62 protein-coding genes and 2 pseudogenes (1 of these 64 cut by a window edge) are annotated in these 54,286 nt (G+C 62.1%); 54 read left to right on the top strand and 10 right to left on the bottom strand.

What is annotated here, in order from left to right; translation table 11 throughout:
• Positions 1 to 403: the 3' portion of a DNA-directed RNA polymerase subunit beta' gene (gene rpoC / locus AC0L16_RS26835; RefSeq protein ID WP_473624294.1), read on the top strand. The gene continues 3,794 nt to the left of window position 1, outside the view; 403 of the gene's 4,197 nt are visible here — the last part of the coding sequence; its start codon lies off the left edge, out of view; the stop codon is at positions 401 to 403.
• Positions 404 to 762: 359 nt separating this feature from the next.
• Here the strand turns inward: rpoC and AC0L16_RS26830 are convergent, their stop codons facing one another.
• Both AC0L16_RS26830 and AC0L16_RS26825 read right to left on the bottom strand, forming a co-directional pair.
• The gene (locus AC0L16_RS26830; RefSeq protein ID WP_287327921.1) at positions 763 to 1,698 is read right to left on the bottom strand and encodes a Gfo/Idh/MocA family protein; all 936 of its coding nucleotides are present in this window, start codon (positions 1,696 to 1,698) and stop codon (positions 763 to 765) included.
• 110 nt (positions 1,699 to 1,808) lie between these two features.
• On the bottom strand, positions 1,809 to 2,090 hold the full coding sequence (locus AC0L16_RS26825; protein ID WP_023798115.1) for a hypothetical protein: 282 nt from the start codon (positions 2,088 to 2,090) through the stop codon (positions 1,809 to 1,811).
• 462 nt (positions 2,091 to 2,552) lie between these two features.
• Here AC0L16_RS26825 and rpsL point away from each other — a divergent pair, with 462 nt between their 5' ends.
• From rpsL to AC0L16_RS26620, 41 genes and pseudogenes are all read left to right on the top strand, one after another.
• On the top strand, positions 2,553 to 2,924 hold the full coding sequence (gene rpsL, locus AC0L16_RS26820) for a 30S ribosomal protein S12 (RefSeq protein WP_006333356.1): 372 nt from the start codon (positions 2,553 to 2,555) through the stop codon (positions 2,922 to 2,924).
• An 85-nt stretch (positions 2,925 to 3,009) separates the two neighbouring features.
• Positions 3,010 to 3,480: a 30S ribosomal protein S7 gene (rpsG, locus tag AC0L16_RS26815; protein WP_008875664.1), complete on the top strand. Its 471-nt coding sequence runs from the start codon at positions 3,010 to 3,012 to the stop codon at positions 3,478 to 3,480.
• A gap of 30 nt (positions 3,481 to 3,510) precedes the next feature.
• Positions 3,511 to 5,601 (top strand): elongation factor G, encoded by a 2,091-nt coding sequence (gene fusA / locus AC0L16_RS26810; protein WP_473624293.1) that lies wholly within the window; start codon positions 3,511 to 3,513, stop codon positions 5,599 to 5,601.
• 66 nt (positions 5,602 to 5,667) lie between these two features.
• Complete coding sequence (gene tuf, locus AC0L16_RS26805) at positions 5,668 to 6,843, top strand: elongation factor Tu (RefSeq protein ID WP_091591201.1); 1,176 nt, start codon at positions 5,668 to 5,670, stop codon at positions 6,841 to 6,843.
• 63 nt (positions 6,844 to 6,906) lie between these two features.
• Positions 6,907 to 7,215, top strand: coding sequence for a 30S ribosomal protein S10 (gene rpsJ, locus AC0L16_RS26800; RefSeq protein ID WP_006205468.1), 309 nt, complete (start codon positions 6,907 to 6,909; stop codon positions 7,213 to 7,215).
• Positions 7,216 to 7,356: 141 nt separating this feature from the next.
• Positions 7,357 to 8,103: a 50S ribosomal protein L3 gene (rplC, locus tag AC0L16_RS26795; protein ID WP_287072377.1), complete on the top strand. Its 747-nt coding sequence runs from the start codon at positions 7,357 to 7,359 to the stop codon at positions 8,101 to 8,103.
• Positions 8,103 to 8,723: a 50S ribosomal protein L4 gene (gene rplD, locus AC0L16_RS26790; protein WP_123151506.1), complete on the top strand. Its 621-nt coding sequence runs from the start codon at positions 8,103 to 8,105 to the stop codon at positions 8,721 to 8,723. The genes rplC and rplD overlap by 1 nt, the downstream gene beginning before the upstream one ends.
• Positions 8,720 to 9,013: a 50S ribosomal protein L23 gene (locus AC0L16_RS26785; protein WP_010909275.1), complete on the top strand. Its 294-nt coding sequence runs from the start codon at positions 8,720 to 8,722 to the stop codon at positions 9,011 to 9,013. Before rplD ends, AC0L16_RS26785 begins: the two co-directional genes overlap by 4 nt.
• 23 nt (positions 9,014 to 9,036) lie before the next feature.
• Positions 9,037 to 9,870, top strand: a complete 834-nt coding sequence (gene rplB / locus AC0L16_RS26780; RefSeq protein ID WP_027154041.1) for a 50S ribosomal protein L2 — start codon at positions 9,037 to 9,039, stop codon at positions 9,868 to 9,870.
• Between the two features lie 16 nt (positions 9,871 to 9,886).
• Positions 9,887 to 10,165, top strand: coding sequence for a 30S ribosomal protein S19 (gene rpsS, locus AC0L16_RS26775; protein WP_006205463.1), 279 nt, complete (start codon positions 9,887 to 9,889; stop codon positions 10,163 to 10,165).
• A 2-nt stretch (positions 10,166 to 10,167) separates the two neighbouring features.
• On the top strand, positions 10,168 to 10,557 hold the full coding sequence (gene rplV / locus AC0L16_RS26770) for a 50S ribosomal protein L22 (protein ID WP_023799292.1): 390 nt from the start codon (positions 10,168 to 10,170) through the stop codon (positions 10,555 to 10,557).
• Entirely contained in the window at positions 10,557 to 11,282 is a 726-nt protein-coding gene (gene rpsC / locus AC0L16_RS26765) for a 30S ribosomal protein S3 (RefSeq protein WP_077377560.1), read from the top strand. Before rplV ends, rpsC begins: the two co-directional genes overlap by 1 nt.
• A gap of 27 nt (positions 11,283 to 11,309) precedes the next feature.
• Entirely contained in the window at positions 11,310 to 11,723 is a 414-nt protein-coding gene (gene rplP, locus AC0L16_RS26760; RefSeq protein ID WP_023799290.1) for a 50S ribosomal protein L16, read from the top strand.
• A 13-nt stretch (positions 11,724 to 11,736) separates the two neighbouring features.
• Entirely contained in the window at positions 11,737 to 11,937 is a 201-nt protein-coding gene (rpmC, locus tag AC0L16_RS26755; protein ID WP_023799289.1) for a 50S ribosomal protein L29, read from the top strand.
• Positions 11,938 to 11,948: 11 nt separating this feature from the next.
• Positions 11,949 to 12,188, top strand: coding sequence for a 30S ribosomal protein S17 (rpsQ, locus tag AC0L16_RS26750; RefSeq protein ID WP_023799288.1), 240 nt, complete (start codon positions 11,949 to 11,951; stop codon positions 12,186 to 12,188).
• Positions 12,189 to 12,259: 71 nt separating this feature from the next.
• Complete coding sequence (gene rplN, locus AC0L16_RS26745) at positions 12,260 to 12,628, top strand: 50S ribosomal protein L14 (RefSeq protein ID WP_006205457.1); 369 nt, start codon at positions 12,260 to 12,262, stop codon at positions 12,626 to 12,628.
• Between the two features lie 12 nt (positions 12,629 to 12,640).
• Positions 12,641 to 12,955 (top strand): 50S ribosomal protein L24, encoded by a 315-nt coding sequence (gene rplX / locus AC0L16_RS26740; protein WP_013531428.1) that lies wholly within the window; start codon positions 12,641 to 12,643, stop codon positions 12,953 to 12,955.
• Complete coding sequence (gene rplE, locus AC0L16_RS26735) at positions 12,948 to 13,526, top strand: 50S ribosomal protein L5 (RefSeq protein WP_023799287.1); 579 nt, start codon at positions 12,948 to 12,950, stop codon at positions 13,524 to 13,526. The genes rplX and rplE overlap by 8 nt, the downstream gene beginning before the upstream one ends.
• Positions 13,527 to 13,553: 27 nt before the next feature.
• A complete protein-coding gene (rpsN, locus tag AC0L16_RS26730; RefSeq protein ID WP_128186828.1) occupies positions 13,554 to 13,859 on the top strand; it encodes a 30S ribosomal protein S14 in 306 nt (101 codons plus the stop codon).
• Between the two features lie 12 nt (positions 13,860 to 13,871).
• Entirely contained in the window at positions 13,872 to 14,270 is a 399-nt protein-coding gene (gene rpsH / locus AC0L16_RS26725; protein ID WP_006205453.1) for a 30S ribosomal protein S8, read from the top strand.
• Between the two features lie 92 nt (positions 14,271 to 14,362).
• Complete coding sequence (gene rplF / locus AC0L16_RS26720) at positions 14,363 to 14,896, top strand: 50S ribosomal protein L6 (protein WP_023799285.1); 534 nt, start codon at positions 14,363 to 14,365, stop codon at positions 14,894 to 14,896.
• A gap of 192 nt (positions 14,897 to 15,088) precedes the next feature.
• Positions 15,089 to 15,448 (top strand): 50S ribosomal protein L18, encoded by a 360-nt coding sequence (rplR, locus tag AC0L16_RS26715; RefSeq protein ID WP_023799284.1) that lies wholly within the window; start codon positions 15,089 to 15,091, stop codon positions 15,446 to 15,448.
• Between the two features lie 156 nt (positions 15,449 to 15,604).
• Positions 15,605 to 16,168 (top strand): 30S ribosomal protein S5, encoded by a 564-nt coding sequence (gene rpsE, locus AC0L16_RS26710; protein WP_006333394.1) that lies wholly within the window; start codon positions 15,605 to 15,607, stop codon positions 16,166 to 16,168.
• A gap of 25 nt (positions 16,169 to 16,193) precedes the next feature.
• Positions 16,194 to 16,391 (top strand): 50S ribosomal protein L30, encoded by a 198-nt coding sequence (gene rpmD, locus AC0L16_RS26705; protein ID WP_006205449.1) that lies wholly within the window; start codon positions 16,194 to 16,196, stop codon positions 16,389 to 16,391.
• 22 nt (positions 16,392 to 16,413) lie between these two features.
• A complete protein-coding gene (gene rplO, locus AC0L16_RS26700; protein ID WP_202362960.1) occupies positions 16,414 to 16,887 on the top strand; it encodes a 50S ribosomal protein L15 in 474 nt (157 codons plus the stop codon).
• A 191-nt stretch (positions 16,888 to 17,078) separates the two neighbouring features.
• The gene (secY, locus tag AC0L16_RS26695; protein ID WP_473624291.1) at positions 17,079 to 18,419 is read left to right on the top strand and encodes a preprotein translocase subunit SecY; all 1,341 of its coding nucleotides are present in this window, start codon (positions 17,079 to 17,081) and stop codon (positions 18,417 to 18,419) included.
• The gene (locus AC0L16_RS26690; RefSeq protein ID WP_473624290.1) at positions 18,416 to 19,036 is read left to right on the top strand and encodes an adenylate kinase; all 621 of its coding nucleotides are present in this window, start codon (positions 18,416 to 18,418) and stop codon (positions 19,034 to 19,036) included. Before secY ends, AC0L16_RS26690 begins: the two co-directional genes overlap by 4 nt.
• A 192-nt stretch (positions 19,037 to 19,228) precedes the next feature.
• A complete protein-coding gene (gene rpsM / locus AC0L16_RS26685; protein ID WP_023799280.1) occupies positions 19,229 to 19,597 on the top strand; it encodes a 30S ribosomal protein S13 in 369 nt (122 codons plus the stop codon).
• A gap of 139 nt (positions 19,598 to 19,736) precedes the next feature.
• Positions 19,737 to 20,126 (top strand): 30S ribosomal protein S11, encoded by a 390-nt coding sequence (gene rpsK, locus AC0L16_RS26680; protein ID WP_023799279.1) that lies wholly within the window; start codon positions 19,737 to 19,739, stop codon positions 20,124 to 20,126.
• Positions 20,127 to 20,307: 181 nt separating this feature from the next.
• The gene (locus AC0L16_RS26675) at positions 20,308 to 21,318 is read left to right on the top strand and encodes a DNA-directed RNA polymerase subunit alpha (protein WP_473624288.1); all 1,011 of its coding nucleotides are present in this window, start codon (positions 20,308 to 20,310) and stop codon (positions 21,316 to 21,318) included.
• 144 nt (positions 21,319 to 21,462) lie between these two features.
• A complete protein-coding gene (gene rplQ, locus AC0L16_RS26670) occupies positions 21,463 to 21,894 on the top strand; it encodes a 50S ribosomal protein L17 (RefSeq protein WP_023675127.1) in 432 nt (143 codons plus the stop codon).
• 194 nt (positions 21,895 to 22,088) lie between these two features.
• Entirely contained in the window at positions 22,089 to 23,576 is a 1,488-nt protein-coding gene (locus AC0L16_RS26665; protein WP_473624286.1) for a DegQ family serine endoprotease, read from the top strand.
• 51 nt (positions 23,577 to 23,627) lie between these two features.
• Complete coding sequence (locus tag AC0L16_RS26660) at positions 23,628 to 24,938, top strand: replication-associated recombination protein A (RefSeq protein WP_473624285.1); 1,311 nt, start codon at positions 23,628 to 23,630, stop codon at positions 24,936 to 24,938.
• A 160-nt stretch (positions 24,939 to 25,098) separates the two neighbouring features.
• Positions 25,099 to 26,065 (top strand): annotated as a pseudogene (locus AC0L16_RS26655) (GAF domain-containing protein).
• 143 nt (positions 26,066 to 26,208) lie between these two features.
• Positions 26,209 to 27,726, top strand: coding sequence for an aldehyde dehydrogenase (gene adh, locus AC0L16_RS26650; RefSeq protein ID WP_473624283.1), 1,518 nt, complete (start codon positions 26,209 to 26,211; stop codon positions 27,724 to 27,726).
• Positions 27,727 to 27,827: 101 nt separating this feature from the next.
• A complete protein-coding gene (locus tag AC0L16_RS26645) occupies positions 27,828 to 28,205 on the top strand; it encodes a DUF779 domain-containing protein (RefSeq protein WP_473624282.1) in 378 nt (125 codons plus the stop codon).
• 32 nt (positions 28,206 to 28,237) lie between these two features.
• Positions 28,238 to 28,615 (top strand): fluoride efflux transporter CrcB, encoded by a 378-nt coding sequence (gene crcB / locus AC0L16_RS26640; RefSeq protein WP_128186816.1) that lies wholly within the window; start codon positions 28,238 to 28,240, stop codon positions 28,613 to 28,615.
• A gap of 134 nt (positions 28,616 to 28,749) precedes the next feature.
• Positions 28,750 to 29,730: an RluA family pseudouridine synthase gene (locus tag AC0L16_RS26635; RefSeq protein ID WP_091591186.1), complete on the top strand. Its 981-nt coding sequence runs from the start codon at positions 28,750 to 28,752 to the stop codon at positions 29,728 to 29,730.
• Positions 29,731 to 29,741: 11 nt separating this feature from the next.
• The gene (locus AC0L16_RS26630; RefSeq protein ID WP_473624316.1) at positions 29,742 to 30,656 is read left to right on the top strand and encodes a DMT family transporter; all 915 of its coding nucleotides are present in this window, start codon (positions 29,742 to 29,744) and stop codon (positions 30,654 to 30,656) included.
• 11 nt (positions 30,657 to 30,667) lie between these two features.
• The gene (locus AC0L16_RS26625; protein WP_473624280.1) at positions 30,668 to 31,459 is read left to right on the top strand and encodes an ATP12 family chaperone protein; all 792 of its coding nucleotides are present in this window, start codon (positions 30,668 to 30,670) and stop codon (positions 31,457 to 31,459) included.
• 290 nt (positions 31,460 to 31,749) lie between these two features.
• Positions 31,750 to 33,639 carry an MFS transporter gene (locus AC0L16_RS26620; protein WP_473624279.1) on the top strand — a complete coding sequence of 630 codons (1,890 nt, stop codon included), beginning with the start codon at positions 31,750 to 31,752 and terminating at the stop codon, positions 33,637 to 33,639.
• A gap of 87 nt (positions 33,640 to 33,726) precedes the next feature.
• Here the strand turns inward: AC0L16_RS26620 and AC0L16_RS26615 are convergent, their stop codons facing one another.
• Positions 33,727 to 33,921: a DUF2735 domain-containing protein gene (locus AC0L16_RS26615; protein WP_473624278.1), complete on the bottom strand. Its 195-nt coding sequence runs from the start codon at positions 33,919 to 33,921 to the stop codon at positions 33,727 to 33,729.
• A gap of 317 nt (positions 33,922 to 34,238) precedes the next feature.
• Here AC0L16_RS26615 and AC0L16_RS26610 point away from each other — a divergent pair, with 317 nt between their 5' ends.
• Positions 34,239 to 35,276 carry a glutamine synthetase beta-grasp domain-containing protein gene (locus tag AC0L16_RS26610; protein ID WP_473624276.1) on the top strand — a complete coding sequence of 346 codons (1,038 nt, stop codon included), beginning with the start codon at positions 34,239 to 34,241 and terminating at the stop codon, positions 35,274 to 35,276.
• Positions 35,277 to 35,443: 167 nt separating this feature from the next.
• Here AC0L16_RS26610 and glnA read toward each other — a convergent pair whose 3' ends face one another.
• Both glnA and AC0L16_RS26600 read right to left on the bottom strand, forming a co-directional pair.
• Positions 35,444 to 36,853: a type I glutamate--ammonia ligase gene (glnA, locus tag AC0L16_RS26605; protein WP_473624275.1), complete on the bottom strand. Its 1,410-nt coding sequence runs from the start codon at positions 36,851 to 36,853 to the stop codon at positions 35,444 to 35,446.
• Between the two features lie 54 nt (positions 36,854 to 36,907).
• The gene (locus AC0L16_RS26600) at positions 36,908 to 37,246 is read right to left on the bottom strand and encodes a P-II family nitrogen regulator (RefSeq protein WP_006205430.1); all 339 of its coding nucleotides are present in this window, start codon (positions 37,244 to 37,246) and stop codon (positions 36,908 to 36,910) included.
• Positions 37,247 to 37,645: 399 nt separating this feature from the next.
• Between AC0L16_RS26600 and AC0L16_RS26595 the strand changes: the two genes are divergently transcribed.
• Positions 37,646 to 39,175, top strand: coding sequence for an NAD(P)H-hydrate dehydratase (locus AC0L16_RS26595; protein ID WP_473624274.1), 1,530 nt, complete (start codon positions 37,646 to 37,648; stop codon positions 39,173 to 39,175).
• The gene (locus AC0L16_RS26590) at positions 39,175 to 41,178 is read left to right on the top strand and encodes a hypothetical protein (RefSeq protein WP_473624272.1); all 2,004 of its coding nucleotides are present in this window, start codon (positions 39,175 to 39,177) and stop codon (positions 41,176 to 41,178) included. Before AC0L16_RS26595 ends, AC0L16_RS26590 begins: the two co-directional genes overlap by 1 nt.
• Positions 41,179 to 41,212: 34 nt before the next feature.
• Here AC0L16_RS26590 and AC0L16_RS26585 read toward each other — a convergent pair whose 3' ends face one another.
• Positions 41,213 to 42,745 (bottom strand): acyl-CoA carboxylase subunit beta, encoded by a 1,533-nt coding sequence (locus AC0L16_RS26585; protein WP_077377605.1) that lies wholly within the window; start codon positions 42,743 to 42,745, stop codon positions 41,213 to 41,215.
• A gap of 319 nt (positions 42,746 to 43,064) precedes the next feature.
• Between AC0L16_RS26585 and AC0L16_RS26580 the strand changes: the two genes are divergently transcribed.
• The 3 genes from AC0L16_RS26580 to AC0L16_RS26570 all read left to right on the top strand — a co-directional run bounded on the left by AC0L16_RS26580 (position 43,065) and on the right by AC0L16_RS26570 (position 45,341).
• Positions 43,065 to 43,301 (top strand): transcriptional regulator, encoded by a 237-nt coding sequence (locus AC0L16_RS26580; protein WP_077377608.1) that lies wholly within the window; start codon positions 43,065 to 43,067, stop codon positions 43,299 to 43,301.
• 6 nt (positions 43,302 to 43,307) lie between these two features.
• Complete coding sequence (locus tag AC0L16_RS26575) at positions 43,308 to 43,595, top strand: type II toxin-antitoxin system RelE/ParE family toxin (RefSeq protein WP_473624271.1); 288 nt, start codon at positions 43,308 to 43,310, stop codon at positions 43,593 to 43,595.
• Positions 43,596 to 43,937: 342 nt separating this feature from the next.
• Entirely contained in the window at positions 43,938 to 45,341 is a 1,404-nt protein-coding gene (locus AC0L16_RS26570; protein WP_473624269.1) for a DEAD/DEAH box helicase, read from the top strand.
• 98 nt (positions 45,342 to 45,439) lie between these two features.
• On the opposite strand, the gene AC0L16_RS26565 is transcribed toward AC0L16_RS26570, so the two are convergent.
• Together AC0L16_RS26565 and AC0L16_RS26560 are read right to left on the bottom strand one after the other, a co-directional pair.
• Entirely contained in the window at positions 45,440 to 46,414 is a 975-nt protein-coding gene (locus AC0L16_RS26565) for an alpha/beta hydrolase (RefSeq protein WP_473624268.1), read from the bottom strand.
• A 95-nt stretch (positions 46,415 to 46,509) separates the two neighbouring features.
• Positions 46,510 to 47,331, bottom strand: a complete 822-nt coding sequence (locus AC0L16_RS26560; protein WP_077377620.1) for an SDR family oxidoreductase — start codon at positions 47,329 to 47,331, stop codon at positions 46,510 to 46,512.
• A 214-nt stretch (positions 47,332 to 47,545) separates the two neighbouring features.
• Here AC0L16_RS26560 and AC0L16_RS26555 point away from each other — a divergent pair, with 214 nt between their 5' ends.
• The 6 genes from AC0L16_RS26555 to AC0L16_RS26530 all read left to right on the top strand — a co-directional run bounded on the left by AC0L16_RS26555 (position 47,546) and on the right by AC0L16_RS26530 (position 52,259).
• Entirely contained in the window at positions 47,546 to 48,580 is a 1,035-nt protein-coding gene (locus AC0L16_RS26555; RefSeq protein ID WP_473624266.1) for a cysteine synthase A, read from the top strand.
• A complete protein-coding gene (locus AC0L16_RS26550) occupies positions 48,580 to 49,323 on the top strand; it encodes an alanyl-tRNA editing protein (protein WP_473624265.1) in 744 nt (247 codons plus the stop codon). Before AC0L16_RS26555 ends, AC0L16_RS26550 begins: the two co-directional genes overlap by 1 nt.
• 50 nt (positions 49,324 to 49,373) lie before the next feature.
• The gene (gene sseA, locus AC0L16_RS26545) at positions 49,374 to 50,225 is read left to right on the top strand and encodes a 3-mercaptopyruvate sulfurtransferase (RefSeq protein WP_473624264.1); all 852 of its coding nucleotides are present in this window, start codon (positions 49,374 to 49,376) and stop codon (positions 50,223 to 50,225) included.
• 5 nt (positions 50,226 to 50,230) lie between these two features.
• Positions 50,231 to 50,794, top strand: coding sequence for a GNAT family N-acetyltransferase (locus tag AC0L16_RS26540; protein ID WP_027154015.1), 564 nt, complete (start codon positions 50,231 to 50,233; stop codon positions 50,792 to 50,794).
• A gap of 113 nt (positions 50,795 to 50,907) precedes the next feature.
• Positions 50,908 to 51,714, top strand: coding sequence for a 4-hydroxy-tetrahydrodipicolinate reductase (dapB, locus tag AC0L16_RS26535; protein WP_473624263.1), 807 nt, complete (start codon positions 50,908 to 50,910; stop codon positions 51,712 to 51,714).
• 77 nt (positions 51,715 to 51,791) lie between these two features.
• On the top strand, positions 51,792 to 52,259 hold the full coding sequence (locus tag AC0L16_RS26530; protein ID WP_473624261.1) for a DUF1203 domain-containing protein: 468 nt from the start codon (positions 51,792 to 51,794) through the stop codon (positions 52,257 to 52,259).
• A 227-nt stretch (positions 52,260 to 52,486) separates the two neighbouring features.
• On the opposite strand, the gene AC0L16_RS26525 is transcribed toward AC0L16_RS26530, so the two are convergent.
• Both AC0L16_RS26525 and AC0L16_RS26520 read right to left on the bottom strand, forming a co-directional pair.
• Entirely contained in the window at positions 52,487 to 53,788 is a 1,302-nt protein-coding gene (locus tag AC0L16_RS26525) for an outer membrane protein (protein ID WP_473624315.1), read from the bottom strand.
• 201 nt (positions 53,789 to 53,989) lie between these two features.
• Positions 53,990 to 54,286: pseudogene (locus AC0L16_RS26520) on the bottom strand (alanine dehydrogenase); the annotation flags it as partial.

The following is a 54,286-nucleotide window of genomic DNA, read 5'->3' as shown; positions in this document are numbered from 1 at the left end:
CTCGACCTACATTCCGGGCGACCACGTCGACGTGATCGAGCTGGAAGAGGTCAACGAGCGCCTGGTCGAAGACGGCAAGAAGCCGGCCGAAGGCCAGCCGGTGCTGTTGGGCATCACCAAGGCCTCGCTGCAGACGCCGTCCTTCATCTCGGCCGCCTCCTTCCAGGAGACGACCCGGGTGCTGACCGAAGCGGCGGTTGCCGGCAAGACCGACATGCTGCAGGGGCTGAAGGAAAACGTCATCGTCGGCCGTCTGATCCCGGCCGGCACCGGCGGCACGATGAGCCAGATCCGGCGCATCGCCACCTCGCGCGACGAGCTGATCATCGACGAGCGCCGCAAGGCGTCGGGCGTCGAGGTCGCCGATCCGATGCTGACCGACATGGCTTCCGCCGCGCAGTAACCGCGGCGGGTAAAGATCTCAGGCAACAAAGCCGTCGGGGCAACCCGGCGGCTTTTTTGCGTGTTGAGTTTGGCGACGGACTGGGAGGAGGCGTCGTCGAGTGTTGCGACTTATTTCGATCGTCCGGCGCTGCCCCTCATTGCCCTGCCGGGCATTTCTCCCCGTATAGTGACGGGGAGAAAGGGCTTGGCCGCAACCTTGGCACCCTTTCTGCAACGCCTGTGATTGGCGAAATCCCATGCGAAGGCGTCCTTCTCCCCGTTCACGGGGAGAAGATGGCGGCAGCCAGATGAGGGGCGGCGCGACGTTTGCAAGATGGTCAGGACCGGAGCGAAGACCACTCCTTGCAGCTCCACGGCTTAATCGAAAAACGCTTCCACCACATTCCGCTTGCCGAGCATGAAGGCGTCGGCGACATGCTGGAGCGGGGCAAGATCGACGTCGGAGACGCCGGCGCGCACGATCTCGGCGAAGCGCTTGTAGAGCATCGGATATTCGGCTTCCGGCTCGTCGTGAACGACGCGGCCGTCGACCGCGAGTTTTGCGCCGCCGCCCGAAAGCACCATCGCGCCCTTGTCCGTCTCGGCCAGGATGTCCCAGCTTTGCGGGCCGGTCTGGCGCCAGTCGAGTTCCATCGCCACCGGCAAGCCGTTCGAGGTGCGGAAGGCGATATGCGCGGCGATCGGGGCGGCGCGGTTTTCGGGGAAATCGAGGATCGCCGAGCTGATGAACATCGCCGGCAATATGTGGGTCGCGATCGACAGCGCGTTGATGCCGGGATCGAAGACGCCGAAGCCGCCTGGAGCCCAGATCCAGTCCTGGTTCGGGTGCCAGCGGCGCACGTCCTCCTTCCAGTTGATGGCGGCCGACCTGATCTGGGTCGAGCCTAAAAATGCGCGAGCCGCTTCAACCGCCGGCGCATAGCGCGAATGCCAGCTGGCAAACAGCGAGACGCCGTTTGCCGCCGCCAGCGCTTTCAAATCCTCGACCTCGCTGACCGTGGCGCCGGGTGGCTTTTCCAGAAAAACATGCTTTTTCGCCGCCAGCGCTGTCCGCGCGGCGTCGTAGCGGAACTGCGGCGGCATGCAGAGCGATACGGCCTCGAGCTCCGGCACGGCGTCGAGCATCGCCTCGATATCAGGAAAATTCGCGATGCCGTCCACCTTGCCGTGCCGGCTGGCGGCGGCGGTGAGCAGGTAGTCGCGGTCCTTGGCCAGGGCCGGCAGGTGCTGGTCACGAACAATCTTTCCCACGCCGACGATGCCGAGCTTGATGGGACCGCTATTCAGGGACATGGGAACTCCGCAGATTGATATTGCGCTTGGTTCTTAGCAGAGAACCGATGCCGGGCAAGCAGTGCCAGACCGCGACGGCCCCAAACCGCGACGGCCAGGGACATGGCTGGTCAGAGCGGCACGTCGAAGGTGACGATCGACACTTCGCCTTCGAGCGCGCCCTGATAGGCCGAAAGGTGCGGCTCTTCGTCGGGCACGCCGTCCAGGTCGCCGATCTGGTCGAGCTCCGCCTCGGCGTAGCCTTCGGCCGCCAGTGATTCGAGCGCCCGGCGCACCGCCGAATCGTCGTCGGGCGCGACCAGCATGAGGTGGACGCCTTCCGGCTTGCCGCCCTTTCTTTTCCACGCCCGGCCGGTGATGATGGTGACCGGGCGCTCATCATTGTCGTTCACGGGCCGATTCCTCCGGGCGAGGGGATTTGCGCTGTTCATGTCGCTTTTTCGCATGAAGCGTGGCTATGCAACAGCCGAAGGCCGGTCACTTTCTTCCTTCCCCTTGCAAAATGGCGAAACAAAATTACATGCGCTTTTCGCATGGCTGCCAAGCCTCGGTTTCGGCGTAATATTTGGCGCTCCGGGGTTGACGGGCAACGGGCTTGCGAGTAGAAGCCGCCCAGTCAGAACCGATGTGAGGCTCTCCCTTCCGAAGCGACACGCTTTGGAGTTTGCCTCAAACAGGGTTCGTTTTACGAGCGAAAAGACATTTCCGGCGTGCATGAAGCGGTTTCCGCTTCCTCTGCCATTTGTTCGGGCAAGACCGCGAGGCGCGGTTTGTGGCCCGACTTTGCGTATGGAAATGACGCTTTGAGCGGCCCTGACCGGGCGAGACACGGAATTGAGAGACAAGAGGGTTTAATGCCTACCGTCAACCAGCTGATCCGCAAGCCGCGCATTGCGCCGGTGAAGCGCAACAAGGTCCCGGCCATGCAGCAGAACCCGCAGAAGCGGGGCGTCTGCACGCGCGTCTACACAACGACGCCGAAGAAGCCGAACTCGGCGCTGCGCAAGGTGGCCAAGATCCGCCTGACCAATGGTTTTGAAGTGATCGGCTACATCCCCGGCGAAGGCCACAACCTTCAGGAGCACTCGGTGGTGATGATCCGCGGCGGCCGCGTCAAGGATCTTCCGGGCGTCCGCTACCATATCATCCGCGGCGTGCTCGACACGCAGGGTGTGAAGAACCGCAAGCAGCGCCGTTCGAAATACGGCGCCAAGCGCCCGAAGTGACCGAAGCGTAGCCAAGGTCATCCCGGACGGCGCCAGGCGACGATCCGGGATCCAGGCCACCACGCAGAATTGAGGCAGAGAAAAAATGTCCCGTCGTCACAGTGCAGAAAAGCGTGAGATCAACCCGGACCCGAAGTTCGGCGATCTGATCGTCACCAAGTTCATGAACGCCGTCATGTATGACGGCAAGAAGTCGGTTGCCGAGACCATCGTCTACGGCGCGCTCGACCAGGTCCAGTCCAAGACCAAGCAGGAGCCGGTCACCGTCTTCCATCAGGCGCTCGACAATGTCGCGCCGCATGTGGAAGTGCGTTCGCGCCGCGTCGGCGGCGCCACCTACCAGGTTCCGGTCGACGTGCGCCCCGAGCGCCGTCAGGCGCTGGCCATCCGCTGGCTGATCGCCGCCGCCCGCAACCGCAACGAGACCACGATGGTCGACCGCCTCTCCGGCGAGCTGATGGACGCGGCCAACAACCGCGGCACCGCCGTCAAGAAGCGTGAAGACACCCACAAGATGGCGGAAGCCAACCGCGCCTTCGCGCATTACCGCTGGTAAAGCGCGAACGAGACTGAAGAGGCACCTCCCATGGCCCGCGAATATAAAATCGAAGACTACCGCAATTTCGGTATCATGGCGCATATCGACGCCGGCAAGACGACGACCACCGAGCGCGTCCTCTACTACACGGGCAAGTCGCACAAGATCGGCGAAGTCCATGACGGCGCTGCCACCATGGACTGGATGGAGCAGGAGCAGGAACGCGGCATCACCATCACGTCTGCCGCGACCACGACCTTCTGGAAGGCTCGTGACGGCAAGATGCACCGCTTCAACATCATCGACACTCCCGGCCACGTCGACTTCACCATCGAGGTCGAGCGTTCGCTGCGCGTGCTCGACGGCGCCATTGCGCTGCTCGACGCCAACGCCGGTGTCGAGCCGCAGACGGAGACCGTCTGGCGCCAGGCCGACAAGTACCGCGTGCCGCGCATGATCTTCTGCAACAAGATGGACAAGATCGGCGCGGATTTTTATCGCTCGGTCGAAATGATCGGTTCGCGCCTCGGTGCGCAGGCCGTCGTCATGCAGCTGCCGATCGGTGCCGAGACCGAGTTCAAGGGTGTCGTCGATCTCGTCGAGATGAACGCGCTGGTCTGGCGCGACGAGACGCTGGGCGCCGCCTGGGACGTTGTCGAGATACCGGACGACCTCAAGGCTCGTGCGGAAGAATATCGCGAGAAGATGATCGAGGCCGCCGTCGAAATGGACGAGACGGCGCTCGAGAATTACCTCGAAGGCAAGATGCCCAGCAATGACGAGATCCGCGCTCTGATCCGCAAGGGCACCATCGCGGTGAAGTTCTACCCGATGTTCTGCGGCTCGGCCTTCAAGAACAAGGGCGTGCAGCCGCTGCTCGACGCAGTCGTCGAATATCTGCCGTCGCCGGCCGACGTTCCGGCCATCAAGGGCGTCGACGCCAAGACCGACGCCGAGATCGAGCGTCACGCCGACGACAGCGAGCCGCTGTCGATGCTCGCCTTCAAGATCATGAACGACCCGTTCGTCGGCTCGCTCACCTTTGCCCGCATCTATTCGGGCAAGCTCACCAAGGGCATCTCGGTCGACAATACGGTGAAGGCCAAGAAGGAGCGCATCGGCCGCATGCTGCAGATGCATGCGAATTCGCGCGCTGACGTCGAAGAGGCTTTCGCCGGCGACATCGTCGCCTTGGCCGGCCTCAAGGACACGACGACTGGCGACACGCTCTGCGATCCGCTGCATCCGGTCATCCTCGAGCGCATGGAATTCCCCGATCCGGTCATCCAGATCGCCATCGAGCCGAAGACCAAAAACGACCAGGAGAAGATGGGCCTTGCGCTGCATCGCCTGGCCGCCGAGGATCCGTCCTTCCGCGTCAAGACCGACGAGGAAAGCGGCCAGACCATCATCTCCGGTATGGGCGAACTTCACCTCGACATCATCGTCGACCGCATGCGTCGTGAGTTCAAGGTCGAGGCCAATGTCGGCGCGCCGCAGGTGGCCTATCGCGAGACGATCACCCGCAGGCACGAGCAGGACTACACCCACAAGAAGCAGACCGGCGGCACCGGCCAGTTCGCCCGTGTCAAGATCCTCTTCGAGCCAAATCCGGAAAGCAGCGAATTCCTGTTCGAATCCAAGATCGTCGGCGGCGCTGTGCCGAAGGAATACATCCCCGGTGTCGAAAAGGGCATCAACAGCGTCATGACCTCTGGCCCGTTCGCCGGCTTCCCGATGATCGGCGTCAAGGCGACGCTGATCGACGGCGCCTACCATGATGTCGACTCCTCGGTGCTCGCCTTCGAAATCGCCGGCCGTGCCTGCTTCCGTGAAGCGGCGCCCAAGCTTGGCGTGCAGTTGCTCGAGCCGATCATGAAGGTCGAAGTGGTGACGCCGGAAGATTATGTCGGCAGCGTCATCGGTGATCTGAACGGCCGTCGCGGCCAGATTCAGGGCCAGGAATCGCGCGGCGTGGCGGTGGTTGTCAACGCCATGGTGCCGCTCGCCAACATGTTCAAATACGTCGACAATTTGCGCTCGATGAGCCAGGGCCGCGCGGCCTACACGATGCAGTTCGATCACTACGAGCCGGTCCCCACCGCGGTCGCCCAGGAAGTCCAGAAGAAATACGCGTAACCCCGACGGGTTGCAGCGCTAACTTAATTCAAAGCCCGCACGGGCGAGCAGGAATGGAGAGATCACATGGCAAAAGGTAAATTCGAGCGTACAAAGCCTCATGTGAACATCGGCACGATTGGCCATGTCGATCATGGCAAGACGTCGCTGACGGCGGCGATCACCAAGTATTTTGGCGAATACAAGCGCTACGACCAGATCGATGCTGCGCCCGAGGAGAAGGCGCGCGGCATCACCATCTCGACGGCGCATGTCGAATACGAGACGGCCAACCGCCACTACGCCCATGTCGACTGCCCCGGCCACGCCGACTATGTCAAGAACATGATCACCGGTGCTGCGCAGATGGACGGCGCGATCCTGGTGGTGTCGGCCGCCGACGGCCCGATGCCGCAGACCCGCGAGCACATCCTGCTGGCCCGCCAGGTCGGCGTGCCGTCGATCGTGGTGTTTTTGAACAAGGTCGACCAGGTCGACGACGCCGAGCTGCTCGAGCTGGTCGAGCTCGAGGTGCGCGAGCTGTTGACCAAGAATGAGTTCCCCGGCGACGACATTCCGATCGTCAAGGGTTCGGCACTTGCGGCTTTGGAAGATTCCGACAAGAAGATCGGCGAGGATTCGATCCGCGAATTGATGGCTGCGGTCGACGACTACATCCCGACGCCGGTTCGTCCGCTCGACAAGCCGTTCCTGATGCCGATCGAGGACGTGTTCTCGATCTCGGGCCGCGGCACGGTGGTGACCGGCCGCGTCGAGCGCGGCGTGGTCAAGGTCGGCGAGGAGTTGGAGATCGTCGGCATCCGTCCGACCACCAAGACGACCTGCACCGGCGTCGAGATGTTCCGCAAGCTGCTCGACCAGGGCCAGGCCGGCGACAACATCGGCGCGCTGCTGCGCGGTGTCGACCGCGAAGGTGTCGAGCGCGGCCAGGTTCTGGCCAAGCCGGGCACGGTCAAGCCGCACAAGAAGTTCGTCGCCGAAGCCTACATCCTGACCAAGGACGAGGGCGGCCGTCATACGCCGTTCTTCACCAACTACCGGCCGCAGTTCTACTTCCGCACCACCGACGTGACCGGCATCGTGTCGCTGCCGGAAGGCACCGAGATGGTGATGCCGGGCGACAACATCACCGTCGATGTCGAGCTGATCGTGCCGATCGCCATGGAAGAGAAGCTGCGCTTCGCCATCCGTGAAGGCGGCCGCACCGTCGGTGCCGGCATCGTCGTCACCATCAAAGAGTAATTTGGACTTAAACCGATCTGTCGCGGGCGCTGCCCGCGCCGCGCCAGAACAAGGAAGTGACGCATGAACGGACAGAATATCCGCATCCGCCTGAAGGCGTTTGATCACCGGGTGCTTGACGCCTCGACGCGGGAAATCGTGTCGACGGCCAAGCGCACCGGCGCCAACGTCCGCGGCCCCATTCCGCTGCCGACGCGGATCGAAAAGTTCACGGTCAACCGGTCGCCTCACGTCGACAAGAAGAGCCGCGAGCAGTTCGAGATGCGCACGCACAAGCGTCTGCTCGACATCGTCGATCCGACCCCGCAGACGGTCGACGCTCTGATGAAGCTCGATCTTGCCGCCGGTGTCGACGTCGAGATCAAGCTCTAAGGAACCAGGGCGGCGGGGCGACCCGGAACTCTGAAGGAACAAGAGGCGTGGAGGGGCGACAAGCCCCGACAGGGAACTCTGAAGGAACAAGAGGCGTGGAGGGGCGACAGCCCCGACAGGGAACTCTAAAGGAATGAACCGATGCGTTCAGGTGTGATTGCAAAGAAGGTGGGAATGACCCGCATCTACAACGATGCCGGGGAACATGTTCCCGTCACCGTTCTCCAGATGGAGAACTGCCAGGTCGTGGCGCAGCGCACGCAGGAGAAGAACGGCTATACCGCCGTCCAGCTCGGCGTTGGCCTGGCCAAGGTGAAGAACACGTCGAAGGCGATGCGCGGCCATTTCGCGACCGCTTCCGTCGAGCCGAAGGCCAAGGTTGCCGAGTTCCGCGTCTCCGCCGACAACATGATCGATGTCGGCGCCGAGATCACCGTCGATCATTTCGTCGTCGGCCAGAAGGTCGATGTGACGGGAACCACGATCGGCAAGGGCTTTCAGGGCGTCATCAAGCGTCACCACATGGGCGGTGGCCGCGCGACCCACGGCAACTCGGTCTCGCACCGTACGCACGGCTCGACCGGCCAGCGCCAGGACCCGGGCAAGGTGTTCAAGGGCAAGCATATGGCCGGCCACATGGGTGACACCCGCGTCACCACGCAGAATGTCGAGGTCGTCTCGACCGATGCCGATCGCGGTCTGATCCTGATCCGCGGGGCGGTTCCCGGTTCGAAGGGCGCCTGGATCCTGGTCCGTGACGCGGCCAAGGTTGCGCTGCCGGCCAATGCGCCGAAGCCCGCCGCAATCCGCGCCATTGCAACCAATGGTGGCGCCAAGAACGATGCCCCGGCCACAGCAGATGCCCCGGCCACAGAGGGAGCGGAATAATGGACATCAAGATCACAACGCTTGGCGGCAAGGACGCCGGCAAGGTGAAACTCTCCGAGGAGATTTTCGGCCTTGATCCGCGCGAGGACATCCTGCAGCGCGTCGTGCGCTGGCAGCTTGCCAAGAAGCAGCAGGGCACGCACAAGACCAAGGGTCGCGCCGAGATCGCCCGCACCGGCGCCAAGATGTACAAGCAGAAGGGTACGGGCCGCGCCCGTCACCATTCGGCACGCGCTCCGCAGTTCCGCGGCGGCGGCAAGGCCCACGGCCCGGTCGTCCGCAGCCACGAGCACGATTTGCCGAAGAAGGTGCGTGCGCTGGGCCTCAAGCATGCTCTCTCGGCCAAGGCCAAGAGCGCCTCGCTCATCATCATTGATGAGCTGATGCTGACCGAGGCCAAGACCAAGGCGCTGATCGCGAATTTCGCGACGCTGGGCCTGTCCAACGCCCTGCTGATCGGCGGCGCCGAGCTCGACAAGAATTTCAAGCTGGCGGCGACGAACATCCCGAACATCGACGTGCTGCCGATCCAGGGCATCAACGTCTACGACATTCTGCGCCGCGGCACGCTGGTCCTTTCGAAGGCCGCCGTCGAGGCTCTCGAGGAGCGCTTCAAATGACCGACCTTCGTCACTACGACGTGATCGTCTCGCCGGCGATCACCGAAAAGTCGACCATGGCTTCCGAGCAGAACCAGGTCGTCTTCAACGTCGCCAAGAAGGCGTCGAAGCCGGAAATCAAGGCTGCCGTCGAAGCGTTGTTCGGCGTCAAGGTGATGGCCGTGAACACGCTTGTCCGCAAGGGCAAGATCAAGCGCTTCCGCGGCACGATCGGCCGCCAGAGCGACGTCAAGAAGGCGATCGTGACGCTGGCCGACGGCCAGTCGATCGACGTCGCGACGGGTCTCTGAGCAAGACCGCGAGGACAACAGACATGGCACTGAAAAAATTCAACCCGATAACGCCGAGCACCCGCCAGCTGGTCATCGTCGACCGCTCGGGCCTCTACAAGGGCAAGCCCGTCAAGGGCCTGACCCAGGGCCTGACCAAATCGGGCGGCCGCAACAATTACGGCCGCATCACGGCCCGCTTCATCGGCGGCGGTCACAAGCGTACGTACCGCATCATCGACTTCAAGCGCCGCAAGTTCGACATTGTCGGCACAGTCGAGCGTATCGAATACGATCCGAACCGCAGCGCCTTCATCGCGCTGATCAAGTATGACGATGGCGAGCTGTCCTACATCATCGCTCCGCAGCGCCTTGCTGCCGGCGACAAGATCGTGGCCGGCGAAGCAGTCGACGTGAAGCCGGGCAATGCGATGCCGCTGGCCTCGATGCCGGTCGGCACGATCGTTCACAACATCGAGCTGAAGCCGGGCAAGGGCGCCCAGGTTGCCCGTTCGGCTGGCGGTTATGCCCAGCTCGTCGGCCGCGACCAGGGCATGGCGATCCTGCGCCTGAACTCCGGCGAGCAGCGTGTCGTCCACGGCTCGTGCATGGCCACCGTCGGCGCCGTGTCCAACCCGGACCACGGCAACATCAATGACGGCAAGGCAGGCCGCACGGTGTGGCGGGGAAAACGTCCGCACAACCGCGGCGTGACCATGAACCCGGTCGACCATCCGCACGGCGGCGGCGAAGGCCGCACCTCTGGTGGCCGCCATCCGGTTTCGCCTTGGGGCAAGCCGACCAAGGGCAAGAAGACGCGGTCCAATAAGGCGACCGACAAGTTCATCCTGCGCTCGCGCCATCAGCGCAAGAGCTAAGAAGAGGTAACGCCAAGTGACTCGTTCGATTTGGAAAGGCCCCTTCATCGACGGCTACCTTCTCAAGAAGGTGGACAAGGTTCGTGAAGGTGGTCGCAATGAGGTGATCAAGATGTGGAGCCGTCGCTCCACCATCCTGCCGCAGTTCGTCGGCTTCACCTTCGGTGTCTACAACGGCCAGAAGCACGTTCCCGTTTCGGTGAACGAGGACATGGTCGGCCACAAGTTCGGTGAATTCGCTCCGACCCGGACCTATTACGGTCACGGCGCGGATAAGAAGGCGAAGAGGAAATAATCATGGGCAAGGCCAAAGCTCCGCGCAGGCTTGCTGACAACGAAGCGCGCGCCGTGTTGCGCACGATCCGTATCAGCCCGCAGAAGCTGAACCTGGTTGCCGCGCTGATCCGCGGCAAGAAGGTCGCGACAGCGCTTTCCGATCTCGAATTCTCGGCCAAGCGGATTTCCGGCACGGTCAAGAAGACGCTGGAATCGGCGATCGCCAACGCGGAAAACAACCACGACCTCGACGTCGATGCGCTGATCGTGGCGGAAGCCTATGTCGGCAAGTCGATTGTCATGAAGCGGTTCCATGCCCGTGGCCGTGGCCGCGCCAGCCGTATCGAGAAGCCGTTCTCGCACCTCACGATCGTCGTTCGTGAAGTCGAAGAAAAAGTGGAGGCCGCATAATGGGCCAGAAAATCAATCCGATCGGTCTGCGTCTCGGCATCAACCGGACCTGGGATTCGCGCTGGTTCGCCAACACCGGCGAGTACGGCAAGCTGCTGCACGAGGACATCAAGATCCGCAAGTATCTTGAGAAGGAACTCAAGCAGGCTGCGATTTCGAAGGTCGTGATCGAGCGTCCGCACAAGAAGTGCCGCGTCACCATCCATGCGGCGCGTCCGGGCCTGATTATCGGCAAGAAGGGCGCCGACATCGAGAAGCTTCGCAAGAAGCTGATGGAGATGACGAAGTCCGAGACGCATTTGAACATCGTCGAAGTGCGTAAGCCGGAGATCGACGCGACGCTGGTCGCCCAGTCTATCGCCCAGCAGCTCGAGCGCCGCATCGCGTTCCGCCGCGCCATGAAGCGCGCCGTGCAGTCTGCGATGCGCCTCGGTGCCGAAGGCATCCGCATCAACTGCGCCGGCCGTCTCGGCGGCGCCGAGATCGCGCGCATGGAATGGTATCGCGAAGGTCGCGTGCCGCTGCATACGCTGCGCGCCGACGTCGACTACGGCACGGCCGAAGCACACACCGCCTACGGCATCTGCGGTGTCAAGGTCTGGGTGTTCAAGGGCGAAATCCTCGAGCACGACCCGATGGCTTCGGAGCGCCGCGCCACCGAGGGCGATCATGCGCATGGCGGTGGTGGTGAGCGCGAACGCGGTCGCCGTCGCGAAAACGCCTGAGACAGTTGAGAATTTGGAGTTAGAACGATGCTGCAGCCAAAGCGCACAAAGTTCCGCAAGCAGTTCAAGGGTCGTATCCATGGTGCCGCCAAGGGTGGCACCAATCTGGATTTCGGCGGTTTCGGGCTGAAGGCGCTTGAGCCGAACCGCGTCACCGCGCGTGAGATCGAGGCGGCCCGCCGCGCGATCACCCGCGAGATGAAGCGCGCCGGCCGCGTCTGGATCCGTATCTTCCCGGACGTGCCGGTGACGTCGAAGCCGACCGAAGTCCGCATGGGCAAGGGCAAGGGCGCGGTCGATTACTGGGCGGCGCGCGTCAAGCCTGGCCGCATCATGTTCGAGATCGACGGCGTCAATGAGGAAACCGCCCGTGAGGCGCTGCGTCTCGGCGCGGCCAAGCTCTCGGTCAGGACGCGCTTCGTACAGCGCATCGCAGAATAAGGACGGGCTGATCATGAAAGCCGAAGACATCCGGACCAAGACCCAGGACCAGCTGACCGACGAATTGGCCAGCCTGAAGAAGGAGCAGTTCAACCTGCGCTTCCAGAAGGCCACCGGCCAGCTCGAGAAGACCGCGCGCGTGAGGCAGGTCCGCAAGGACATTGCGCGTATCAAGACCATCGCTGCGGAAAAGTCCGCGGCTAAGAAGGCTTAAGGACGAAAACCATGCCAAAGCGCATTCTGCAGGGCACCGTCGTCAGCGACAAAAACGAGAAGACGGTTGTCGTCAAAGTCGAACGGCGCTTCACGCATCCCGTGATGAAGAAGACCGTGCGCATGACCAAGAAGTACAAGGCGCACGACGAGAACAACGCCCACAAGGTCGGCGATCAGGTGTTCATCCAGGAATCGAAGCCGATTTCCAAGGACAAGCGCTGGACCGTCGTGTCTTCGGACCAGGCGTAAACAACGAATTTTGGACAGACCGGGGAGGGGCTTTGAGCCCGTCCCGTTAGAAGAGAAGAAGGCGGCCAGTCATGATTCAGATGCAAACAAACCTCGACGTCGCGGATAATTCCGGCGCCCGTCGTGTCATGTGCATCAAGGTGCTGGGCGGCTCGAAGCGGAAATACGCTTCCGTGGGCGACATCATCGTGGTGTCGATCAAGGAAGCCATCCCGCGCGGCCGCGTCAAGAAGGGCGATGTGATGAAGGCGGTCGTGGTTCGCACGGCCAAGGACATCCGCCGCCCGGACGGCAGCGTGATCCGTTTCGACAAGAACGCGGCCGTTCTCGTCGACAACAAGAAAGAGCCGATCGGCACGCGTATCTTCGGACCGGTTCCGCGCGAACTCCGCGCCAAGAACCACATGAAGATCATCTCGCTCGCGCCTGAAGTGCTGTAAGGAGCCGGACCAATGCAGAAGATTAGAAAAGGCGACAAGGTCGTCGTGCTGGCCGGCAAGGACAAGGGCCGTTCGGGCGAAGTCCTCTCGGTACAGCCGAAGGAAGACACCGCGCTGGTGCGCGGCGTCAACATGATCCGTCGTCACCAGAAGCAGTCCCAGTCCCAAGAGGGCGGGATCATCACCAAGGAAGCGCCGATCCAGCTGTCGAACATCGCGCTGGCCGACCCCAAGGATGGCAAGCCGACCCGCGTCGGTTTCATCTTCCAGAAGGACGGCAAGAAGGTGCGCGTCGCCAAGCGCTCGGGAGAAGTCATCAATGGCTAAGGCTCAAACCAAGCAGGCGACTGCCCAGAACACGCCGCGCCTCAAGCAGGTCTACAACGAGACCATCCGCAAGGCGCTGCAGGAGCAGTTCGGCTACGAGAACGAGATGCAGGTTCCGCGCATCGACAAGATCGTGCTGAACATGGGCGTCGGCGAGGCGACCGGCGATTCGAAGAAGCCTTCGATCGCGGCCGAAGATCTTGCGCTGATCGCCGGCCAGAAGGCCGTCGTCACCCATGCGCGCAACTCGATCGCCGGCTTCAAGGTCCGCGAAAAGATGCCGATCGGCGCCAAGGTCACGCTGCGCAAGGAACGCATGTACGAGTTCCTCGACCGCCTCGTGAACATCGCGCTGCCGCGCGTCCGCGACTTCCGCGGGCTCAATCCGAAGAGCTTCGATGGCCGTGGCAACTATGCCATGGGCATCAAGGAACACATCGTGTTCCCGGAGATCAACTACGACAAGGTTGATCAGATCTGGGGCATGGACGTCATCGTTTGTACGACTGCGAAGACGGACGACGAAGCCAGGGCATTGCTCAAGGCCTTCAACTTCCCCTTCCGCCAGTAACGGCAGCGAGAAAAGGAAAAATCTGAAATGGCAAAGACCAGCTCAGTCGAGAAGAACAACAGGCGCCGCAAGCTTGTGGACCAGTACGCTGCCAAGCGTAAGGTCCTCAAGGCGATCATCATGGATCAGTCCAAGCCGATGGAAGAGCGCTTCCGCGCTCAGCTGAAGCTTGCGGCACTGCCGCGCAACTCGGCCAAGACCCGCATCCGCAACCGCTGCGAAGTCACCGGACGTCCGCGTGCCTACTATCGCAAGCTCAAAGTATCGCGCATCGCGCTTCGTGATCTCGGCAACAACGGCCAGATCCCGGGCCTGGTCAAGTCGAGCTGGTAAGGAGGACATAACATGTCATTGAGCGATCCTCTCGGCGATATGCTGACCCGCATCCGCAACGCCTACGGCCGCAAGAAGTCGAGCGTTTCGACGCCGGCCTCGCGCCTGCGTACCCGCGTCCTCGACGTGCTGAAGGCGGAAGGCTATATCCGCGACTACAGCCAGACCGACTTCGACAACGGCAAGTCCGAAATCGAGATCGAGCTGAAGTACTTCGACGGTGCGCCGGTGGTGCGCGAAATCGCCCGCGTCTCGAAGCCGGGCCGTCGCGTTTACGTTTCGGCGAAGTCGATCCCGCACGTCGCCAACGGCCTCGGCATCGCCATCCTTTCGACACCGAAGGGCGTGATGGCCGACCACGAAGCGCGTGAACAGAATGTCGGCGGGGAAATCCTCTGCCAGATCTTCTGATCTGCAGCGCGATCCCGGAACGTGGAATCCGGTTTTCGGGCACATGTTCGAAAACAGAGACCTGAAACAAGAGAAGTGACGAGGACAACAAAATGTCTCGTATTGGAAAGAAACCCGTTTCGCTGCCGCAGGGCGTGACCGCGACCGTAGACGGCCAGACCGTCACGGCGAAGGGCCCCAAGGGTGAGCTGAAGTTCGTGGTCAACGACGAAGTGCTGGTCAAGATGGAAGGCAGCGAGATCGCTGTCCAGCCACGCGACCAGACCAAGACCGCCCGTTCCAAATGGGGCATGTCGCGCACGCAGATCGTCAACATCCTGCAGGGCGTCAAGGACGGTTTCGAAAAGAAGCTCGAGATCACCGGCGTCGGCTATCGCGCCGCCATGCAGGGCAAGAACCTGCAACTGGCGCTCGGCTTCAGCCATGACGTCGTCTACGAAACGCCGCAGGACATCACGATCACCGTTCCGAAGCCGACGGAAATCACCGTGACCGGCATCGACAAGCAGAAGGTCGGCCAGGTTGCTGCCGAGATCCGCGAATATCGTGGTCCTGAGCCGTACAAGGGCAAGGGCGTTCGTTACGCTGGCGAGAAGATCGTCCGCAAGGAAGGCAAGAAGAAGTAATTTCGTCGATGTGAATGGTGAATGGTAAAATGGCAGTAGGATAGAGCAGGGGCCGGGTGGCACCTGGTTTCTTCCATTCACCATTTTTCCATTCACCATTCACTGCAAATCAACGCCGCGGGGAGCGGTCGCGGGAGGTTTGTCCTACCGCACAGGGTTGCCCCCGTTTTTTGAAGGCAAGGAACTGATATCATGGGCTCGAAAGACTCCACCCAACGCCGCGCTCAGCGCGTCCGCCGCCAGATCAAGAAGGTCGCCGGCGAGCGTCCGCGCCTGTCGGTCCACCGCACGTCGAAGAACATCTACGTCCAGGTCATCGACGACGCCAAGGGCCACACCATCGCTGCCGCCTCGACGCTCGAGAAGGACCTCAAGGGTTCGCTCAAGACCGGTGCCGACACTGCCGCCGCTGTGGCAATCGGCAAGCTGATTGCCGAGCGCGCTTCGAAGGCCGGCGTCAAGGAAGTCGTCTTCGACCGTGGACCGTACATCTATCACGGCCGCGTCAAGGCGCTGGCCGAGGCCGCCCGTGAAGGCGGCTTGAGCTTCTAAAGCATGATCCCGAACCGGAGGTCAGCGCAGCAAAAAGTTGCAGACTTTTCGGATAAGATCATGCGAAGGAAAAAATGAGTTTCGCCCCCGGCAACCCAGAGAGGGAACCGGATATCATCATCAACCGTGCTTCCGGAAAAAAACAAGGAACAGGATATGGCACAGGAACGTAGGGATGGCGGCCGCGGCCGTGATCGCGAAGAGCGCGACGACGGCATGGTGGACAAGCTCGTCCACATCAACCGCGTCGCCAAGGTCGTCAAGGGCGGCCGGCGCTTCGGCTTTGCAGCACTCGTCGTCGTCGGCGACCAGAAGGGCCGCGTCGGCTTCGGCCACGGCAAGGCACGTGAAGTGCCAGAGGCGATCCGCAAGGCGACCGAATCGGCCAAGCGCGACATGATCTTCGTGCCGCTTCGCTCGGGCCGTACGCTGCATCACGACGTCGAAGGACGCTGGGGCGCCGGACGCGTTCTGCTGCGCGCTGCCAAGCAGGGTACCGGCATCATCGCCGGCGGCCCGATGCGCGCCGTCTTCGAGACGCTCGGCATGCATGACGTGGTCGCCAAGTCGATGGGTTCGTCGAACCCCTACAACATGGTTCGCGCCACCTTCGACGCGCTGAAGAGCCAGATGCATCCCAAGGATGTGGCTGCCGCGCGCGGCATCAAGTATTCGACCCTTCAGGCCCGCCGCGGCACCGCCGTTGCGGCCGAAGAATAGTCGACGCTGACCAGGGATATTGACCATGGCCAAGAAAGCAACCAAGACCATCACCGTCGAGCAGATCGGTTCGCCGATCCGCCGGCCGAAGGAGCAGCGCGCGACGCTGGTCGGCCTCGGCCTCAACAAGATGCACAAGCAGCGCACGCTGGAGGACACCCCCTCCGTGCGCGGCATGATCGCTGCCGTCCAGCATCTCGTCCGCGTCGTGGACGAGGGCTGAACCAGAGCGCAGGAGAACTCAGATGAAACTCAACGATCTGCGTGACAAGGACGGCGCGACGCATTCCAGGAAGCGTCTCGGCCGCGGCATCGGTTCCGGCTCGGGCAAGACCGCCGGTCGCGGCGTCAAGGGCCAGAAGGCGCGCTCCGGCGTCGCCGTCAACGGCTTCGAGGGTGGCCAGATGCCGCTCTACCGGCGCTTGCCGAAGCGTGGCTTCAACAACATCTTCGCCAAGAGCTTCACCGTCGTGTCGCTGGCCCGCATCCAGGCCGCGCTCGACGCCAAGAAGCTCGACGCCAAGACGATCGTGACCGCCGAAGCGCTGGTCGCGGCCGGCGTCATCCGCCGCGTCAAGGACGGCGTGCGCATCCTCTCCGATGGCGAGATCAAGTCGAAGCTTGCCTTCGACGTGGCCGGCGCGTCCAAGGCTGCCATCGAGAAGATCGAAAAGGCCGGCGGTTCGGTGAAGCTGCCGGAAAAGGCCGCCGCCGAGTAACGGCGATTTGAAGCGCGATCGGCAAGAGTGAGACACGTTTCGCTTTCGATTGCGTTTTGATCCGCTCAATATTGCGGCCGCGTCAACGCGGCCGCTTGCATGTTTGTAGTCCGGAGCTTATCTCGAGAGCTTCGGTGACACGCGCCGCCTGAGTTGCGGGCCATCGAGCGTGACCAAGCGGAGAATCAGGCATGGCTTCGGCTGCTGAACAACTAGCCTCGAATCTGAATTTCTCGGCCTTCGCCAAGGCGGAGGATCTGAAGAAGCGCATCTGGTTCACCGTTGGCGCGCTGCTCGTCTACCGCCTCGGCACCTATATCCCGCTGCCCGGCATCAATCCCGACGCTTTCGCCCAGGCCTTCTCGTCGCAGAGCAAGGGCGTGCTTGGCATGTTCAACATGTTCGCCGGTGGCGCCGTCGAGCGCATGGCGATCTTTGCCCTTGGCATCATGCCCTATATCTCCGCTTCCATCATCATGCAGCTGATGACCTCCGTCATCCCGTCACTGGAGGCGCTGAAGAAGGAAGGCGAGCCGGGCCGCAAGGTCATCAACCAGTATACCCGCTACGGCACCGTGCTTTTGGCGCTGGTCCAGGCCTACGGCATTGCGGTCGGACTGGAAGGCGGTAGCGGCATCGTCAGCGATCCCGGCATATTCTTCCGCATCTCGACCGTCATCACGCTGGTCGGCGGCACCATGTTCCTGATGTGGCTCGGCGAGCAGATCACCGCCCGCGGCATTGGCAACGGCATTTCGCTGATCATCTTTGCCGGCATCGTCGCCGGCCTGCCGCAAGCCATTTCCGGTACACTGGAACTTGGCCGCACCGGCGCGCTGTCGACCGGCCTGATCCTGGCGATCATCGTTCTTGCCGTCGTCGTCATCGCGCTGATCGTGTTCTTCGAGCGCGCTCAGCGGCGCTTGCTGATCCAGTATCCCAAGCGCCAGGTCGGCAACCGCATGTTCCAGGGCGACACCTCGCACCTGCCGCTCAAGCTCAACACCGCCGGTGTCATTCCGCCGATCTTCGCCTCTTCGCTGCTGTTGCTGCCAGCCACGGTCGCCGGCTTCTCGCAGACGACCAGCATGCCAGCTTGGGCCAGCACCGTCCTGGCGGCGCTCGGTCATGGCCAGCCGCTCTACATGGCGTTCTATGCGGCTATGATCGTGTTTTTCGCCTTCTTCTATACGGCGATCGTCTTCAACCCGAAGGACACCGCCGACCAGCTCAAGAAGCATTCGGGTTTCATTCCGGGCTACCGTCCGGGCGAGCGCACCGCCGATTACATCGATTATGTCCTTACCCGCATAACTGTCGTCGGCGCCATTTATCTGGTGCTGGTGTGTCTGCTGCCCGAGTTCCTGATTTCAGCGACTGGCGTACCATTCTACCTCGGTGGCACATCGCTTCTGATCGTGGTCAGTGTAACGCTCGACACGGTGGCGCAGATTCAGGGTCACCTGATCGCGCACCAATATGAGGGCCTGATCAAGAAGTCGAAGCTGCGCGGGGGGAAGAAGGCCAGATGAGGTTGATATTGCTTGGGCCGCCAGGGGCGGGCAAGGGGACACAAGCACAGAGACTGGTAGAAAAATACGGCATTCCCCAACTCTCGACGGGCGATATGCTGCGCGCTGCTGTCCAGGCCGGCACCGAAGTCGGCAAACGCGCCAAGGCGGTGATGGACGCTGGCGAACTGGTTTCCGATGCCATCGTCAACGCCATTGTCGCCGAGCGCATCGATCAGGCCGATTGCGCCGGGGGATTCATCCTTGACGGATATCCGCGAACCCTGGTGCAGGCGGACGCGGTTGAATCGATGCTCTCGGCGCGCAGCCTCACTCTCGACGCCGTCATCGAACTTGTCGTCGACGACAAGGCGCTGGTTGGTCGAATCGGCAAGCGCGCCGAAGAGGCCAAGGCCGCGGGCCTGCCGGTGCGCAAGGACGACAATCCGGCGGTTTTCGAAGAGCGCCTGAAGGAGTACTACAAGAAGACGTCGCCACTGATCGGCTACTACTATGCCAAGGGCAAGCTCAGAGGTGTCGACGGCATGGCCGACATCGATGCGGTGACGCGGCAGATTGAAGCGGTGCTCACGGCTGCGACCCCGGCGGCGGCCCAAGCGGCTGCGTACGGAAAATAAACGATTACGCTTGACTGGAGCGGTTCGCTGGGGTATGGCGGCCCGTCTTCCTATCAGGCATGAGGCTTGCTTGCCCGCAAGGGCAAGGCAGCCGCTTTGAACTGGAAACTCCCGCATGGGCCGGCCTCCACCGGACGCGGGGCAACTTTGACAGCGCCGGCTTGTCCGGCCCACATGGAGAAGATGAAGAACATGGCTCGTATAGCCGGCGTCAACATTCCGACCAACAAGCGCGTCGTCATCGCGCTTCAGTACATTCACGGCATTGGCAAGAGCTTCGCCCAGGAGATCGTCGACAAGGTCGGCATCCCGGCCGAGCGCCGCGTCAACCAGCTGACCGACGCGGAAGTGCTGCAGATCCGCGAGACGATCGACCGTGACTACCAGGTCGAGGGCGATCTGCGCCGCGAAGTGTCGATGAACATCAAGCGGCTCATGGACCTCGGCTGCTACCGCGGCCTGCGTCATCGCCGCTCGCTGCCGGTTCGCGGCCAGCGCACGCATACCAATGCGCGCACCCGCAAGGGCCCGGCCAAGTCGATCGCCGGCAAGAAGAAGTAATTTAGGGCAGTACGGGAGTAGGGCAGTAGGGCAATAGGATCGGCAGACATACTGCCCTACTGCCGTATTCCCCTACTGCCTTCTCCCTGGTGGAGCCGCTGGCATTACGGCGGTGTAGAGATCAACTGAAAGGACCATCATGGCCAAGGAAGCCACACGTGTTCGCCGTCGCGAACGCAAGAATATCTCGTCGGGCGTTGCCCACGTCAACTCGACCTTCAACAACACGATGATCACCATCACCGACGCGCAGGGCAATTCGATTGCCTGGTCGTCGGCGGGAGCCCAGGGCTTCAAGGGATCTCGCAAGTCGACCCCGTTCGCTGCCCAGATGGCTGCCGAGGACGTTGCCAAGAAGGCCCAGGAACACGGCATGCGCATGCTTGAGGTCGAGGTCTGCGGACCCGGCTCCGGTCGTGAATCGGCGCTGCGCGCCTTGCAGGCAGCCGGCTTCACCATCACCTCGATCCGTGATGTGACGCCGATCCCGCACAATGGCTGCCGCCCGCGCAAGAAGCGCCGCGTCTAATGCTTGTCGCCCAAACGCGCAGCGATTTTGGGCAACGACAGCATAAAACCACAGACCTGAAGCGCTACGCGCTTTAGGAAAAAATTACCGAACGCCGCGCGAACGCCAGGAGCGTTCCTCCACGGCATTCCAGGGCGCCCGCCACGATTGGATGGTGGCGGGTCAACGGAAGGAAAGCATCATGATCCAGAAAAATTGGCAGGAACTGATCAAGCCGAACAAGATCGAGTTTTCGTCGAAGAAGAAGACGCTGACCACGCTGGTCGCCGAACCGCTCGAGCGCGGCTTTGGTCTGACCCTCGGCAATGCGCTGCGTCGCGTGCTTCTGTCTTCGCTGCGTGGCGCGGCTGTGACCGCCGTGCAGATCGATGGCGTTCTGCATGAATTCTCGTCCATCGCCGGCGTGCGCGAGGACGTGACCGACATCGTCTTGAACGTCAAGGAAATCGCCATCCGCATGGAAGGTGACGGCCCCAAGCGCATGGTCGTGCGCAAGCAGGGACCGGGTGCTGTTCTGGCCGGCGACATCCAGACGGTTGGCGACGTCGAGATCCTCAATCCCGACCACGTCATCTGCACGCTGGACGAGGGCGCTGAAATCCGCATGGAGTTCACCGTCGATACCGGCAAGGGCTACGTGCCGGCCGACCGCAATCGCGCCGAAGACGCGCCGATCGGCCTCATCCCGGTCGACAGCCTCTACTCGCCGGTGAAGAAGGTCTCCTACAAGGTAGAGAACACCCGCGAGGGCCAGGTTCTCGACTATGACAAGCTGACCATGACGATCGACACCGACGGTTCGATCTCGGGCGAGGACGCGGTGGCTTTCGCCGCCCGCATCCTGCAGGACCAGCTTGGCCTGTTCGTCAATTTCGACGAGCCGCAGAAGGAAGTCGCCGCCGAGCAGGTGACCGAGCTTGCCTTCAACCCGGCGCTGCTCAAGAAGGTCGACGAGCTCGAGCTTTCGGTGCGTTCGGCCAACTGCCTGAAGAACGACAACATCGTCTATATCGGCGACCTGATCCAGAAGACCGAAGCCGAGATGCTGCGCACCCCGAACTTCGGCCGCAAGTCGCTGAACGAGATCAAGGAAGTTTTGGCGGCGATGGGCCTGCACCTCGGCATGGAAGTGCCGGATTGGCCGCCGGAAAACATCGAAGACCTCGCCAAGCGTTACGAAGATCAATACTGACCGGTGAATTGAGAATGGTGAAATGGTGAATGGTCGCCGGTCGGCGACTTCGGAGAGGTAGAGCCCTTCCATTCACCATTCACTATTGACCATTCACAAAACGAAACAGCCGGGCCAACCGCCCACAACACCAGGAGAAGAGCCATGCGCCACGGATTTAAAGGCCGCCGGTTCGCCCGCAGCATCAGCCACCGCAAGTCGATGTTTGCCAATCTTGCCGTGTCGCTCATCGAGCATGAGCAGATCCTCACCACCTTGCCGAAGGCGAAGGATCTGCGTCCGATCGTCGAGAAGCTGGTGACGCTCGGCAAGCGCGGCGACCTGCACGCCCGCCGCCAGGTGATTGCGCAGATCGGCAATGAAGGCGTCGTCAAGCGCCTGTTCGACACGATCGCGCCGCGCTACGCCACCCGCAACGGCGGCTATCTGCGGATCATGAAGGCGGGCTTCCGCCACGGCGACAATGCCGCCATGGCGGTCATCGAGTTCGTCGATCGCGACACCTCGGCCAAGGGGGCCGGCGACCGTGCCCGCATCGAGGCAGAAGGCACCGAAGAGGAAGCCGCGGCCGCATAAGCTTCGGTTTTCCTGAAAGAGTTCAAAAGGGCCTGCGGGCCCTTTTGTGCATTCTGGAAGCGGTAGGGAGCATTGCGGGGATTGCCTTGACTTAAGCCCATGTCTTTTCCTCGAGAATAATTCAATTACATCGACTTAGCCTTTCATTTTGCACAATCGTCGGGACAATGGCGCCCGACCCCGGAGGATTCGGAATGCGCGTAAAACGGATGTCCCTTGTTCTACTCTGCGCCTTGATGGCGGCGGCAGTCGTGCCGGCGGCCAGGCAGGCGCTGGCTCAGGACACCAAGGCCGATCCCGGTCTGTCCGACGTGCTGACCGACATGTTGCGCGGCGCCGAAGGCGAAAATGCCACCTCCGGCCCAGACAAGCGCGTGCCATTCGGCCGCGAGGAGATGCAACTGTCGTTTGCGCCGCTGGTCAAGCAGACGGCGCCGGCCGTGGTCAATGTCTATGCCTCGCAAACGGCCAGGCTGAGGTCGCCCTTCGACGGCGATCCGTTCTTCGAAGAGTTCTTCGGCCGTTCGCAGCCGCGTGCGCAGTCCTCGCTCGGCTCCGGCGTGCTGGTCGACCCGACAGGCATAGTGGTCACCAATTTCCACGTCATCAAGGACGCCGATCAGGTCAAGGTCGCCACCGCGGACGGGCGTGAGTTCGACAGCAAAGTGCTGCTCAAGGACGAGACGCTTGACCTCGCCGTGCTCAAGATCTCCGCCGACAAGCCATTTCCGGTCGTCGCCATCGGCGATTCCGACGCGCTCGAGGTTGGCGACCTGTTGTTGGCCATCGGCAACCCTTTCGGTGTCGGCCAGACCACCACCAGCGGCATCGTTTCCGCGCTTGCCCGCAGCCACATCGGCGTTTCCGATTCCAGTTTCTTCATCCAGACCGACGCCGCGATCAACCCCGGCAATTCCGGTGGTGCGCTGATCAACATGGGTGGCCAACTGGTCGGCATAAACACGGCGATCTACAGCCGCAGCGGCGGCTCGATCGGCATCGGCTTTGCTATTCCCTCCAATATGGTTCGCGCTTTTGCCGATGCGGCCAAGGCCGGGCGCGACTTCTTCGAGCGGCCGTATATCGGCGCCGAATTCGAGCGCGTGACGCCGCAAATCGCCGAATCGCTCGGTCTCGAGACGCCGACCGGGGCGCTGGTTTCGTCCGTCGACGAAGCCGGGCCGGCGGCCAAGGCGGGGCTCAAGGCCGGTGACGTCGTGCTGTCGCTCAATGGCACGCCGGTCGAGAGTATCGAGGCGCTGGATTACCGGATGGCGACGCTGTCGATCGGCACCAACGCCAGCTTCGCCGTTCTGAGCAAAGGCCAGCAAGCGGCGATGGACATCGCGCTGGAGCGTGCGCCGGAAGGTGCAAAACTCGCGGAAGTGACGCTGCGCGGTCGCAGCCCGTTCTCCGGTGCCAAGGTTGCGGAACTGTCGCCGCGGCTCGCCCAGCGGCTCGGCATCCGCACGGACGTCAAGGGTGTTACGGTGATCGACATCAATCGCGGTTCGCCGGCAGCTGGTTTCGGCTTCCAGCCGGGCGACATCGTTCGCGAGGTCAACGGCTTGACCATCGATACCGCCGCGACCCTGGAACAGGCAGCCATGCAGGAGACGCGCTGGTGGCGCTTTACCGTCGAGCGCGGCGGGCAGATACTGCGCCAGGTGTTGCGTTACTGAGCCCGAGCGTCGATCCTTCGGACGAGATCGCGCTCCAACGAAAAGAAGTGCATGGCCGATCTGTTCAGTGTCGATGAACCGGAAAAGGCGCCGCCCGGCAGGCCGCTGGCCGACAGGCTGCGCCCGCAGAACCTCAGCGAGGTCGTCGGCCAGGAACATCTGACCGGACCCGACGGCGCGCTGACTCGGCTGATCGGCTCCGGCTCGCTCGGCTCGATGATCTTCTGGGGGCCGCCTGGGACGGGCAAGACCACGGTCGCGCGGCTGCTTGCCGGCGAAACCAGCCTTGCGTTCCAGCAGATATCGGCGGTGTTTTCCGGTGTCGCCGACCTGAAGAAAGTGTTCGAGGCGGCGAAGCTGCGCCGCACCAACGGCCGTCAGACGCTGCTCTTCGTCGACGAGATCCATCGCTTCAACCGGGCCCAGCAGGACAGTTTTCTGCCTGTGATGGAAGACGGCACCGTCGTGCTGGTTGGCGCCACGACGGAGAACCCGTCCTTCGAGCTGAACGCGGCGCTTCTGTCTCGCGCGCGCGTGCTGGTCTTCCATTCGCTCGGTGAGGACAGCATCGCAAAACTGCTGGCCCGGGCCGAAGAGAGCGAGGGCAGGGCGCTGCCGCTCGACAATGAGGCGAGGGCGATGCTCGTCCGCATGAGCGATGGCGATGGCCGTGCGGCGCTGACGCTGGCAGAAGAGGTCTGGCGCGCCGCCAAGTCAGCCGAGGTGTTCGGCGGCGAGGGCCTGCAGCGCATCGTCCAGCGCCGCGCGCCGATCTACGACAAGGGCCAGGACGGCCACTACAATCTGATCTCGGCGCTGCACAAATCGGTGCGCGGCTCCGACCCGGATGCCGCCCTCTATTATCTCGCCCGCATGTTCGACGCCGGCGAGGATCCGCTCTATCTCGGCCGCCGCCTGGTGCGCATGGCGATGGAGGATATCGGGCTGGCAGACCCGCAGGCGCTGGTCATCGCCAACGCCGCCAAGGACGCCTACGACTATCTGGGCTCGCCGGAGGGTGAGCTCGCCTTCGCCGAGGCCACGGTCTATCTCGCCATCGCGCCCAAATCCAATGCCGTCTACACCGCCTTCAAGGCCGCCACTCAGGCGGCGAAGGAGTTCGGCTCGCTGCTGCCGCCCAAACACATCCTCAACGCGCCGACCAAGCTGATGAAGGAAGAAGATTACGGCGCCGGCTACCGTTACGACCACGACGAGCCGGACGCTTTTTCCGGACAGGATTATTTTCCGGAAAAGATGGGCCGCCGCACATTCTATGATCCGCCCGAGCGCGGCTTCGAGCGTGATATCAAGAAGCGGCTCGATTATTGGGCGAAGCTGCGCCGCGAGCGGCAAAAGTAGGGCTGCCGAGCTCTGCAACTCTCACGCTTCGGCACGAGATGTCCTCGGGCGCCAGTGTTGAACCATCGTCTTATAGCGGCATCGGCCCGCGATCCCATAGAACGCAATGCGAGCGATGCTGCCGGGAGGTTGAAGCGGCATCTCGCTCCGGGAGAAAGAGGTGAGCGGACAGCCGGCCCATCATGCGGATGTTGTCCAGGCAGCCATCGCCACCAGCGATGCAGCCCGTTCCGCGCTGATCGCCTCCTGGAGGCGCTCGCTTACATTGCATGGGCTCGATCCCGCAGAACGAAAGGCGCCGAGGCGTCTGACTGAGGGTGAACTCAGGCAGGCGCGGCAACGAATGGAGCCACTGCTTCGTGCTGCGGATGCAAGCCTTGATCGCCTGTATTTGGCAGTCGGCGGCATCGGTTGCTGCGTGATGCTCGCCGATCGCGACGGTATTCCGATCGAACGCCGAGGTGCTTCCGCCGATGACGACACGTTCGACGAATGGGGTCTGTGGACAGGCACGGTGTGGAGTGAGGACAGCGAAGGCACACCAACGGCATCGGTACTTGCCTTGCCGATCAGCGTCCCCTTACCATTCACCGCGACCAGCACTTCTTCTCGCGCACACGCTGCTCAGTTGTACGACTGCGCCGGTCTATGATCACGAAGGCAAGCTGACGGCTGCGCTCGATGTGTCGTCATGCAGGTCAGATCTGACCGAAGACTTCGTCAACCTGATCTCCGTGGCAGTGGGCGATGCTGCACGTCGCATCGAAGCGGACAATTTTCGCCGGGCCTTTTCGAATGCCCGCGTCCTGCTGGCGCCAGCGACCGAGTGCAGTGCCAGCACGCTGCTGGCTGTCGATGCCGATGATCTGGTGGTCGGCGCGACGCGTTCGGCGCGATTGGCTCTCGGCATCACTCAACAGGGCTTGACCAAAGGACTGCCAGCCGCCGACATCCTCGGCGACTCCGCCAACGCCGCCGAAGAACTGGGCGAGGCAGAGCGCGGCGTGATCCAGCGGGCGATCACGCGTGCCGACGGCAATGTTTCTGCCGCAGCACAAACTCTTGGTATTTCGCGTGCCACGCTCCATCGCAAGCTTGCCCGGTTCGGCATCCGGCGACCGCACTGAGTTTTTCAGACGCGAACCTGTCGCAGAACTGCGACAGTCGGCGCCAGCGACCGATTGGCAGGGGCTGACAAGCCCCGGGTCATGCGGCAACTCTCCCTCGTGACGCGACACATTCCGTGGCGCCGGTTCCTGGGAGGAAAACAATGAACAAGGTTGAATTTTTCCGCACGGCCAAGGCCCCCTTTGCCAAGCGCTATGACAACTACATCGGCGGCACATGGGTTGCTCCGAAATCCGGAAGATATTTCGAGAACATCTCACCGGTGAACGGTCAACCGCTGGGCGAAATTGCCCGCTCCGACGCTGCCGACGTTGAGGCTGCGCTCGATGCCGCGCACAAGGCAAAAGATGCCTGGGGCCGCACCAGCGTAGCGGAGCGCGCGCTGATCCTGAACCGCATCGCCGACCGCATGGAGGAGAATCTCGATCTTCTCGCGCTCGCCGAGACCTGGGACAATGGCAAGCCGATCCGCGAAACGACAGCCGCTGACCTGCCGCTCGCCATCGATCATTTCCGCTATTTTGCCGGGGCGCTTCGCGGCCAGGAGGGCAGCCTGTCCCAGATCGATGACGACACGGTCGCCTATCATTTTCATGAGCCGCTGGGCGTCGTCGGCCAGATCATCCCCTGGAACTTCCCGTTGCTGATGGCCTGCTGGAAGCTGGCGCCGGCGCTCGCCGCCGGCAACTGTGTGGTGCTGAAGCCGGCCGAGCAGACGCCTGCCTCGATCCTGCTGTGGATTGACCTGATCGGCGATCTGCTGCCAGCCGGCGCGCTCAACATCGTCAACGGCTTTGGCCTCGAGGCCGGCAAGCCACTCGCGTCATCGCCGCGCATCGCCAAGATCGCCTTCACCGGCGAGACGACGACGGGCCGGCTGATCATGCAGTACGCAAGCCAGAATCTGATCCCGGTTACGCTGGAACTCGGCGGCAAATCTCCCAACATCTTCTTCAAGGACGTGACAGCCGAGGACGACGACTTCTTCGACAAGGCGATAGAAGGCTTCGTCATGTTCGCGCTCAACCAGGGCGAGGTCTGTACCTGCCCGAGCCGTGCGCTGGTACATGAGAAAATCTACGACCAGTTCATGGAACGCGCGTTGAAGCGCGTCGAGGCGATTGTCCAGGGCGACCCGCGCAATCCGGCGACCATGATCGGCGCGCAGGCATCGTCTGAACAACTGGCGAAGATCCTGTCCTATTTCGACATCGGGCGGCAGGAAGGTGCCGAGGTCCTGGCCGGCGGTTCACAGAACCATCTGCCCGGCGACTTGGCAGGCGGCTACTACGTTAAGCCGACGGTGTTCAAGGGCCACAACAAGATGCGTGTCTTCCAGGAGGAGATCTTCGGGCCAGTAGTTTCGGTCACCACCTTCAAGGATGATGATGAGGCGCTATCGATCGCTAATGACACGCTTTATGGGCTGGGGGCCGGCATCTGGAGCCGCGACGCGAACCGTTGCTATCGCTTCGGCCGCGCGATCCAGGCGGGCCGTGTGTGGACCAACTGCTACCACGCCTATCCGGCACATGCGGCGTTTGGCGGATACAAGCAGTCCGGGATTGGCCGCGAGACCCACAAGATGATGCTCGATCACTATCAGCAGACGAAGAACATGCTGGTCAGCTACAGCCCGAAGAAGCTCGGTTTCTTCTGATCGCTTCCCACGCTGGGCGAGGCTCCTTCAGGCAGATCATGCGCGATCTTTGAAAGGGCGCGGTTGGCATCGCCGCGCCCCGATCATTTGAGGATATCAGCATGCCTGACAAAGTTTCCTTGGGGAAAGTCTCCGCCACGCCGGGAGCCAAAACCTTCCTGGCGGAAATCATTGCCGATCACGGTCCGGTTCTCTTTCATCAGTCCGGCGGTTGCTGCGACGGTTCATCGCCCATGTGTTATCCGCAAGGCGATTTCATCGTTGGCGAGAATGACGTTTGGCTCGGCGATATCGGCGAAACACCGGTCTATATCAGTGCTTCGCAGTATCAGGTGTGGAAACATACTGATTTGATTATCGACGTAGTGCCGGGCAGGGGTGGAATGTTCTCGCTCGACAATGGGCGTGAGAAGCGATTTCTGACGCGTTCAACAATCTGTGCAGTCTCCCCGACGCCAAGCGCAAATGGCAGGGATTGACCGGGAGTGCCCTGTAAGGGCAGTAAACGGCGATGATCAATCTCCTCCTCGTTGCCGCGGGCGGCGCTATTGGTGCCGGGCTCCGGCACGTCGTCAATTTCATTGCGCTGCGTCTTGTCGGCCCGAGTTTTCCCTGGGGCACGATGGCGATCAACATTGTCGGCTCCTTTGCCATGGGCCTGTTCATCACGACCCTGGCACGGCGCTACGGCGGATCGAACGAGCTTCGGCTGTTCGTTGCCACCGGCATCCTCGGCGGCTTCACCACTTTCTCCGCCTTTTCGCTCGACTTTGCGACGCTGTGGGAGCGCGGCGCGACGCTGCCGGCGTTCGGATATGCCCTTGCCAGCCTGATTGGCGCGATCATTGCCCTGTTTCTGGGTCTTTGGCTCGCAAGAAGCCTGCCTTAATGCTATTGCCCCCGCTTACAGCACCGCGTGTCCCTCAGGACGCGCCAAGGACGCTGCAGCTTTTTGATTTTGCGCGTCACCCTTTCCGAAAATCGATTTCAGGTCATGCGCTAGAAACGGGTAAAAACGAGACAATGGCAGGCGTAGAACAGATCACGGTGGAGGCCGGCGAGGCGGGCATGCGGCTCGACCGCTGGTTCAAGACCCATTTTCCGGGTCTTGGCTTCGGCCATCTGCAAAAACTGCTGCGCTCCGGCCAGATCCGTGTCGATGGCGGCAGGGTTAAGGCCGATACCCGCGTCGAGCCGGGCCAGACGGTTCGCATCCCACCGCTCGAAGTGGACAAGAAGGGCGAGAGCCCGCTCACCGGTCACTCGATCCGCAACCAGGGCGACGCCGACGTTCTGGCCAAGATGCTCATCCATGAAGATCCGAAAGTGTTTGTCTTCAACAAGCCGGCCGGCCTCGCCGTCCAGGGTGGCTCAGGTGTCACCCGCAATGTCGACGACATGCTGGAAGCCTGGCGCAGCCAGAAGGGCGAGAAACCGCGTCTGGTGCATCGGCTCGACCGCGACACGTCAGGCGTGCTCGTCGTCGCCCGCACCAGGCTCGCCGCCATGAAGCTTGCCGAAGCGTTCCGGGCGCGTGAGACCAAGAAGACTTACTGGGCGCTGGTCAAGGGCGTGCCGCCGAAGCGCGAGGACAAGATCTCGACCTGGCTGATCAAGGAGCCGACGCCCGACGGCGACCGGGTGCGCGTCGCCAAGCATGGCGAAAAGGGCGCCGACCATGCGGTGTCCTACTACAGGATCGTCGAGCAGGCGGCGCAGACCCTGTCCTGGCTGGAGATGGAGCCTTATACCGGCCGCACCCACCAGCTTCGCGTCCATGCCGCTCACATCGGCTGTCCGATCATCGGCGATCCCAAATATTTCGAGGCCGACACCAATTGGGATTTTCCCGGCGGCATGCAGAACCGCCTGCATCTGCACGCGCGCCGCATCGTCATCCCGCATCCCGACAAGGGTTTTATCGACGTCACCGCACCGATGCCGCCGCACATGCGCCAGAGCTGGAACCTGATCGGCTTCGACGACGCCAGCGCGGAGGACTAGTTCCAGTGGGTATGGCCACCGATACGCTCGACCGCCGCGACAGGGTCGACATGGCCGCCGCCGCCATCATGGTCGGACTGACCTTTTCCTGGGGGCTGAACTACGTCGCCGCCAAGATCTCCTATGCCGGCTACGACCCTGTTTTCCTGTCGATCGCACGGTCGGTCATTGGCGGGCTGTGCGTCCTCGCCTGGTGTCGATGGCGCGGCATTGCGCTTTTCAGCCGCGACGGAACGCTTGTCGCCGGCATTCTGGCGGGCGCGCTTTTTGGTCTCGAGTTCCTGTTTCTCTATGTCGGGCTCGAACAGACGACCGTGGCGCGCAACACCTTGCTGGTCAACACCATGCCGTTCTGGGTGCTGGTCGGCGGGCATTTCCTGCTGAACGAACGCATTACCGCGCGCCGGCTCGTCGGCCTTCTGCTCGCTTTCGCCGGCCTGGTCGCGGTGTTCTCCGATCAGTTGAGCGCCGATAATGGTGCGACTCTGATTGGTGATCTGCTCAGTCTCGGCGCCGGCATTCTGTGGGCCTTGACCTACATCGTCATCAAGCGCACGAAATTGGCGGAAACCAGCGCCGAGAAGTTGTTGCTCTACCAACTGGCCGGCGCTGCGATGGTCGGCGCGTTGGTGCTGCCTTTCGCCGGGCCGCCCGTCCGCGACTTCGCCGCTTTACCGACCTTGGCCCTGCTTTTCCAGGCGGTCTACATCGTCGCCTTCACCTATGTGCTTTGGTTCTGGCTGCTGCGGCGCTATCCGGCATCGGGCCTGTCGAGTTTTACCTTCCTGTCGCCGGTGTTCGGCGTGCTGTGCGACGCCATCTTCTTGAACGAGCCGCTGACCATCCGTATTTTCCTGGCACTCGGCCTCATCGCAGCCGGTCTGATCATCGTGAATCGGCCGGCCCGAAAACAGATCCCCGGATGAAAGGCTCCGGCATGCGCGATACTCTCAACGACCTCGAAGCGGGAAAGCAGCTGTCCGATCCGGATCCGGTACACCGTGCCCAGATCCAGATGAAGACGCAGCTGCCGAAACGCTTCTACAAAGCCGTCTCGGTCGTATCGGCCGAAGCTGGTTTTGCCGTTCATCTCGATGGCAAGCCGGTCCGCACGCCGGGCAAGGCGGTCCTGATCCTGCCGACCGAAAAAGCCGCCGCTCTGGTCGCCGGCGAGTTCGCTGCGCAAGGCGAGACCATCGACCCGATGACGATGCCGGTCATGCGTCTGGTCAACACAGCCATCGACGGCGTCGCCAACGACCCGCAGGCGGTTTTGGAGGACATCCTGCGCTTTGCCTCGTCCGACCTGCTCTGCTATCGCGCCGACGCCCCGCAGGGGCTGGTCGATCGGCAGAACGAATATTGGGATCCCGTCATCGATTGGGCGCGGAGCGCGCTCGGCGCCCGGTTTCACCTCGCCGAAGGGGTGATCCATGTCGAGCAGCCGCGCGAGAGCATTGCGGTGCTCGGCGTTCATCTTGCCCAGCGTGCCGACCCGCTCCGCCTTGCCGCCATCCACGTCATGACCTCGCTGACCGGATCGGCGTTGCTGGCGCTGGCCGTCGATTTCGGCGAGATCGACGGCGAGGCAGCCTGGGCCGCCGGTCATGTCGACGAGGACTGGCAGGCCGAGCACTGGGGCCATGACGCGGAAGCTGTCGCCCGCCGTGCCCACCGCAAGCGCGACATGATGGCCGCCGTCGGTCTCCTCGAGGCGCTCAAGGGCTGACCGCAAATCGCCGCGCTCATTCGTTTCGCCTTGCCCCATTGGAGCGACGTGCGTTCCAGTTGGACGTGCAAAGTACGCTCTAACACTTTGAATCTATGCATAGTGTGCTTTCCGAGGATCGAATTCCGATCTTCGGGCCGATGCATTGGACCAAAGTCATAATCCCAAAGACGGGCTGCCTCTAGGCGGCGCTTTCTGTCACTTCTCGCGGCGATAGCTGCCCGAGTTCGTGTCCAGAGGCGACACCGTGCAGCATCAAGCACAGCGAGATGTCACGGGAGGATGAATTCATGGCAATGGCAGTGACCGCCGGCAGAGCAAGCCGCGGAATGACGCGGGAAGAGAAGAAAGTCATCTTCGCTTCCTCGCTCGGCACCGTTTTCGAATGGTACGATTTCTATCTCTACGGCGCATTGGCGGCCGCGATCGGCTCGACATTCTTCAATTCGTATCCGGAAGCGACGCGCAACATCTTTACGCTGCTGGTTTTCGCCGCCGGCTTCCTCGTGCGCCCGTTCGGCGCGCTGGTGTTCGGCCGCATCGGCGATCTCGTTGGTCGCAAATACACCTTTCTTGTCACCATCATGATCATGGGCCTGTCGACTTTCCTGGTCGGCCTGCTGCCTGGTTCGGCAAGCTGGGGCATTGCAGCGCCCATTATCCTGATTGCACTGCGCATGCTGCAGGGCCTGGCGCTCGGTGGTGAATATGGTGGTGCGGCGACCTATGTGGCCGAGCATGCGCCCGACGACCGTCGCGGCTTCTATACATCGTGGATCCAGACGACGGCGACGCTCGGCCTGTTCCTGTCGCTGGTCGTCATCCTTATCGTGCAGAATTCGCTGAGCAAGGAGGATTTCGAGGCCTGGGGCTGGCGTGTTCCATTCCTGCTCTCAGCCATTCTGCTCGGCATATCAGTCTGGATTCGACTGTCGCTTGCCGAATCGCCGACCTTCCAGCGCATGAAGGACGAGGGTAAGGGCTCCAAGGCGCCGCTGACTGAAGCTTTCGGACAGTGGAAGAATGCCAAGATCGCCATTTTGGCACTTCTCGGCCTTACTGCCGGCCAGGCCGTGGTTTGGTACAACGGGCAATTCTACGCGCTGTTCTTCCTGCAGAACGTGCTCAAGGTCGACGGCCAGTCGGTCAACATCATGATCGCCATCGCGCTGGCGCTCGGCACGATCTTCTTCGTCGTGTTCGGCTGGCTCTCCGACAAGATCGGCCGCAAGCCGATCATCATGGCGGGCCTGGCGCTGGCGATCGTCACCACCTTCCCGCTGTTCAAGGCGCTGACCTGGGCAGCCAACCCGGCGCTCGCCACCGCACAGCAAAACACCCGTGCCACGATTACCGCTGCGCCTGGCGACTGCAAGTTCCAGTTCAATCCGACCGGAACGCGCAAGCCTCTGACGTCGTGCGACATTGCGACAGACTTCCTCGCCAAGAGCTCGGTGCCCTATGACATCGTCACCACAGCGGCAGCGGGCACCGCGGCCAGTGTCAAGATCGGCACCGCAACGGTGGCATCCTATGATGCCGTGGCAGCCGCAGACAAAGCCACTTCAAGCGACGCCGCGTTCAAGAAGGCAATCAACATTGCCTTGCGGGACGGCGGCTATCCGCTGAAGCGTGCTGCGGCCAAGGTCGCCGACCAGAAGCTTGACGCCTTCGTCGCGGCCAATCCGGAACTGAAGCTCGACGCCGCCGCAATCCGCGCCGGCGACAAGACGACGGTTGCGGCCGACCGGGCGATCAAGGACAAGCTGCTGACGGCCGAAGAGGCCAAGGCGGGAGCGCCTGAGGTCACCGTCTACAGCGTCCCGGCAGCAGGCGCCTTTGCGATGTTTGCCGACCCTGAACAGGTCAACTGGGCAAAGGTCATCGGCATCCTGTTCGTCCTGGTCCTTTACGTGACCATGGTCTACGGACCGATCGCCGCGATCCTGGTCGAGATGTTCCCGACCCGCATCCGCTATACCGGCATGTCGTTGCCCTATCACATCGGCAATGGCTGGTTCGGCGGCCTGCTGCCGGCGACGGTGTTCGCGCTCAGCGCCTACAGCGGCGATATCTATTACGGCCTCTGGTATCCGGTGGTGATCGCGGCGATGTCGCTGGTCGTCGGCACGATCTTCGTCAGGGATACGCTGGGAACGGACTTGCACGCCAAGACCTGATCCTCGCCTGACAGCAAAAAATGAAAAGCCCGGCGTGAGTGATCGCGCCGGGTTTTGCAATTCGTCAAAAGCGATGCGGAGGAAAGGTTAGCTGTTCCGGTCCTGTTTCTCTTCCTCGATGGCCGCTTCGTGATACCAGCCGCTTCCGAAATCCGTATGGTTGCGCAATGAAGCAAGCTCTGCCGCGAACTTAGCCTTTCCGCTTAAATTTGAGGCAGAAGCGCGCGCTGCCGCCGGGAACATCAGGATTTTGGCCGACTGACGGGCAGGAGTGATTTCCATAGTCGGTCTCCCTTCTTCTCCAGAGCCTTGCCGATTCAATCTTTCCCAAAGATAGGTTCTGCAATCCAGTTAGGCAATATGATTATAAAAAGATCAGTATCTGCCTGTTATTTATGCAGAACATGCTTGTGATTGATCCGGACGCGTTGCGATTACGCGGCACCGGATTTGTCGGGATGCGGCGTCACTTTTGCCGCATCCTTGGCCGGTGAAAATGGCACACGATTTGCTTTTTACTAATCCGGCAGGTCGACTGCAGGGTGGCTGGCATGCCGGCGCCGTCCAAGGTTCGGTGATCAAAGCAACGAGAGGCTAGAATGACGAAATACAAGCTCGAGTACATTTGGCTCGATGGATACACTCCGGTTCCCAACCTTCGTGGAAAGACGCAGATCAAGGAATATGCCGAGTTCCCGACGCTCGACCAGCTTCCGCTGTGGGGCTTCGACGGTTCCTCGACCATGCAGGCCGAAGGCCACTCGTCCGACTGCGTGCTGAAGCCGGTCGCCATCTATCCGGATCCCGCGCGCACCAATGGCGTGCTCGTCATGTGCGAAGTGATGATGCCGGACGGCGTGACGCCGCATGCATCCAACAAGCGCGCCACCATCCTCGACGATGAGGGCGCCTGGTTCGGCTTCGAGCAGGAGTATTTCTTCTACAAGGACGGCCGCCCGCTCGGCTTCCCCGAGAGCGGCTACCCCGCGCCGCAAGGCCCGTACTACACCGGCGTCGGCTACAGCAACGTCGGCAGCGTCGCCAGGCAGATCGTCGACGAGCATCTCGACCTCTGCCTTGCCGCCGGCATCAACCATGAAGGCATCAACGCCGAGGTGGCCAAGGGGCAGTGGGAATTCCAGATTTTTGGCAAGGGCTCCAAGAAGGCCGCCGACCAGATGTGGATGGCCCGCTACCTGATGCAGCGCCTCACCGAGAAATACGGCATCGATATCGAATACCACTGCAAGCCGCTCGGCGACACCGACTGGAATGGTTCCGGCATGCACGCCAACTTCTCGACTGCTTATATGCGCGAAGTCGGCGGCAAGGACTATTTCGAGGCGCTGATGGCCGCCTTCGACAAGAACCTGATGGATCACATCGCCGTCTACGGGCCGGACAACGACAAGCGTTTGACCGGCAAGCACGAGACCGCGCCCTGGAACAGGTTCAGCTATGGCATCGCCGATCGCGGCGCCTCTATCCGCGTGCCGCATTCCTTCATCAACAACGGCTACAAGGGCTATCTCGAGGATCGCCGCCCGAACTCGCAGGGCGACCCCTACCAGATCGCTTCCCAGATCCTGAAGACTATCGCCTCCGTGGACACGGCTGAGAAGAAAGCCGCTGCCTGAGCACGCGTCACGGCGCAGACCTTTCTGTCTGCGCCGTGACTGCTCTCCATCGCGTCGGCGTTTTTGCCAAGCGGCAACACCAACTGCTAAATTGATTGTTCGCCATCCCAAACAAAAACCCCGCCGGATCGCTCCGGCGGGGTTTTGTTTGTCGTTAGCTCGTCCGCTCAGACCGAATAATACATGTCGTACTCGACCGGATGCGGGGTCATTTCGAAGCGCATCACTTCGGCCATCTTGAGCTCGATGTAGCTGTCGATCTGGTCGTCGTCGAAGACGCCGCCTGCCTTCAGGAAGCCGCGGTCCTTGTCGAGGCTCTGCAACGCTTCGCGCAGCGAACCGCAGACGGTCGGGATCTTCTTCAGTTCCTTCGGCGGCAGGTCATAGAGATCCTTGTCCATCGGCTGTCCCGGATGGATCTTGTTCTTGATGCCGTCGAGCCCGGCCATCAGCATGGCGGCAAAGGCGAGGTAGGGGTTCGCGCCCGGATCGGGGAAGCGGACCTCGACGCGCTTGGACTTCGGCGACGAGCCGAACGGGATGCGGCAGGAGGCAGAGCGGTTGCGGGCCGAATAGGCCAGCAGCACCGGCGCTTCATAGCCCGGCACCAGACGCTTGTAGGAGTTGGTCAGCGGGTTGGTGAAAGCGTTGATCGCCTTGGCGTGCTTGATGACGCCGCCGATGTAAAACAGGCAGCTCTCCGAGAGACCGGCATATTCATTGCCGGCGAAGGTCGGCTTGCCCTCCTTCCAGATCGACTGGTGGACATGCATGCCCGAACCATTGTCTCCGAAGACCGGCTTCGGCATGAAGGTGGCCGTCTTGCCGTAGGCGTTAGCAACCTGATGTACGACATATTTGTAGATCAGCATCTTGTCGGCGTTGCGGACCAGCGTGTCGAACTTGATGCCGAGTTCGTGCTGCGCAGCTGCCACTTCGTGGTGGTGCTTTTCGACCCGCACGCCCATTTCGGCGAGCACGGTCAGCATTTCAGAGCGCATGTCCTGCGCCGAGTCGATCGGCGGCACCGGGAAATAGCCGCCCTTGATGCGCGGGCGGTGGCCGAGATTGCCGGTCTCGTAGTCGGTGTCGTCGTTGGACGGCAATTCGGTGGAGTCGAGCTTGAAGCCGGTGTTGTACGGGTCGGCCTTGTACTTGACGTCGTCGAACACGAAGAACTCGGCTTCCGGGCCGACGAAGATCTGATCGCCGATGCCTTCCGCTTTCATATAGGCTTCAGCCTTCTTGGCGGTGCCGCGCGGGTCGCGGTTGTAGGATTCTCCGGAGATCGGATCGAGGATATCGCACAGGATGACCATGGTCGACTGCGCGAAGAACGGGTCCATGTGCACGGTCTCGGTGTCGGGCATCAGCACCATGTCGGACTCGTTGATCGCCTTCCAGCCGGCGATGGAGGATCCGTCGAACATGACGCCATCGGCAAACATGTCTTCCTCGACCTCAACGACATCCATCGTCACGTGCTGCAGCTTGCCCTTCGGATCTGTGAAGCGCAGGTCAACGAATTTCAAGTCGTTGTCCTTGATCTGCTTCATGATGTCTTTGGCTGTCGTCATGTCATGTTTCCCTGTCTGATGACGTTTCGAGGAGATGATCTGAAATCAGAATCCTCAGACCGCGTCCATCCCTGTTTCGCCGGTGCGGATGCGCACGACTTCCTCGATGTTGGAGACGAAGATCTTGCCGTCGCCGATGCGGCCGGTCTGGGCCGCCTTGCGAATGGCTTCGATCGCGCCTTCGACCGCGTCGTCGCCGAGCACGACCTCGATCTTCACCTTGGGCAGAAAATCCACGACATATTCAGCGCCGCGATAGAGTTCGGTATGGCCCTTCTGCCGGCCAAAACCCTTGGCTTCCGTTACGGTTATGCCTTGCAGCCCGGCCTCCTGAAGCGCTTCCTTCACTTCGTCTAGCTTGAACGGCTTGATGATCGCTTCGATCTTTTTCATGTAAAAAGTGGCCTCCACTGTCAAAAAAGACGGGTTGTGAGCCCCGCTTGCGCCTCTTTCAAGCACGAACTGTGCCAATTTGAGGGGATTCGAAGCGGTATCACGCGATTTCGATGCCATGCCGCGTTGAGGGCTAAATTCGCGTCATTCGCTGCGTTGGATGCGTCATGGATACTGGGAACCTACACATTGTCGGTGCTAGCGTCCGCACAATAATTGGGCAGATAGAGCATTTCGCGGGCAATTGTGCTTCGACGACGCCATTGTCCCTAACGATGTGCCTACAGATCGTGCCGTCTCATCGCCGTTTGCTTCGAACCGAAAACTGGACAATGTTTGACCACAGGGATCGGGGTTTGACCACAGGGATCGGGCTTGAGCCAATGCGGATCGGCATCCATGAGCAATGAAATTCTGTCTCCGGCCCAAATGGCTGAGGCCGACCGGCTGACGATTTCCGCCGGACCATTCGACGGCATTGGCCTGATGCGCAATGCGGGTGCCGCAGTCGCTGTGGAGGTGCTCGCCAATTTTCCGGCTGCCAGGCGCGTCCACGTGCTGTGCGGACCCGGCAACAATGGCGGCGATGGATATGTCGTCGCCCGCATTCTTGGGGATAGCGCCGTCGACGTCTTGCTGTGGGCATCCGGCTCGCCCAAAGCCGGCAGCGACGCGGCGTTCGCCGCGGCGGAATGCCCGCTCAGGCCCCGGCCGCTTTCGGAATTTGCTGCCGATAAAGGTTCGATCCTGGTCGATGCGCTTTATGGGGCAGGGCTGTCCAAGCCGCTGTCCGGTGATGCCGCCAGGGCGGTCGAGGTTGCGACAGAACTGAACCTGCCTGTCGTCGCGGTCGATCTGCCCTCAGGCGTGTCAGGCGAAAGCGGCCAGATTCTCGGCCAGGCATTCCGCGCCCGATTCACGGTAACATTCGCGCGAAAAAAGCCCGGCCATCTGCTGTTGCCGGGGCGCGGGATGTGCGGCGAGTTGGTGCTTGCCGACATCGGCATTAGCGACGATATCGTTGCGCAGCTTGAACCGCAAACCTTCGAGAACATCCCGCAGATTTGGCTCGAAAATTTCCCGGCCCCAGCCGTCGACGCACATAAATACAGGCGCGGCCATGTCGGCGTCTTTTCCGGCGGGCCGTCGGCGACGGGTGCGGCACGGCTATCGGCGCTTGCCGCGGCCAGAAGCGGGGCAGGGGCGGTGACCGTGCTGTCGCCGGCGAACGCCGTGCAGGTGAATGCCGCGCATCTGACTTCGATCATGCTGAAAAAGGCCGACAGCATCGCGGACGTGCAGGAATTCATTGGCGACCGCCGGCCGTCGGCGTTCGTCCTCGGACCCGGATTTGGCGTCGGCGAAAAAACCCGCGATTTTGCCCTTGGCGTGCTGGCCAACGGAGAGCGGCAAGACGGCAGGGTCGACGGGCTGGTGCTCGATGCCGATGGCATCACCGCGTTTCGCGATACCCCGAACGTTCTGTTCGAAGCCGCCCATCGTCTGGACGCGCCAGCGCTGGTGCTGACGCCGCATGAGGGCGAATTCGCCAGGCTGTTTCCGGACATCGCCGGAGACAAGAACCTGTCCAAGCTGGCCAAGGCGCGCGCTGCCGCCGAGCGCGCCGGCGCGATCGTCGTCTACAAGGGCGCCGACACGGTAATCGCGGCGCCCGATGGCAGGGCGGCGATCAACGGCAACGGCGCGCCATGGCTGGCCACAGCCGGTTCGGGCGACGTGCTGTCGGGGGTCCTTGCCGGCTTCCTGGCGCAAGGCATGCCGGTTTTCGAAGCCGCCTGCGCGGCGGTCTGGATTCATGCCGAGGCCGGCAGCCGTTTCGGACCTGGGCTGATCGCTGAAGACTTGCCGCTGGCGCTGGTGCCGGTGCTGCGCGAGCTTGCCGAAAACCGCAACGAGGTAACTGCTTGATGAACCGCGGATTCGCGCTGATCGCCGCAATCTTCGTCGCCGCTTTCAAGGTGAACACCGCGCGTGCCGAAGGTCCGGTGATGATCGTCGACGATCCGGCCGTGCTCGCCGCTCTCGATGCCAGGGGTTTTGATTTCGCCGGCATTTTCGATGTCGACGGCAAGGGCGACCTGAAGTCGCTCTATGACAAGGCGCCGGCCTATCATCAGATCGTCGAAACGATTGCCGGCGACGTCGCCGCGCTGCGCGCCGAGATGAAGGCCGGCGGGCGGCCGCTCTACGAAGTCACCGACGGCAATGTCGGCCGCATCATCGACATGCGCTGGCTGAAGACCGACGCCGCGCGCTTCCGGCTGGTCGGTGTCGTCAACCGACTCGATCGGCGTGATTTCGCCGAAATACGAGGCGATGGGGGCTGCGGCGAGGTCCGTTTGATCTACCGTCTTGCCTACAGCTTCAAGAAAAACGGCAAGGTTCTGGCCTCGCGCTTGCCGTTCAATTTCAATGCCATCTATAGCGCCGCGCCGGACGCCGATGGCGGCTGCGTCGGCGTTGCCGGACGCTGGACGCCGCAGCTCGATGAGACCGTCGATATCGGCTGGCTCATCGGCGGGCCGCTTGAAAAGGCCGGGCTGAGTCTCAAGCAGCTCGAGCTCAACGCCCAGGTTGTGCGCTTTCCCTCCGGCCAAGAGACCGAATTTGGTGGCCAGGCTGCCTACCTCATGCGGATTTTTGGCATCGATGGAGAGACGGTCAGCGAAAAGCCGCTGGAAAACACGCCCGACCTGGCGGGGCTTACCGACGACGCCGCGCTGAAAGCAAAACTTGCCGACTATATCAGCGCCGATCTCGCGGCGGTCGACCTCGGCGTCTACGAAATCCCGGATGAATTCCTGGCCAAAAAAGTCGTCTCGTGGTCGACTTTCGGCAGCGCAAGGCAGGCCAATCACCCGTTCACGCCGCTGTTCCAGCCCGCGGATTTTTCCGGGCTGGACTATTCCGCGCTGAAGCTGCTGCGCACGCCGGAAGCGCTGGTCGAGCGGCTCGACAATGGCGCCTGCCAGGGTTGTCATCAGGCTGGTTCGACCGCCGGTTTCCATTTCATCGGCCTCGACGACAAGACGACATCGCCGCTGAACCGCATCGAGGTCGGCATCTCGCCGCATCTTCATGCCGAGATGCCGCGGCGCGAAGCCTGGCTGCGTGCGGCCGCCGATGGCAAGGAGCCGAACCGCCTCCGCCCGTTGTCCTTCGCGCCGCCGGCCGCATGGAAAGACGCCGGCGAGGTGGCTTATGCACCGGCCGAGATGGCGATGCCATGTTTGATGCCGGAGGATGCGGCCCGCTTCGGTACGTCCTGGCAATGCGGTGGCGGCACCGTCTGCACGGCGCTGGCGACCGCATCGGGGGTGCGGACGAAACTGGCGCAATGCCTGCTGCCCAAGGACAGCGAAAAGATGTTCTCCGGCCATCCATGCCTGACCGGCTCGATCGCCAGCAACGGCACGCAGCCTTTCAATGACCGCTACAGCATTACAGGCCAGTTCGCGGCCTTCGCCACCGACATTTCGCGCACCGCCTACACCTGCCGGCCGCCGAAGATCGGCGTGCCGGCCGGCATCGCTTATCGCGGATGCAATGACAAGGACCGTGCCTTTGCCGGCTTCAAGCCGGGCAAGCCGATGCCGAACGAGATCTGCGGGCTCGTCGGCGGCAAAAAATTCGACATCTGCGTGGCGACCAACAATTTCGACCAGTGCTTGGGCGGCGCCGTCAATCGCGGCAACCGGCCGGCTTGCTCGGCCGACCATTTCTGCCGCGAGGATTACATGTGCCAATCGCTGCCGCCCGATACGCCTGGTATCGGCAAGGTGAGAGGTGTCGGCTTCTGCTCGCCGACCTATTTTATCTTCCAGATGCGCATCGACAATCATGCCACGCCGTGGTCGGGCGCCGTCCGCGCGACGATGGGCGCGGGGTTCGGCGCGGCGGAACCGGAGTGAGCTTTGCTGTGGTCGCTTTCGCGACATCAGCGCCTCACAACGGAATGTTGTCGTGCTTCTTCCAGGGGTTCTGCATATCCTTGTTGCGTAGCATGCGCAGCGCACGCGCGATGCGGCGGCGGGTCGAATGCGGCATGATCACCTCGTCGACATAGCCGCGCTCGGCGGCGACGAAGGGCGACAGGAAGCGATCCTCGTAAGCCTTTGTATGTGCTGCGATCTTCTCCGCATCGCCGATGTCCTTGCGATAGATGATCTCGACCGCGCCCCTGGCGCCCATCACTGCGATCTGCGCCGTCGGCCAGGCATAATTCATGTCGCCGCGCAGATGCTTTGACGCCATCACGTCATAAGCGCCGCCATAGGCTTTTCGGGTGATCACGGTGATCTTCGGGACGGTCGCCTCGGCATAGGCGAACAAGAGCTTGGCGCCGTGCTTGATCAGCCCGCCATATTCCTGCGCAGTGCCGGGCAGGAAGCCTGGAACGTCGACGAAGGTGACGATCGGAATCGAAAAACAGTCGCAGAAGCGCACGAACCGCGCCGCCTTGCGGCTGGCGTCCGAATCAAGCACGCCGGCCAGCACCATCGGCTGGTTGGCGACGAAGCCGACCGTCCGCCCTTCGACGCGCCCGAAACCGGTGACGATGTTTTTTGCAAAATCCTGCTGGATTTCGAAGAAATCACCCTCATCGGCAACTTTAAGGATCAACTCCTTGATGTCGTAGGGTTTATTGGCGTTGTCGGGGATCAGTCGGTCGAGCGACAGATCGTCATCGGCGACCGACTGGTAGCATTCGATCTCGGGGATTTCAGCCGTGTTGGAGGCAGGCAGCAGATCGACCAGCCGGCGCATCTGCAGCAGCGCCTCGACGTCATTGTCGTAAGCGCCATCGGCGATCGACGACTTCGTCGTGTGAACGAAGGCGCCGCCGAGGCTCTCGGCGGTTACCGTCTCGTTGGTGACGGTCTTCACCACGTCCGGGCCGGTGACGAACATGTAGGAGGTGCCGCGCACCATGAAGATGAAGTCGGTCATTGCCGGCGAATAGACGTCGCCGCCGGCGCACGGGCCCATGATCACTGAAATCTGCGGGATGACGCCGGAGGCGAGCACATTGCGCTGGAATATCTCGGCATAGCCGCCAAGTGCTGCCACGCCTTCCTGGATGCGGGCGCCGCCGGCGTCGTAGAGGCCGATGATCGGCGCCCGGTTGCGTAGCGCCATCTCCTGCACCTTGACCACTTTTTCGGCGTGGGCTTCGGACAGCGACCCGCCGAACACGGTAAAGTCCTTGGCGAAGACATAGACCGGCCGGCCGTTGACGGTGCCCCAGCCGGTGACGACGCCGTCGCCGGCGATCTTGGTCTTCTCCATGCCGAAATCGGTCGAGCGATGCTCGACATACATGTCGAACTCCTCGAACGAGCCCTCGTCGAGAAAGACGTCGATGCGTTCGCGCGCGGTGAGTTTGCCTTTCTTGTGCTGAGCGTCGATTCGGGCCTTGCCGCCGCCCATGCGCGCCATGGCGCGGCGGCGCTCGAGTTCCTTCAGCACGTCCTTCATCGCTCGGTCCCCAAAGAGAAGCTGATTTGTGGTAATCATGGCGGTAAGCGAGCGCAAGCGCCGCTTTTCGGCCTGCCTTGTTTTCGCAACGCTGGCCGTGCTTTCGCCGCTGGTCTCGATATGCTGGCGGGCATAGCTGGCCGTCTGTTAGGTGCGGCTTACCAACCGCCCTCGCTTCGACTCCACGGCGCGGAACGAGGAATAGCAAGTTCCCCCTTGCGGACACGACCTGCCTCTGGCGCGGATCGAACAGGGAACAAACAGCCTTCAACAGCGAAACTTCTTGGCAGGCATTCGCCGGATATGGCAAACTGAACTTATGAAGAACAGCATAGAAATATCCGAGGATTTGAACCGCCGGATCGACATGTTGGCCTCGCGCTCAACCCTGACTCGCGATCAGATCATTGAGGACGCGCTGTCCCATGGCCGTTCTCTGGCGTGGCAGGAAAAGTGGATAGCTGGTGTTCAGGCGGGGATCGAGGCCGCCGACCGTGGAGACTTCGCAAACGAAGAAGAGATCGCGGCGGTTCTCAACAAATATGGTCAGGCATAGCGGTCGGTGCGAACTGTCTGGACCCGACACTATCTGATCGAGCTTGCATCAATCGGCGACTACATCGGCCAGCATAACCCGCGTGCTGCCGCCCGCCTCGTCAATGACATTCATTCAAAGACTGCTTGGCTGTTGTCCGCCAATCCGTTTATCGGACGTGTCGGCGAGATCAGCGGCACTCGTGAACTGGTGATTTCCGGCACACCCTACGTCGTCGCGTATCGGGTGAAAGACACTCAAATAGAAGTTCTGTTCGTCCAGCATGGGGCGAGGGAATGGCCGGGAGAAGTTTGAGCAGACCTTCACGGCTGCCGTCTTGACTGTTTTCGCTGCGCAGCAACATGACGGCCCTTGCATTTCGCGGCGAGCTGGGCCATATGCGGCGGCATAGGCGCTTGGGCCGGGACCTATCCGGCCTTCTCGACGAATGAGACTGGTTGCGTCTGTTTTCCCTCTTTCCGACATATCGGCAAGGCGGCGAAAAAGCCCCGTGGCATGATGCCTGCGGGCACGACAGCGCAGCCGTGCGGACGATAACGTCCGCCGCCTTGTCGTTTCATGACAGTTTTTCGACGGCAGGTTGCGCCCTGCCGCCATTGATGTTTGCGGCCAGGAGCCGCGTGAAAGAAGAATATTTTGAATAACGAAAACACTTTGACCGGTAATGACACTGGGGAACTTTCGGGTTTCGCAGCACTTGGAATTACGGGCGCGCTGCTCAAGGCCACCCATGGCGCAGGCTTCACCGATCCGAAGCCGATCCAGGCCCAGGCGATCCCGCCGCAGCTGGAAGGCCGTGACATTTTCGGCATCGCCCAGACCGGTTCGGGCAAGACCGCTGCGTTCGCGCTGCCGATCCTTTCGAAGATCATCGCGCTCGGCACCAAGCGCCGGCCGAAGACCGCTCGTGCGCTGATTTTGGCGCCGACGCGTGAGCTTGCCGTGCAGATCGAAGAGATGATCAAGCTGCTCGCCAAGGGCGCCCATGTCTCGACAGCACTCGTGCTTGGCGGCGTCTCGCGCTTCAGCCAGGTGAAGAAGATTGCTCCCGGCGTCGACATTTTGATCGCCACCCCCGGCCGGCTGACCGATCTGGTGCGTGAGGGCGACCTCGTGCTTGCCGACACCAAGTGGCTGGTGCTCGACGAGGGCGACCGCATGCTCGACATGGGCTTCATCAACGATGTCAAGCGCATCGCCAGGGCGACCGCGCCGGACCGTCAGACGGTGCTGTTCTCGGCGACCATGCCGGCCGAAATCGCCGAATTGGCCAAGGGCCTGCTGAAGAACCCGATCCGCGTCGAAGTGGCGCCGCACAGCACTGCGGCGGCCGAGATCGTACAGGGCGTTGTCTTTGCCCGCACCAAACAAAAGCGCCAGGTGCTGGCGACGATGCTCGCCGACGAGGCGATGAAGTCCGTCATCATCTTTTCGCGCACCAAGCATGGCGCCGACAGGGTGACCAAGGATCTCGATCGCGATGGCTTCAAGGCCGCCGTCATCCACGGCAACAAGTCGCAGAACGCCCGCCAGAAGGCGCTGAACGATTTCCGCGAGGGTTCGGTGCGCATTCTTGTGGCGACCGATATCGCGGCGCGCGGCATCGACGTGCCCGGCATCAGCCATGTGGTGAATTTCGACCTGCCGGACGAGGCGGAGAGCTATGTCCACCGCATCGGCCGCACCGGCCGTAACGGCATGGACGGCATCGCCATCACGCTTTGCGACCCGTCCGAGAACAGCAAGCTGCGCCAGGTCGAGCGGATCATCCGCACCAAGCTGCCGATCGTTGCCGACCATCTCGGCAGTCCCGACCCGCAGCGCAATCCTGCCGAAAAGAACGAGCGCAGCTTCGAGCCGGCCAACGACCGCAATGGTCGTCGCGACGGCAGGCGACCGGGCGGCCACAACAACGGCAACAAACGCTTCGGCGACAAGCCGGCCTTTGCCGGCGAGCGCAAGCCGGAAGGCGCCAAGCCCTTCAAGGGCAACAACAAGCGTCGTTTCGGCGGCAAGCGGCCAGCAGCGCGGGCTGCGTAATCAGATAGTGCATCCGGCCCGCGCCTGTCGGGCCGGCTCGGCTGCTCACAATTGAAAAGGCGATCGGAGCGATGCTTCGGTCGCCTTTCGCCTGAGATCTACTTCACCACCGCCTGTACCCACACGACAATGCGCTGCGCGAGGAAAGCTGTGGTTGCTGGCGACAGCGCGTCTCCGGCAATGACATGATTGTCGCGATCGCCGGTATCGTCGACCGGCACCAGTTCGTGCGCCGCGCCCCAGCGCCCGGCGATGTCACGGGTGCGGTCCGGCCGCACGATCCTGTCCGAATCGGAAAAGATGAAGAGGGCAGGGATGGCCGCCTTCTCCACCGGCGCGCCATAGGCCAGCTCGGTCACCGCCACCATCGGCAGGGTCGCCGTGATCGGATAGCGGTAGGTCCAGAATTTCTCGTGCAGCGCATTGCGTGGCACGAAGCTGCGCTGCTTACCGGCGACCAGCTCGGCGATCTTTCGGCCCCACGGCATGGTCAGAAGTTCGGCGCCGGAAGCCTTGACGCCGAAATTCGGCGAGATGAACGCTATTGCCGCCACCCCGTCCGATGCGCCCGGCTGCGTCGCGGCCCAGGCTGCCAGCGAGCCGCCGGTCGAGGTGGCGATGACGATCACCTTGTCGCCGATCGCTCGGCCGATGGCGAGCGATTCCTCATAATCGTTGATCCAGGCGTTGACGCTGCCGTCCACCATTGCGGCACCGCCCTGTCCGTGGCCGGTGAGACGGGTGTAGTAAAGATTGGCGTCGAGCTGGTCGGCCACCTCGTCGGGAAGCGGACGAACCTCGCCCTTCGACGCCGAAAAGCCGTGGATATAGACGATCGACAGCGGCGTCCTGGCGTGAACCATCGGATTGGCCCAGATGATTTCCTTTTCCAGCCCGTCGTGGATATCAGGTACGGCCGCCTCCTTGCGTGCCAGATAGGCTTGCGGGTCATCGCCGATCACGGAAGGATCGAAGCGGATCGTGGTGTCGGCTGGGACGCGCGGGCCAAAGACGTAGGCAAGGACGAGAATGACGGCGAGACCCAATACCGCAAGCACGATCCGTCGCCCCATCGCAGACTCCATGCAATAAATCTCAAGCTATGGCCACGATGGCAAACAGGCAACGACGTCCCGACGGCGGCGGGATCGCCAACTTGATGGCCGGTCTAATCACTCGGCGGCTTTCGGTCGAAATTAAGCGGTCGCGCCTTCCAGCGGGTCGCGGTGCTGATGACCCATCGGCAGAACGGTCTCGGCAGGATTCTGAGCAGCTTCAGGCCCCAGCACAAGCGCCACGGGAAGGTGACTTCGAAGCCGCCGGACTTGATGCCGCGCGCCATGCGGCGCGAGGCGCGATTGACGGGCATCAGCCCGGGCATCGGCAGCAGATTCTTCTCGGTCAGCGGGGTGTCGACGAAGCCCGGGTTTATCACCTGGATGCGGACGTTCATCTTGTCGAAATCGTACTTCAGCGACTCGGCGAGGATATTGATCGCCGCCTTGGTGCCGCCATAGGCGGCCGTGGTCGGCCAGCCGAAATAGGCGGTGACCGAACCGACCAGGACGATATGGCCGCGCGCGCGGACGCGCATGCGCTCGATGACCGGCACGAGGCCGTTGATGATGCCGAAATAATTGACATCGAAGGACTGGCGAAATCCACGGACAGTGAGGTCTTCGCCGGCGGTCGCGATATAGCTCCCGGCATTGAACACGGCCAAGACGATCGGGCCGAGATCCTTCTCGATCGCCGCGACCGTCCTTGCCATGCGTTTTTCGTCGGTGACGTCGCAAGGATAGGCCGTGACGTGGCCCGGCATCTGCGCCGTCTCGACAACAAGCGTATCGATCGGATCGTCGTCGAGCGCCGTCACCGCGACGACATAGCCTTGCGCCGCAAGGTCCTTGGCCAGTGAACGGCCGATGCCGCTGCTGCCGCCGGTAATCCAGGCGACGCCGTGCTTCGGGTCAGCCCGATAAAGTGTCATGCTATGCCTTGCGACTTTTTCTTAGCCTGTGCTCTAGCGGTGAAGAAATCGGATGAAAAGAGCGCTTTTCAATGGTGAGCTTCAATGATTGGCGGAACGCAACGTCTGTTTTGGGAAATTGCAGCCCGGAAATGCCGCTGGACCAGGCAAATTCTTGCCTTGAAACCCAAGCTTCGGGTTTCTAGGGTTCGGCCGCAAGCATAAAGGAATCTCCATGCCCCGTTCTGTGATCGAAGCGATCGGCAATACGCCTCTGATCCGCCTCAACAAAGCCTCGGAAGAAACCGGCTGCGAGATCCTGGGCAAGGCCGAATTCATGAATCCGGGCCAGTCGGTCAAGGACCGTGCCGCGCTGTTCATCATCCGCGACGCCGAGCAGCGCGGACTTTTGAGGCCGGGCGGGGTGATCGTCGAGGGGACGGCCGGCAACACCGGCATCGGATTGACGCTGGTTGCCAAGGCGCTTGGCTACCGCACCGTAATCGTCATCCCGGAGACGCAAAGCCAGGAGAAGAAGGACACGATCAGATTGCTCGGCGCCGAGCTGATCGAGGTGCCTGCCGTTCCCTACAAGAACCCCAACAATTATGTGAAACTGTCGGGCCGTCTGGCCGAGCAGATGGCCCGGTCCGAGCCGAACGGTGCGATCTGGGCCAACCAGTTCGACAACGTCGCCAACCGTGATGGCCATACCCGCACCACGGCGGAAGAAATCTGGGCCCAGACCGGCGGCAAGGTCGACGGTTTCGTCTCGGCGGTCGGCTCCGGCGGAACACTGGCCGGGGTCGCCTTCGGGCTCAAGGCCAGGAGCAAGGACGTCAAGATCGCGCTCGCCGATCCGCTCGGTGCGGCGCTCTATAGCTTCTACACCAGCGGTGAGCTGAAATCCGAAGGCAGCTCGATCACCGAAGGCATCGGGCAGGGGCGGGTCACCGCCAATCTGGAAGGGTTCACACCGGATTTCTCCTTCCAGATTCCGGATGAGGACGCGCTGCCTATCGTCTTCGACCTGATCCAGGAGGAAGGCCTGTGTGTCGGCGGCTCGACCGGCATCAACATTGCCGGCGCGATCCGGCTGGCACGTGAGATGGGTCCCGGCCACACCATCGTGACTGTGCTCTGCGACTATGGCACGCGCTATCAGTCGAAATTGTTCAACCCGGAATTCCTGCGTCAAAAGCAGCTGCCGGTGCCGGGCTGGATGGAACAGCGGAGCACGATCTCGGTGCCGTTCGAAGAGGTTGCGTGATGGCTTACAGGACGGATGCCCTGTTTCGCGACGACGCCTATCTCAGGACGGCTGATGCCGTGGTTGTCGCCGTCAACGACCGTGGCGGCATCATTCTGGACCGGACGATCTTCTATGCCACGTCGGGCGGCCAGCCTGGCGATACGGGCACGCTCGAACGCGCCGACGGCAGCCTGATCGCTGTTGCCGCCACCATCACCGGTGAGACCAAGGATGACATCATCCATGTGCCGCCGCCTGAGCAGGCGGTGCCTGAGGTCGGTGAGCCGGTAAAGCTTGCCCTCAATTGGGAGAGGCGGCATCTGCTGATGCGCATGCACACAGCCTGCCATTTGCTTACCGTCGTCTGCCCGTTCCCGATCACCGGCGCCTCGGTTTCCGAGGACGACAGCCGTATCGATTTTGATATTCCGGATGCCGGCTTCACCAGGGAAGATGTGACGGCCCGGCTGATGGAATTGGTGCGAGCCGACCACCCGGTCTTTGTCAGGCTGATCACCGACGAGGAACTGGCGGCCAATCCGGGACTGGTGAAATCGAAAAATGTTCGGCCGCCGGTCGGCACGGGCAAGATCCGCCTGGTCGGCGTTGGCGAGAACGCCTCGATCGACAGCCAGCCTTGCGGCGGCACCCATGTGAAGAGCACTGGAGAAGTCGGCGAGATCCATATCGGCAAGATCGAGAAGAAGGGTCGCGAGAACCGGCGCTTCCGAATACGCTTTGGCCCAATGCCGCCGGCCTGATAAACAGCCGGCCTGATAACAGATTGTCGAAGGCGGGCAGGAGAAGAACAATGGCCGAAGACAGCCCTTTCACCGTCGATGCGGACTGGTTGCAGAAGCGCCTTGGCGAGCCTGGCCTGACCATCATCGACGCGTCCTGGTATTTGCCGGCGCAGAAGCGGGACGCGCGCGCCGAATATGACGCAGCGCACATTCCAGGCGCCCGTTTCCTGGATCAGGATGCGATCTCGGATCCTGATTCACCGCTGCCGCACACACTGCCGTCGCCGCAGCATTTCGCCCAATATGTCGGCGCCATGGGCATTTCGGCCGACGACACCATCGTTGTCTATGACGGTCCGGGTTTCTTCTCGGCGCCGCGCGCCTGGTGGATGTTCCGTGTTATGGGGGTGTTCCAGGTCTACATATTGGACGGCGGCTTCGATCGCTGGAAAGCGGCTGGACGGCCAGTGACGGCGGAGCCGACGAAAATCGCGCCTTGCGTGTTCCATGCCGACTTCGATGCCGCTCGCGTCGCCAGCCTGGCCGACATGCGCCGGATCGTCGAGACCGGAGAAAGCCAGATCGCCGACGCGCGTTCGCCTGGCCGGTTTGCCGGTACCGAGCCGGAGCCTCGCGCCGGCGTCCGCTCGGGCCATATGCCCGGCGCGCGCAATGTGCCGTTTTCGGTGCTTGCCGAGGACGGCGAACTGGTGTCGAAAGACCGGTTGCGCAAGGTGATCAAGGACGCCGGCATCGACCTGTCAAAGCCGGTTGTCACCTCTTGCGGCTCAGGCGTTACGGCGGCGGCGATCACGCTGGCGCTCGAGACGCTAGGCCACACCGACAACAGGCTCTACGACGGTTCATGGACCGAATGGGGTGGGCTTGGCGATACGCCCGTCGTCACGGGCAAGGACTGACTGTGATGGAAAACGGCGCGCTTGAAGACATCGAGGTCACGGTGACGTTTCTCGAAATGCATGCGCCGCCGGCCTATTCGCCGCCGCTGCCGTACAACCGCCAGATCGCGCTGCTGAAGACCAAGGACATTCCGCTGCATTTCTACCGCTATTTGATGGATCGGGTGGGCCGCAAATGGCACTGGGTCAACGTGCTGAGGCTGAGCGACGAGGAGCTTTCCGCCGGAATCCATCGCGAGGACCGCGACATCAGGGTGCTGTATCTCGACGGCTCGCCGGCCGGCTTTTTCGACCTGAAGCCGCATCTGCCGGGAGAAGTGGAACTTGCCTATTTCGGCATGATGGAGCACGCAACCGGCCAAGGCATCGGCCGCTGGTTCCTGGGGGCGGCGATCGACGCGGCGTGGTCGCACGGACCAAGGCGGGTGACGGTGCAGACCTGCACGCTCGACCATCCGGCGGCATTGCCGCTCTATCAGAAGCTCGGCTTTGAACCGGTCGCGCAAAAGAAGGAGATGGTGCATCCAATGACCTTCGCCGAGCGAGCGGCCAGCGTCATGCGGCCATGATTTTCTCCGCAAGCTGAACCTTCATCGATGCTTCAGCTTGGAGGCAAACTGTTGGAGCGTTCGCCACGATCCAAGGGAACGCGTGGCGCTCGAAATGGCGATGGGAGGATCAAATGACGATTCGAGTGGTGATGGCCGGTGCGACCGGCTGGGTCGGCAAGGCACTGGTTCCGGCGATCGGGGCGCAAGGCGACATGGCGCTGGCCGCGGCCGTGTCACGCAGCGGCGCTGGCCAGGATTCCGGCCTGCTGGTCGGCCTGCCGGCTAATGGCATCATCGTTTCCGCATCGCTGGCCGAGGCAATGGAGGTGCCGTCGGACGTGCTGGTCGACTACACCAAGCCGCATGTCGTGAAGGACCATGCGCTGTTGGCCATCGAAAACGGACGGCACGTGGTGATCGGCACCTCGGGGCTCGGTGCGGCCGAGTTCGGCGAGATCGACGCTGCAGCCCGCGCCAATCGAGTCGGCGTCATTGCCGCCGGCAATTTTTCGATCACCGCCACGCTGATGAAGCGGTTTGCCCTGATGGCGGCGAAATACGTGCCGGATGTCGAGGTCATCGACTATGCCAGCGCCAGGAAACCCGACGCGCCGTCCGGCACGGCGCGCGAGCTTGCCGAAGCGCTGGCCGATGTCCGCAGAGCTTCGACCGCGCGGCCGGTCTCGGAGGTCTCCGGTGTGCCGGGAACGCGCGGTGCGGCGGTCGGCACGGGCGAGGGGGTGCAGGTGCATGCGCTGCGCCTGCCTTCCTACATCCTGTCCTGCGAAGCGCTGTTCGGCCTGCCCGACGAGCGGCTGACCATCCGCCACGACGCCGGCTCGTCCGCTGCCCCTTACGTGGCCGGGACGCTGCTCGCCATCCGGCGGGTACAGGAGATCACAGGGCTGGTGCGCGGTCTCGACGCGCTGATGGACTGATCCGAATTGGCAGGAATCGGGTGGGAAGCGCTGGCGCAGCGACGTAATTTCCGGTCGACGACATCGGAGATTTCACCATGACCATCCAGTTCATGGCCTTGCCAACGGAAGGTGTCAGAGCCTTGCAGCGCGGCGGGCCGGACGCCTATGGCCTGATACCAGAACGTAAAATATCCGACGGTGACGGCGTGCCTTGCCGCCACTGCCTGAAGAACGTCGCCGCTGGAGAAGCCTACTTTGTCCTGGCTTATCGGCCATTCCCGAAACTGCAGCCTTATGCCGAGACCGGTCCGATCTTCCTGCATGCCGAGCCCTGCGAGCGCGCTGCCGAGGCCGAGGCGCTTCCCGAAATTCTTGAAAGCAGCGACTACATCGTGCGCGGCTACGGCAGCGACGACCGCATCGTCTACGGCAGCGGCGGCGTCATCCCGACAGGCGCTATCGCGGCGCGGGCCGAGAGTTTGTTCAAGCGCGACGATATCGCCTACGTGCATGTCCGCTCGGCACGCAACAATTGCTATCAGTGCCGGATCGAGCGCGCGTGACCGGATCGGTCGCAGCTGTCGTACGCCTGTCGCAATGTCGCGTTATGGAATGATTGTCGATCGATTTGCCGACCGCGGATGAACCGGCGGGAGATCTCGATATCAGAGGAAGCGGGGCTTTGGCTCCGCTTTTTTGCTGCCTGTATTGTCCCGCCCATTTCGTCACCCGAAGAAAAAGCCCGCCGGAATGACCGACGGGCTTTGACTGTTGTCTGGACGGCTCGAAATTAGTTGAACTTGTACTTCGCACCGATGCGAACGGTGTGGAACGAAGGCGTGGAGGTGAGAGTGTCGTCCGGCAGCCCAAGATCCGACGAAAAATCTTTTTCCGAGAACTGCGAGTAGCGGTACTCGAGGCCGACGGTCACGTTGCTGGACATGGCCGTTTCCAGACCACCACCCACCGAGAATCCGCTGGAGTCCCAATCGAGGATGTCGCCGATGGGCGAAGACGCATTCAGATCGAAATGCTGCCAGCTGTAACCGCCGAGCACATAGGCAAGTGTCGATTCGTTGACTTTCATGCCGACGCGGGCAAGCACATCGAAGCCGTAATCGGTATCCAGATTGATCGATCCGCCTGGAACTTCCAACTCGGAAGTCATGCCGGAGTAGCGGGCATCCACCATGACACCTGCGACCCAGCTGCCGAAATCATGGTCATAGCCGACGTTCAATTCGCCGAACACACCTTCGCCGCCGAGCCCGTTGAACTCGAGCCCGCCAAGCGGCGGAACCTCGATCTGATGCACCGACGCACCCGCGCCGGCGGCGCCGCCGACGTAGAAGCCGGTCCAGTTGTAGGCAGGCGCTTCAAAAGAGGCGACGCCGCCATTCTGGGCGCCAAAGCGATAGTTGGCCCCGACCTGGAACGTATGCCGCGACGTGTCGAGATTGAGGGTGCCATCCGGCGCCCCGAGATCGGAAAGCAGATCATCGTTTGTGCCGAAGCGGGTATAACGGTACTCTGTCTTGATGGTCCAGTTGCTGTTGATGGCCGTTTCAACGCCGGCTCCGACGAAGTAGCCGCTCTGGTCCCAATCCAGGTCAAAACCAGCGTTGGTGTCGAGTTTGTATTTCTGCCAGGAATAGCCGCCGAGCACATAGCCCAAAGTGTTCGGCGTGAACAGGTAACCGGCCCGCAGACCAGCGTCGAAGCCGTAGGTCTCTTGGACCGAAGCCTCTAGTCCAGCTACATCGAGCGTGGTTTCAATGTTGCCGATATGGGCGTCCAAGAGTCCGCCGATCAGGAAGCGCGGCGACACCATATAGTCGTACCCAACGGTCAGTTCACCGTATACGCCTTCACCACCAATGCCGTTCAACGAGAAGCCCGGAAGGAAATCGCTGCTGAGCTCGTGGACATTGGCGCCGGCGCCAACGCCGAAGCCGACATAGATGCCACTCCAGTTGAAGGCCGACGTCTCGACCACCGGCACAAGCGCATCGGCGGCATCAGAAGCCGATCCAAGCGCCAGAACGGAAACCGCGCCAAGAAGAAGAGATTTTGCGAATCGTTTGTTGATCATTGCCCCTGCCTTTTGAAGACCCGTCAGCCGTCTAGCACCTGCCCATGCTGGCGGCTGTAACAAAAAAGCCACAGGAATGACACATTGCAAGCAAAACGGGTAAAGGCGGTCAGCTGATCGCAAACCGCGAAATTTTCTTGTGGAAAAAAGAGCCGCCGGGGGCGTCGGCGGCTCTGTCGGGAGAGGAAATCGGCGGCGGGTTCAGGCGGCGAGAACGGCCTTCGGCTCGACCAACTCATAGCCGAGTGCTTCGGCCACCGCGCGGTTGGTGATCTTGCCCTTGTGGACATTGAGGCCGTTGCGCAAATGATGATCGTCGACCAGCGCCTTCAGGCCCTTGTCGGCAAGCTGCAGGCCGTAATGCAGCGTCGCGTTGTTCAACGCCTGGGCCGAGGTGACCGGCACCGCGCCCGGCATGTTGGCGACGCAATAGTGAACGACGCCGTCGACCTCATAGGTCGGGTCGGCATGAGTTGTGGCGTGCGAGGTCTCGAAGCA

The organism is Mesorhizobium sp. WSM4848 (assembly GCF_055811375.1).
Note: the sequence above shows the minus strand (reverse complement) of the source record. Positions and strands in the feature narration are given on the sequence as shown.

What these genes read in the sequence shown, in the direction of transcription:
- AC0L16_RS26830 (WP_287327921.1), bottom strand. Translation starts at nt 1,698, where the DNA reads ATGTCCCTGAATAGCGGTCCCATCAAGCTCGGCATCGTCGGCGTGGGA.
- rpsL (WP_006333356.1), top strand. Translation starts at nt 2,553, where the DNA reads ATGCCTACCGTCAACCAGCTGATCCGCAAGCCGCGCATTGCGCCGGTG.
- rpsG (WP_008875664.1), top strand. Translation starts at nt 3,010, where the DNA reads ATGTCCCGTCGTCACAGTGCAGAAAAGCGTGAGATCAACCCGGACCCG.
- fusA (WP_473624293.1), top strand. Translation starts at nt 3,511, where the DNA reads ATGGCCCGCGAATATAAAATCGAAGACTACCGCAATTTCGGTATCATG.
- tuf (WP_091591201.1), top strand. Translation starts at nt 5,668, where the DNA reads ATGGCAAAAGGTAAATTCGAGCGTACAAAGCCTCATGTGAACATCGGC.
- rpsJ (WP_006205468.1), top strand. Translation starts at nt 6,907, where the DNA reads ATGAACGGACAGAATATCCGCATCCGCCTGAAGGCGTTTGATCACCGG.
- rplC (WP_287072377.1), top strand. Translation starts at nt 7,357, where the DNA reads ATGCGTTCAGGTGTGATTGCAAAGAAGGTGGGAATGACCCGCATCTAC.
- rplD (WP_123151506.1), top strand. Translation starts at nt 8,103, where the DNA reads ATGGACATCAAGATCACAACGCTTGGCGGCAAGGACGCCGGCAAGGTG.
- AC0L16_RS26785 (WP_010909275.1), top strand. Translation starts at nt 8,720, where the DNA reads ATGACCGACCTTCGTCACTACGACGTGATCGTCTCGCCGGCGATCACC.
- rplB (WP_027154041.1), top strand. Translation starts at nt 9,037, where the DNA reads ATGGCACTGAAAAAATTCAACCCGATAACGCCGAGCACCCGCCAGCTG.
- rplV (WP_023799292.1), top strand. Translation starts at nt 10,168, where the DNA reads ATGGGCAAGGCCAAAGCTCCGCGCAGGCTTGCTGACAACGAAGCGCGC.
- rpsC (WP_077377560.1), top strand. Translation starts at nt 10,557, where the DNA reads ATGGGCCAGAAAATCAATCCGATCGGTCTGCGTCTCGGCATCAACCGG.
- rplP (WP_023799290.1), top strand. Translation starts at nt 11,310, where the DNA reads ATGCTGCAGCCAAAGCGCACAAAGTTCCGCAAGCAGTTCAAGGGTCGT.
- rpmC (WP_023799289.1), top strand. Translation starts at nt 11,737, where the DNA reads ATGAAAGCCGAAGACATCCGGACCAAGACCCAGGACCAGCTGACCGAC.
- rpsQ (WP_023799288.1), top strand. Translation starts at nt 11,949, where the DNA reads ATGCCAAAGCGCATTCTGCAGGGCACCGTCGTCAGCGACAAAAACGAG.
- rplN (WP_006205457.1), top strand. Translation starts at nt 12,260, where the DNA reads ATGATTCAGATGCAAACAAACCTCGACGTCGCGGATAATTCCGGCGCC.
- rplX (WP_013531428.1), top strand. Translation starts at nt 12,641, where the DNA reads ATGCAGAAGATTAGAAAAGGCGACAAGGTCGTCGTGCTGGCCGGCAAG.
- rplE (WP_023799287.1), top strand. Translation starts at nt 12,948, where the DNA reads ATGGCTAAGGCTCAAACCAAGCAGGCGACTGCCCAGAACACGCCGCGC.
- rpsN (WP_128186828.1), top strand. Translation starts at nt 13,554, where the DNA reads ATGGCAAAGACCAGCTCAGTCGAGAAGAACAACAGGCGCCGCAAGCTT.
- rpsH (WP_006205453.1), top strand. Translation starts at nt 13,872, where the DNA reads ATGTCATTGAGCGATCCTCTCGGCGATATGCTGACCCGCATCCGCAAC.
- rplF (WP_023799285.1), top strand. Translation starts at nt 14,363, where the DNA reads ATGTCTCGTATTGGAAAGAAACCCGTTTCGCTGCCGCAGGGCGTGACC.
- rplR (WP_023799284.1), top strand. Translation starts at nt 15,089, where the DNA reads ATGGGCTCGAAAGACTCCACCCAACGCCGCGCTCAGCGCGTCCGCCGC.
- rpsE (WP_006333394.1), top strand. Translation starts at nt 15,605, where the DNA reads ATGGCACAGGAACGTAGGGATGGCGGCCGCGGCCGTGATCGCGAAGAG.
- rpmD (WP_006205449.1), top strand. Translation starts at nt 16,194, where the DNA reads ATGGCCAAGAAAGCAACCAAGACCATCACCGTCGAGCAGATCGGTTCG.
- rplO (WP_202362960.1), top strand. Translation starts at nt 16,414, where the DNA reads ATGAAACTCAACGATCTGCGTGACAAGGACGGCGCGACGCATTCCAGG.
- secY (WP_473624291.1), top strand. Translation starts at nt 17,079, where the DNA reads ATGGCTTCGGCTGCTGAACAACTAGCCTCGAATCTGAATTTCTCGGCC.
- AC0L16_RS26690 (WP_473624290.1), top strand. Translation starts at nt 18,416, where the DNA reads ATGAGGTTGATATTGCTTGGGCCGCCAGGGGCGGGCAAGGGGACACAA.
- rpsM (WP_023799280.1), top strand. Translation starts at nt 19,229, where the DNA reads ATGGCTCGTATAGCCGGCGTCAACATTCCGACCAACAAGCGCGTCGTC.
- rpsK (WP_023799279.1), top strand. Translation starts at nt 19,737, where the DNA reads ATGGCCAAGGAAGCCACACGTGTTCGCCGTCGCGAACGCAAGAATATC.
- AC0L16_RS26675 (WP_473624288.1), top strand. Translation starts at nt 20,308, where the DNA reads ATGATCCAGAAAAATTGGCAGGAACTGATCAAGCCGAACAAGATCGAG.
- rplQ (WP_023675127.1), top strand. Translation starts at nt 21,463, where the DNA reads ATGCGCCACGGATTTAAAGGCCGCCGGTTCGCCCGCAGCATCAGCCAC.
- AC0L16_RS26665 (WP_473624286.1), top strand. Translation starts at nt 22,089, where the DNA reads ATGCGCGTAAAACGGATGTCCCTTGTTCTACTCTGCGCCTTGATGGCG.
- AC0L16_RS26660 (WP_473624285.1), top strand. Translation starts at nt 23,628, where the DNA reads ATGGCCGATCTGTTCAGTGTCGATGAACCGGAAAAGGCGCCGCCCGGC.
- adh (WP_473624283.1), top strand. Translation starts at nt 26,209, where the DNA reads ATGAACAAGGTTGAATTTTTCCGCACGGCCAAGGCCCCCTTTGCCAAG.
- AC0L16_RS26645 (WP_473624282.1), top strand. Translation starts at nt 27,828, where the DNA reads ATGCCTGACAAAGTTTCCTTGGGGAAAGTCTCCGCCACGCCGGGAGCC.
- crcB (WP_128186816.1), top strand. Translation starts at nt 28,238, where the DNA reads ATGATCAATCTCCTCCTCGTTGCCGCGGGCGGCGCTATTGGTGCCGGG.
- AC0L16_RS26635 (WP_091591186.1), top strand. Translation starts at nt 28,750, where the DNA reads ATGGCAGGCGTAGAACAGATCACGGTGGAGGCCGGCGAGGCGGGCATG.
- AC0L16_RS26630 (WP_473624316.1), top strand. Translation starts at nt 29,742, where the DNA reads ATGGCCACCGATACGCTCGACCGCCGCGACAGGGTCGACATGGCCGCC.
- AC0L16_RS26625 (WP_473624280.1), top strand. Translation starts at nt 30,668, where the DNA reads ATGCGCGATACTCTCAACGACCTCGAAGCGGGAAAGCAGCTGTCCGAT.
- AC0L16_RS26620 (WP_473624279.1), top strand. Translation starts at nt 31,750, where the DNA reads ATGGCAATGGCAGTGACCGCCGGCAGAGCAAGCCGCGGAATGACGCGG.
- AC0L16_RS26615 (WP_473624278.1), bottom strand. Translation starts at nt 33,921, where the DNA reads ATGGAAATCACTCCTGCCCGTCAGTCGGCCAAAATCCTGATGTTCCCG.
- AC0L16_RS26610 (WP_473624276.1), top strand. Translation starts at nt 34,239, where the DNA reads ATGACGAAATACAAGCTCGAGTACATTTGGCTCGATGGATACACTCCG.
- glnA (WP_473624275.1), bottom strand. Translation starts at nt 36,853, where the DNA reads ATGACGACAGCCAAAGACATCATGAAGCAGATCAAGGACAACGACTTG.
- AC0L16_RS26600 (WP_006205430.1), bottom strand. Translation starts at nt 37,246, where the DNA reads ATGAAAAAGATCGAAGCGATCATCAAGCCGTTCAAGCTAGACGAAGTG.
- AC0L16_RS26595 (WP_473624274.1), top strand. Translation starts at nt 37,646, where the DNA reads ATGAGCAATGAAATTCTGTCTCCGGCCCAAATGGCTGAGGCCGACCGG.
- AC0L16_RS26590 (WP_473624272.1), top strand. Translation starts at nt 39,175, where the DNA reads ATGAACCGCGGATTCGCGCTGATCGCCGCAATCTTCGTCGCCGCTTTC.
- AC0L16_RS26585 (WP_077377605.1), bottom strand. Translation starts at nt 42,745, where the DNA reads ATGAAGGACGTGCTGAAGGAACTCGAGCGCCGCCGCGCCATGGCGCGC.
- AC0L16_RS26580 (WP_077377608.1), top strand. Translation starts at nt 43,065, where the DNA reads ATGAAGAACAGCATAGAAATATCCGAGGATTTGAACCGCCGGATCGAC.
- AC0L16_RS26565 (WP_473624268.1), bottom strand. Translation starts at nt 46,414, where the DNA reads ATGGGGCGACGGATCGTGCTTGCGGTATTGGGTCTCGCCGTCATTCTC.
- AC0L16_RS26560 (WP_077377620.1), bottom strand. Translation starts at nt 47,331, where the DNA reads ATGACACTTTATCGGGCTGACCCGAAGCACGGCGTCGCCTGGATTACC.
- AC0L16_RS26555 (WP_473624266.1), top strand. Translation starts at nt 47,546, where the DNA reads ATGCCCCGTTCTGTGATCGAAGCGATCGGCAATACGCCTCTGATCCGC.
- AC0L16_RS26550 (WP_473624265.1), top strand. Translation starts at nt 48,580, where the DNA reads ATGGCTTACAGGACGGATGCCCTGTTTCGCGACGACGCCTATCTCAGG.
- sseA (WP_473624264.1), top strand. Translation starts at nt 49,374, where the DNA reads ATGGCCGAAGACAGCCCTTTCACCGTCGATGCGGACTGGTTGCAGAAG.
- AC0L16_RS26540 (WP_027154015.1), top strand. Translation starts at nt 50,231, where the DNA reads ATGGAAAACGGCGCGCTTGAAGACATCGAGGTCACGGTGACGTTTCTC.
- dapB (WP_473624263.1), top strand. Translation starts at nt 50,908, where the DNA reads ATGACGATTCGAGTGGTGATGGCCGGTGCGACCGGCTGGGTCGGCAAG.
- AC0L16_RS26530 (WP_473624261.1), top strand. Translation starts at nt 51,792, where the DNA reads ATGACCATCCAGTTCATGGCCTTGCCAACGGAAGGTGTCAGAGCCTTG.
- AC0L16_RS26525 (WP_473624315.1), bottom strand. Translation starts at nt 53,788, where the DNA reads ATGATCAACAAACGATTCGCAAAATCTCTTCTTCTTGGCGCGGTTTCC.